General features: G+C 43.2%; 48 protein-coding genes. 27 read left to right on the top strand and 21 right to left on the bottom strand.

Translation table 11 applies throughout. The features are described from left to right. Window positions 1–359: hypothetical protein (locus AC6RV6_RS08560; RefSeq protein ID WP_500240417.1), on the top strand; the 359-nt coding region annotated here is incomplete at its 5' end. Between the two features lie 36 nt (window positions 360–395). On the opposite strand, the gene AC6RV6_RS08555 is transcribed toward AC6RV6_RS08560, so the two are convergent. From AC6RV6_RS08555 to AC6RV6_RS08530, 6 genes are all read right to left on the bottom strand, one after another. Continuing rightward, window positions 396–1,031 (bottom strand): ribonuclease HII, encoded by a 636-nt coding sequence (locus tag AC6RV6_RS08555; RefSeq protein ID WP_500240416.1) that lies wholly within the window; start codon window positions 1,029–1,031, stop codon window positions 396–398. 9 nt (window positions 1,032–1,040) lie between these two features. Next, the gene (gene rne, locus AC6RV6_RS08550; RefSeq protein WP_500240415.1) at window positions 1,041–2,960 is read right to left on the bottom strand and encodes a ribonuclease E; all 1,920 of its coding nucleotides are present in this window, start codon (window positions 2,958–2,960) and stop codon (window positions 1,041–1,043) included. A 589-nt stretch (window positions 2,961–3,549) separates the two neighbouring features. After that, window positions 3,550–4,803: a cysteine desulfurase family protein gene (locus AC6RV6_RS08545; protein ID WP_500240414.1), complete on the bottom strand. Its 1,254-nt coding sequence runs from the start codon at window positions 4,801–4,803 to the stop codon at window positions 3,550–3,552. A gap of 2 nt (window positions 4,804–4,805) precedes the next feature. Beyond that, window positions 4,806–5,402 (bottom strand): DUF1997 domain-containing protein, encoded by a 597-nt coding sequence (locus AC6RV6_RS08540; protein ID WP_500240413.1) that lies wholly within the window; start codon window positions 5,400–5,402, stop codon window positions 4,806–4,808. A 190-nt stretch (window positions 5,403–5,592) separates the two neighbouring features. After that, window positions 5,593–7,533 carry a TolC family protein gene (locus AC6RV6_RS08535; protein WP_500240412.1) on the bottom strand — a complete coding sequence of 647 codons (1,941 nt, stop codon included), beginning with the start codon at window positions 7,531–7,533 and terminating at the stop codon, window positions 5,593–5,595. An 82-nt stretch (window positions 7,534–7,615) separates the two neighbouring features. Beyond that, the gene (locus AC6RV6_RS08530; RefSeq protein WP_500240411.1) at window positions 7,616–8,788 is read right to left on the bottom strand and encodes an ABC transporter permease; all 1,173 of its coding nucleotides are present in this window, start codon (window positions 8,786–8,788) and stop codon (window positions 7,616–7,618) included. Between the two features lie 162 nt (window positions 8,789–8,950). On the opposite strand from AC6RV6_RS08530, the gene AC6RV6_RS08525 reads away from it, so the two are divergent. The 3 genes from AC6RV6_RS08525 to xseB all read left to right on the top strand — a co-directional run bounded on the left by AC6RV6_RS08525 (window position 8,951) and on the right by xseB (window position 11,123). Continuing rightward, window positions 8,951–9,544 (top strand): hypothetical protein, encoded by a 594-nt coding sequence (locus tag AC6RV6_RS08525; RefSeq protein WP_500240410.1) that lies wholly within the window; start codon window positions 8,951–8,953, stop codon window positions 9,542–9,544. Between the two features lie 150 nt (window positions 9,545–9,694). After that, window positions 9,695–10,918 (top strand): exodeoxyribonuclease VII large subunit, encoded by a 1,224-nt coding sequence (gene xseA, locus AC6RV6_RS08520; protein ID WP_500240409.1) that lies wholly within the window; start codon window positions 9,695–9,697, stop codon window positions 10,916–10,918. Beyond that, complete coding sequence (gene xseB / locus AC6RV6_RS08515; protein WP_500240408.1) at window positions 10,908–11,123, top strand: exodeoxyribonuclease VII small subunit; 216 nt, start codon at window positions 10,908–10,910, stop codon at window positions 11,121–11,123. The genes xseA and xseB overlap by 11 nt, the downstream gene beginning before the upstream one ends. Before the next feature lie 17 nt (window positions 11,124–11,140). Here xseB and AC6RV6_RS08510 read toward each other — a convergent pair whose 3' ends face one another. Then, entirely contained in the window at window positions 11,141–11,521 is a 381-nt protein-coding gene (locus tag AC6RV6_RS08510) for a hypothetical protein (protein ID WP_500240407.1), read from the bottom strand. 277 nt (window positions 11,522–11,798) lie between these two features. Then, window positions 11,799–11,930 carry a photosystem II reaction center protein Ycf12/Psb30 gene (psb30, locus tag AC6RV6_RS08505; RefSeq protein WP_500240406.1) on the bottom strand — a complete coding sequence of 44 codons (132 nt, stop codon included), beginning with the start codon at window positions 11,928–11,930 and terminating at the stop codon, window positions 11,799–11,801. A gap of 195 nt (window positions 11,931–12,125) precedes the next feature. Between psb30 and AC6RV6_RS08500 the strand changes: the two genes are divergently transcribed. Both AC6RV6_RS08500 and nfi read left to right on the top strand, forming a co-directional pair. Beyond that, a complete protein-coding gene (locus AC6RV6_RS08500; protein WP_500240405.1) occupies window positions 12,126–12,482 on the top strand; it encodes a YkgJ family cysteine cluster protein in 357 nt (118 codons plus the stop codon). Between the two features lie 4 nt (window positions 12,483–12,486). Next, window positions 12,487–13,161: a deoxyribonuclease V gene (gene nfi / locus AC6RV6_RS08495; RefSeq protein ID WP_500240404.1), complete on the top strand. Its 675-nt coding sequence runs from the start codon at window positions 12,487–12,489 to the stop codon at window positions 13,159–13,161. Here nfi and AC6RV6_RS08490 read toward each other — a convergent pair. After that, window positions 13,158–13,475 (bottom strand): DUF3067 family protein, encoded by a 318-nt coding sequence (locus AC6RV6_RS08490; RefSeq protein ID WP_500240401.1) that lies wholly within the window; start codon window positions 13,473–13,475, stop codon window positions 13,158–13,160. The genes nfi and AC6RV6_RS08490 overlap by 4 nt on opposite strands. Before the next feature lie 213 nt (window positions 13,476–13,688). On the opposite strand from AC6RV6_RS08490, the gene petC reads away from it, so the two are divergent. Both petC and petA read left to right on the top strand, forming a co-directional pair. Then, complete coding sequence (gene petC / locus AC6RV6_RS08485) at window positions 13,689–14,234, top strand: cytochrome b6-f complex iron-sulfur subunit (RefSeq protein ID WP_500240399.1); 546 nt, start codon at window positions 13,689–13,691, stop codon at window positions 14,232–14,234. Between the two features lie 56 nt (window positions 14,235–14,290). Next, a complete protein-coding gene (gene petA / locus AC6RV6_RS08480) occupies window positions 14,291–15,277 on the top strand; it encodes a cytochrome f (RefSeq protein WP_500240398.1) in 987 nt (328 codons plus the stop codon). Between the two features lie 97 nt (window positions 15,278–15,374). Here the strand turns inward: petA and AC6RV6_RS08475 are convergent, their stop codons facing one another. After that, window positions 15,375–16,082: a hypothetical protein gene (locus tag AC6RV6_RS08475; protein ID WP_500240397.1), complete on the bottom strand. Its 708-nt coding sequence runs from the start codon at window positions 16,080–16,082 to the stop codon at window positions 15,375–15,377. 14 nt (window positions 16,083–16,096) lie between these two features. Continuing rightward, on the bottom strand, window positions 16,097–16,489 hold the full coding sequence (locus tag AC6RV6_RS08470) for a DNA cytosine methyltransferase (RefSeq protein ID WP_500240395.1): 393 nt from the start codon (window positions 16,487–16,489) through the stop codon (window positions 16,097–16,099). 143 nt (window positions 16,490–16,632) lie between these two features. Between AC6RV6_RS08470 and AC6RV6_RS08465 the strand changes: the two genes are divergently transcribed. Then, complete coding sequence (locus tag AC6RV6_RS08465; protein WP_500240394.1) at window positions 16,633–18,084, top strand: dihydrolipoyl dehydrogenase family protein; 1,452 nt, start codon at window positions 16,633–16,635, stop codon at window positions 18,082–18,084. A 9-nt stretch (window positions 18,085–18,093) separates the two neighbouring features. Here the strand turns inward: AC6RV6_RS08465 and AC6RV6_RS08460 are convergent, their stop codons facing one another. After that, on the bottom strand, window positions 18,094–18,267 hold the full coding sequence (locus tag AC6RV6_RS08460) for a hypothetical protein (protein WP_500240392.1): 174 nt from the start codon (window positions 18,265–18,267) through the stop codon (window positions 18,094–18,096). Between the two features lie 19 nt (window positions 18,268–18,286). Further along, window positions 18,287–19,138: a Shedu anti-phage system protein SduA domain-containing protein gene (locus AC6RV6_RS08455; RefSeq protein ID WP_500240390.1), complete on the bottom strand. Its 852-nt coding sequence runs from the start codon at window positions 19,136–19,138 to the stop codon at window positions 18,287–18,289. A 197-nt stretch (window positions 19,139–19,335) separates the two neighbouring features. Here AC6RV6_RS08455 and purD point away from each other — a divergent pair, with 197 nt between their 5' ends. From purD to cbiQ, 4 genes are all read left to right on the top strand, one after another. Further along, window positions 19,336–20,679, top strand: coding sequence for a phosphoribosylamine--glycine ligase (gene purD, locus AC6RV6_RS08450; protein WP_500240389.1), 1,344 nt, complete (start codon window positions 19,336–19,338; stop codon window positions 20,677–20,679). Between the two features lie 79 nt (window positions 20,680–20,758). After that, complete coding sequence (nblS, locus tag AC6RV6_RS08445; protein ID WP_500240388.1) at window positions 20,759–22,777, top strand: two-component system sensor histidine kinase NblS; 2,019 nt, start codon at window positions 20,759–20,761, stop codon at window positions 22,775–22,777. Between the two features lie 5 nt (window positions 22,778–22,782). Next, the gene (locus AC6RV6_RS08440; protein WP_500240387.1) at window positions 22,783–24,291 is read left to right on the top strand and encodes a hypothetical protein; all 1,509 of its coding nucleotides are present in this window, start codon (window positions 22,783–22,785) and stop codon (window positions 24,289–24,291) included. A gap of 52 nt (window positions 24,292–24,343) precedes the next feature. Next, on the top strand, window positions 24,344–25,111 hold the full coding sequence (cbiQ, locus tag AC6RV6_RS08435) for a cobalt ECF transporter T component CbiQ (RefSeq protein WP_500240386.1): 768 nt from the start codon (window positions 24,344–24,346) through the stop codon (window positions 25,109–25,111). A gap of 17 nt (window positions 25,112–25,128) precedes the next feature. On the opposite strand, the gene rfbD is transcribed toward cbiQ, so the two are convergent. Genes rfbD through AC6RV6_RS08420 form a run of 3 tightly spaced genes read right to left on the bottom strand, consistent with a single transcriptional unit; the run spans window position 25,129 to window position 29,085 of the window. After that, the gene (rfbD, locus tag AC6RV6_RS08430) at window positions 25,129–26,019 is read right to left on the bottom strand and encodes a dTDP-4-dehydrorhamnose reductase (protein WP_500240385.1); all 891 of its coding nucleotides are present in this window, start codon (window positions 26,017–26,019) and stop codon (window positions 25,129–25,131) included. Between the two features lie 30 nt (window positions 26,020–26,049). Continuing rightward, window positions 26,050–26,595, bottom strand: coding sequence for a dTDP-4-dehydrorhamnose 3,5-epimerase (rfbC, locus tag AC6RV6_RS08425; RefSeq protein ID WP_500240384.1), 546 nt, complete (start codon window positions 26,593–26,595; stop codon window positions 26,050–26,052). 12 nt (window positions 26,596–26,607) lie between these two features. Continuing rightward, window positions 26,608–29,085, bottom strand: a complete 2,478-nt coding sequence (locus AC6RV6_RS08420) for a hypothetical protein (protein WP_500240383.1) — start codon at window positions 29,083–29,085, stop codon at window positions 26,608–26,610. 7 nt (window positions 29,086–29,092) lie between these two features. Here AC6RV6_RS08420 and AC6RV6_RS08415 point away from each other — a divergent pair, with 7 nt between their 5' ends. Together AC6RV6_RS08415 and msrB are read left to right on the top strand one after the other, a co-directional pair. Continuing rightward, window positions 29,093–30,541, top strand: coding sequence for a DUF2079 domain-containing protein (locus tag AC6RV6_RS08415; protein ID WP_500240381.1), 1,449 nt, complete (start codon window positions 29,093–29,095; stop codon window positions 30,539–30,541). Window positions 30,542–30,621: 80 nt separating this feature from the next. After that, entirely contained in the window at window positions 30,622–31,023 is a 402-nt protein-coding gene (msrB, locus tag AC6RV6_RS08410) for a peptide-methionine (R)-S-oxide reductase MsrB (RefSeq protein ID WP_500240379.1), read from the top strand. A 40-nt stretch (window positions 31,024–31,063) separates the two neighbouring features. On the opposite strand, the gene AC6RV6_RS08405 is transcribed toward msrB, so the two are convergent. Further along, entirely contained in the window at window positions 31,064–31,789 is a 726-nt protein-coding gene (locus AC6RV6_RS08405) for a hypothetical protein (RefSeq protein ID WP_500240378.1), read from the bottom strand. A gap of 447 nt (window positions 31,790–32,236) precedes the next feature. Between AC6RV6_RS08405 and AC6RV6_RS08400 the strand changes: the two genes are divergently transcribed. The 10 genes from AC6RV6_RS08400 (at window position 32,237) to AC6RV6_RS08355 (ending at window position 40,303) form a co-directional block, all read left to right on the top strand. Beyond that, window positions 32,237–33,517 (top strand): ABC transporter substrate-binding protein, encoded by a 1,281-nt coding sequence (locus AC6RV6_RS08400; RefSeq protein WP_500240377.1) that lies wholly within the window; start codon window positions 32,237–32,239, stop codon window positions 33,515–33,517. Window positions 33,518–33,552: 35 nt separating this feature from the next. Further along, on the top strand, window positions 33,553–34,005 hold the full coding sequence (locus AC6RV6_RS08395) for a DUF3531 family protein (RefSeq protein ID WP_500240376.1): 453 nt from the start codon (window positions 33,553–33,555) through the stop codon (window positions 34,003–34,005). Continuing rightward, window positions 34,006–34,434: an NUDIX hydrolase gene (locus tag AC6RV6_RS08390; RefSeq protein WP_500240374.1), complete on the top strand. Its 429-nt coding sequence runs from the start codon at window positions 34,006–34,008 to the stop codon at window positions 34,432–34,434. Window positions 34,435–34,731: 297 nt separating this feature from the next. After that, the gene (locus tag AC6RV6_RS08385) at window positions 34,732–35,112 is read left to right on the top strand and encodes a DUF7682 family zinc-binding protein (RefSeq protein WP_500240372.1); all 381 of its coding nucleotides are present in this window, start codon (window positions 34,732–34,734) and stop codon (window positions 35,110–35,112) included. Between the two features lie 58 nt (window positions 35,113–35,170). Then, on the top strand, window positions 35,171–36,337 hold the full coding sequence (locus tag AC6RV6_RS08380; RefSeq protein ID WP_500240370.1) for a cysteine desulfurase family protein: 1,167 nt from the start codon (window positions 35,171–35,173) through the stop codon (window positions 36,335–36,337). A gap of 274 nt (window positions 36,338–36,611) precedes the next feature. Further along, window positions 36,612–37,220: a hypothetical protein gene (locus AC6RV6_RS08375; RefSeq protein ID WP_500240424.1), complete on the top strand. Its 609-nt coding sequence runs from the start codon at window positions 36,612–36,614 to the stop codon at window positions 37,218–37,220. Between the two features lie 89 nt (window positions 37,221–37,309). Beyond that, entirely contained in the window at window positions 37,310–37,771 is a 462-nt protein-coding gene (locus AC6RV6_RS08370) for a hypothetical protein (RefSeq protein ID WP_500240423.1), read from the top strand. 107 nt (window positions 37,772–37,878) lie between these two features. Further along, window positions 37,879–38,055 (top strand): hypothetical protein, encoded by a 177-nt coding sequence (locus AC6RV6_RS08365; RefSeq protein ID WP_500240368.1) that lies wholly within the window; start codon window positions 37,879–37,881, stop codon window positions 38,053–38,055. Window positions 38,056–38,195: 140 nt separating this feature from the next. Then, entirely contained in the window at window positions 38,196–38,954 is a 759-nt protein-coding gene (locus tag AC6RV6_RS08360) for an SDR family NAD(P)-dependent oxidoreductase (RefSeq protein ID WP_500240366.1), read from the top strand. 89 nt (window positions 38,955–39,043) lie between these two features. Beyond that, complete coding sequence (locus AC6RV6_RS08355; RefSeq protein WP_500240365.1) at window positions 39,044–40,303, top strand: sensor histidine kinase; 1,260 nt, start codon at window positions 39,044–39,046, stop codon at window positions 40,301–40,303. A gap of 73 nt (window positions 40,304–40,376) precedes the next feature. Here AC6RV6_RS08355 and AC6RV6_RS08350 read toward each other — a convergent pair whose 3' ends face one another. The 4 genes from AC6RV6_RS08350 to rfbB all read right to left on the bottom strand — a co-directional run bounded on the left by AC6RV6_RS08350 (window position 40,377) and on the right by rfbB (window position 44,613). After that, window positions 40,377–41,375 (bottom strand): tetratricopeptide repeat protein, encoded by a 999-nt coding sequence (locus AC6RV6_RS08350; protein WP_500240363.1) that lies wholly within the window; start codon window positions 41,373–41,375, stop codon window positions 40,377–40,379. A 70-nt stretch (window positions 41,376–41,445) separates the two neighbouring features. Further along, window positions 41,446–42,903 (bottom strand): family 10 glycosylhydrolase, encoded by a 1,458-nt coding sequence (locus tag AC6RV6_RS08345; protein ID WP_500240361.1) that lies wholly within the window; start codon window positions 42,901–42,903, stop codon window positions 41,446–41,448. Window positions 42,904–43,028: 125 nt separating this feature from the next. Next, window positions 43,029–43,430: a photosystem II protein Psb27 gene (gene psb27 / locus AC6RV6_RS08340; RefSeq protein WP_500240360.1), complete on the bottom strand. Its 402-nt coding sequence runs from the start codon at window positions 43,428–43,430 to the stop codon at window positions 43,029–43,031. Between the two features lie 85 nt (window positions 43,431–43,515). After that, window positions 43,516–44,613 carry a dTDP-glucose 4,6-dehydratase gene (rfbB, locus tag AC6RV6_RS08335; RefSeq protein WP_500240359.1) on the bottom strand — a complete coding sequence of 366 codons (1,098 nt, stop codon included), beginning with the start codon at window positions 44,611–44,613 and terminating at the stop codon, window positions 43,516–43,518. A gap of 411 nt (window positions 44,614–45,024) precedes the next feature. On the opposite strand from rfbB, the gene AC6RV6_RS08330 reads away from it, so the two are divergent. Both AC6RV6_RS08330 and AC6RV6_RS08325 read left to right on the top strand, forming a co-directional pair. Continuing rightward, window positions 45,025–45,354 (top strand): hypothetical protein, encoded by a 330-nt coding sequence (locus AC6RV6_RS08330; RefSeq protein WP_500240358.1) that lies wholly within the window; start codon window positions 45,025–45,027, stop codon window positions 45,352–45,354. A 47-nt stretch (window positions 45,355–45,401) separates the two neighbouring features. Beyond that, complete coding sequence (locus tag AC6RV6_RS08325) at window positions 45,402–45,764, top strand: four helix bundle protein (RefSeq protein WP_500240357.1); 363 nt, start codon at window positions 45,402–45,404, stop codon at window positions 45,762–45,764. The last annotated feature ends 100 nt before the right edge of the window (window positions 45,765–45,864 follow it).

Genomic DNA, 45,864 nt, shown 5'->3' with positions numbered 1-45,864 from the left:
TTGTAAGAGCATTATCAGCAATTGCAATGTTATTCGTTGGCTTTCAGTTAAATGATGAAGAATTTAAAAATTTTAAAGCAGATTTCAAAGTAGAGTTCAGCCATAGAGAACTAGAAGAAATTGAAAAAAATCAAAATTATATAAACAATAAAATTATTAATAATATTCTTAATTTTTTGAAACTAGAATTATCTGAAAATACAGAAAAAGTTTCAAGTGAATTCATGAATCAAGCTACTAAAATCTGGGATGATTGGCATCATGAGATATATCCAAATGCAAAAAATGAGCGACACCCAATTAGCTTGTTGATGGAAGAAAAGAAGTTTTTAGCTCAACTACTTGAAATTACAAAGTAAACCTATCAAACTATCTCATCTTTTGTTGTTTTGCAGTTATTTCGTATTTCCCAGCTTAAAAGAACTGCGATGTTGGGAAGAAATCCCCTGTTGTTCGATCGCTTGACGATGGCGTTTTGTGCCGTATCCCTTGTTCGCAGCGAGATCGTAATGGGGATATTTTTGCGCCCAACGCACGATCAATTCGTCTCGCCAAACCTTCGCCATAATACTTGCCGCTGCGATCAGAGGGGATTGGCGATCGCCGCCAATAATCGTTTTTTGAGGAATCGCCAGCTCGGGAATGGGAAATTTACCATCGATCGCGCAAAATTCCGGCATTGCTTCTAACTTTAAAACAGCCCGTTTCATGGCCAATAAAGAAGCCTGCAAAATATTCAGGCGATCGATTTCCCGAACTGTGGCGTAACCGATGCGAACGTCTGTTGCGATCGCGGGAATTTCTCGAGCCAATTCAGTGCGTTTTCGGGGCGAAAGCTGCTTGCTATCGCGAACGCCAAGGCCTTGTAATTGCTGGCATCGACCCAGAGGCAGACAAACCGCAGCCGCGACGACCGGACCGAATAAAGCACCCCGTCCCACTTCATCCACTCCCGCCACAAACATTTGCAGATTCGCATTTTCGGGGAGATAGGAGCGTTCAAATTCGGGGACGGGGTCGCGACTTGACATTGAATCGATTTACTGAGCGGACGAACGGCGACGGCGACGGCGAATTAAAGAAGGTCGATTCTCCGATTCTTCATTGTCGGTTTCCTCTTGGGTATCGGTGACTTCCTCGATCTCTTCGAGCTTCTCGTCTACCTCTTCTCGGGTATCGATGGCTGCAACTTCAATTTTGAACTCCTCCTCTTCAGACTCCCAATTTTCCTCAGAAGATTCGGGTTCGCTAATTGACAGTACGACTGAACGCGGATCTTTCACCTCTCGATCCACGCGCACTAAAGGAGAAATTCCCATTAACGCATAGACATCTTGTTCGAGAGTCGTCATCTCAATAGATACTTTCTCGGGAGGGGTATCTCGTCGAGAGATACGCCGATCGTAGCGATCGAGGGTTTCTGTGTCTGAGGCAGGTTCTTCCTCATTTTCTCCATTGCGAGCATTGCCTCCGTTGAGCCGAACTTTCGTTCCTTTGCTCGGAGATTCCATCTCTCCCACTCGACGACGACGGCGGCGGCGATTTCCCGTTAAATTTTGATCCTGATAGCTGGGATGATGCAGTAGATCGAGTTCTTGGGGATTGTCTTCAATGCCGATATCTAAGAGTGCTTCCATTTCCTCCTCTCGTTTTTCGGGGATTTTGGGAGCAGGAGGGGCAATAACTGGGGGACTCTTTTCGATCGCCGGTTCGCTCTCATTGTCCGTGCTGGGTAAATTGGCGATATGGCCCAAACCGCCACAAGTGGGGCATTCTTTGCCAAAGAGTTCGTAAATATTTTGGCCTTGGCGTTTGCGGGTCAATTCGACTAAGCCCAATTCTGAAAGCTGGGCAATTTGCGGGCGAGCTTTATCTCCGCTTAAGGACTCATTGAAGGTTTCCAATAAGTCAAGCTGATCTCGGCGAGAGTCCATGTCGATAAAATCGACCACGATCACGCCGCCGATATTCCGCAGGCGCAGTTGGCGGGCAATTTCCGTGGCGGCTTCGTTATTGGTCCACAAGACCGTTTCTCGAGCGGTCGCCGAGCGGGTAAAGGAGCCGGAGTTGACATCAATCACTGTTAGGGCTTCTGTAGGTTCGATGATGACATACCCACCAGAAGGCAGATCGACCCGAGGCTTGAGGGCTTCAAGAATGGCTGCGTTAACGCGGAAAAATTCGAGAATCGGCTGACGATCGCGATGATGGTCGATCAGCACGCCTTCGGGCGATCGTCCGCCGCTCCAGCCTTTTAAATGCTGTTTGACTCGTTTGACTCCCTCGCTCGAGTCCACCACGATCCGATTGACATCAGCGCTATAAATATCCCGCAAGACGCGCTGAATAAAGTCATCATCGCGATTGAGTAAAGCGGGCGGTCGGGTGATGTTAGCCTGTTGTTGGATGTCTTCCCATTGTTTTTTGAGGTACTCTAAATCCTCGATAATGGCTTCTTCGTCTTTCCCTTCCGCTTCCGTTCGGACCAGCAGCCCCATTCCCGCTGGTTTGACCAAAATGGCCAAGGCTCTCAGGCGCGATCGCTCAGTTTCGTTTTTGATGCGACGGGATAAATTTACTCCGCGTCCGTAGGGCATTAAGACCAAATAGCGTCCGGGGAGGGTAATATTTCCCGTCAGCCGGGGACCTTTATTCCCCGTTGGCTCTTTCATGACTTGGACGAGAACCTTTTGGTTGGGAGTGAGCAGTTCGGTAATGGCTCCCGCACTGCGGCGCAACCGCAAGGGACCGAGATCCGTGACGTGCATGAACCCGTTGCGCTCGGCATCGCCAATGTTGACAAAGGCTGCATCAATTCCAGGAATGACGTTTTCTACGGTGCCGACGTAGATATCTCCGACTTGTTGGGTTCCTGTAGAGACAACAAATTCTTGAACTCGATCTTCAGAAAAAATGGCAGCGATCTGATGTTGTTCGGCAATAATAATCTGCTTGGGCATGCAATTTCCTCAATACTCTATTGATTCGGTGAAAGCATCCATGCGCGATCGTTGGATTTTGTAATCCTGCTCTGAAAGCGATGTCGCCTTTGGATGCGATCGCGTTTTGTCTAGAAGCTTTATGGGGTTAAGAAAAATTTTCTGAAATAGCAAGGCTGAAATGAGAGAAGAATTGAAAATTCTACCCAAAATGCGAGACCCCGAGAAAGGGATAATGAGAAAAAGGATAGTTTGGAGATTGGCTCAATGCTCAACCTTGGTTCGGTTGGACTTCTAGCACTCGAAGCCTCTTCCGTGACAACTTGAGTCTATTGCTACACCCGAACATCAAACTGGTATATTTTTGAGTTCGTGTTGTCTCTAGATGTATTCTCCCTAAACTTGCTCTCCCTAGAACGGTCTAGCGGCAAGAACAAGTGAATTTGGTAACTTTTTCCCTTCGATATTCCCTCATACACGCATTCATTGTAAGACAAGCGAAAGATTGTTGCTTGTTTCTCAAAAATTTAAACTGATGAGGTTTAATAGGTGGGAATTTTGATTCTAGAATTTTGATTCTATCAATGCCGACTATTTCTTTCTCATCCAATTATACCTCGTTCGTTTGTTTTGCGTTAGGCTTCTGAGTTGAGATTGTCCCGGGGGTCGATTTGGCTTGACGCAGAGAACGAATTGCGGTCGAGGTGGCTTCGGCAACGCGGTCGATTTCAGTTTCGGTGTTAAAGCGTCCGATGCCAAAGCGCAGGGAGGCATACGCTAAGGAATCTGAATATCCCAAGGCAGTGAGGACGTGGGATGGCGCGGTTTTGACACTGGTGCAGGCAGAACCTGAGGAGAGGGCTGCAATGGGTTGCAGGCTCAAGAGTAAGGCTGAGCCATCGACCCCTTCGACACTAATATTAAGATTTCCAACAAGGCGGCGATCGCGATGTCCGTTGAGGTGAATGCCCTCGAGTTCCTCGAGTTGTTCCCAGAGGCGATCGCGCAATTTCCCCACGCGCTCTCTTTCGGTGGCCATTTCCGCTCGTCCTAGTTCTACTGCTTTGCCAAATCCAACGATTTGTGGGGGATAGAGGGTCCCCGATCGCAATCCTTTTTCTTGTCCCCCGCCTTGGATTTGCGAGGCGAGTTTCACTCTCGGATTGCGGCGACGGACGTATAATGCGCCGATGCCTTTGGGTCCGTAGGCTTTGTGCGCGGTCAAAGACATCAGATCGAGATTCATTTTCTCGACATCTAGGGGAATTTTTGCGATCGCTTGGGCGGCATCGCTATGAAATAAAACTTCATGTTTACGACAAATTGCCCCAATTTCTGCTAAAGGTTGCAATACGCCAATTTCATTATTGGCGGCCATGACCGAGACTAAAATTGTTTCGGGACGAAGGGCTTTTTCAAGGGTTTCTAAATTCAACAAGCCATCTTTTTCGACGGGAAGAAAAGTAATTGCAAAACCAAGGGATTGTAAATAGAGACAGGGATCGAGGACGGCGCGATGTTCGGTTTGAACGGTAATAATATGTCGGCCTTGAGTGTAATAGGTTTCAGCAATTCCTTTAATGGCTAAATTATTGGCTTCTGTGGCACCACTGGTAAAAATAATTTCTTCTGGGGTTGCATTGATGCTATTCGCAATCAGTTCTCTCGCTTGTTTGACGGCGGCTTCAGCTTCCCATCCATAGGCATGATTGATGCTGGAAGGGTTGCCAAATCTCTCGGTAAAATAAGGTAACATGGCTGCTAAAACTCGTTCGTCAACGGGGGTTGTTGCGTGACAATCGAGGTAAATTGGACGCTGGTGTGCGGGATAATTGTGTGCGGAGTTAATAAGTCCCTGAGACATGACTAAGCCAAGGATGAAGAATTAGAAACGAGGGAGGAAGATTCGCGATCGCGAAGCGCGTTTTGCTCTGTTCCTTTTGCCCATTGATGATAATCTGCGAGAAGGTGAGAGAGGAGGCGTTGTTTGATTCTCATTAAAACGCTTTTTGCTAAACTCTGGCCGGCGGTTTCCAGGAGAGCTTTCGGTGTTAATGCGAAAACTTGAGGTAGCTCGACAATCACCTCAACAAAAGCCTCTCCTTTGAGATAAGTTTTCCCGGCTTTTTGAATCGGAGTGAGTAACCCATTAACTTTGAGAGAAAAGCGGGTATTAATGTAATTAATTCCGCGAATTTCACAGGATTCCGACTGTAAATAAACGCTGCCTCGGCTGCTCGACCAAACTTTAAGCACGACCATCGGCTGAAAGTGATAGAGGTCGAGAAGATTCAGAGGCCGCATTTTTAAACGATAGCGATCGCTTCCCAAGATTTCCATCAATTTTGGATCGGCGATCGCGTTAACCAAGCGTTGGGGTTGACGGAGATAGTGTTGAATAGGAACAGATTCTTGTTCTACTGGAATGGTAACGGGTTCGGAGACATTCAAACAGATTTTCATAAATTTATTATTGGTTGTTTGTATCTCAAAGAACACAAAAGTATTTACAAAAAACTCACAAACAATGTTTGTGTAAGCAAAAAACATACTTAAACAAACTCAAATCTCAAACTTGTTGAGGATTCTTGAGTTAGTCTAACTATCTTAATTATTTTATCAGATTTGCGTAACCAATAACCAACCACCAAATTTATCTTTCTGTTTCTAAAATAATATTCCAATTCTCTAATGTTGTTCCTTGAGTTTGTTGTAAATCGGTTAAAGTATTAAGATATTCGATGCGTTTGCGAATTTCTTCATTGCGAGCATCGAGTAGATCTTGTTGAGCTTGTTGTAGTTGGAAATTATCGCTACGCCCGGCTTTAACGAGAGCTTCTTGAGCCTGTAATTCACCTTCTGCTAATTCTACGGCTTCTTGTGCCAATTGAATTTGTTGAAATCGAACTTTAATATCTCGGAGGCGATCGCTAATTTCGATATCAATAGTTTCTTCGAGTTGAGCGAGATCGTTTTGGCTCTGAAGTAATAAAATTTTTGCGCGTTTAAAGGCTTCTTCATCTTGAAAGCGGTTACCTAAATTCCGCCGTAAAACCAGTCCGGCAGAAAAGTTAGCTTGACGAGTTAAGGCCTCATCAAACTGGGTTTCTAAATCCAAATTCCAACGGCGATCGTTATTAGCTTGCAAGATATTGAGTTCAGAAACTTGGATTTTCAGTAATTCTGCTAAATAATTCGGTTGGTTAGAAAAAGTAATTTGGCGAGTTTTCTCGGTCTCTAATTCGAGAATTTCTTCGGTTTCTTGGCGAACATCTTCGACAGCAACAATATTCAGATCGCGATCGATTCCCAGTTGATTGAGCAAGGCTAAACGAGAAGATTGAACGGCGTTTTGAGCCTCAATTAATTGCCCGGCAAAATTCGTTACTGTTTGCTGACTTCTCAATAAGCGAAAACGCGCTTCTCTGCCGGCTTCGACTAATGCTCGTTGTTGTTCTAACTGTTGTTTTGCTGTTTCTAAGGCTGAATGAGTATTCTTGACTTGTTCTTGTTGTGTTAATAAAGTTCGATAACTTCGAATTGAGGTCGTAATTTCCTCAATGAGAGTATCGTGTAAATTTAAGAGATTAATATCTTCTTGCAGTTGGGCAATATCTAAATTACTTTTGGTAATCGTAACTCCGGCATCTCGTAAGAGGGGTTGGGTAAATCTTAGGCTCACTCGCTGACGTAAAGAATCTTCATTGGCTTGACTATCAGAAAGCGATCGCAATTGACTCAACCAATCTAAGCGAAACCTTCCTCCTGTGGGCATTAATAAAGAAATTCCCGCTCCTAATTCAATGCGAGCTTGACTGTCGGAAATGTCCCAATTCGTTCCTTGTCCGTTCGAGCGACCGGCTAAAATCGGTTCAACTTGGGGGCGAAATTCCGCCCGAGCGCTGGCTAATTCAGCTTTCTGGACAATACGAGCGAGATAGGCATTTTTAATCTCAGTATTGTTCGCAACTGTTAAATGAACCACATCCTCAAGCGCAAAAGGAATAGTATCAGTTTCTGCTTTTAAAGGTTCTGGATTTTGAGGGACTTCTTGTTCTCTATTATCTGCCGGAATAATTTGAGGATTTTGATGTGTTGGAGGTTGTTCCGTCGTCGGGATTTCTCGCGATCGCATCGCGGTTGTCTGTTCTTTAACTGTTGGAGAAATTGCGGTTTGAGGGGTCTGAGAATTGCGATCGGGCCATTGGAAGAGGCGAAACCGAGGAGGCCGATCGCCTTTCCTGTCTTCTTCTTTCTTCTCTTTTTCCTTTTTGTTTTCCTTGGGTAATGGAGCAGAAGGCTTGGGGGAGGGAAGAATCAATTTAGGATCGCTGCGATCGGGGATAGATTCAAGAAGTGGTGTGTCGAGTTGGGAATCTTGTGAGGGTGAAGATGTTTGAAAGAAAGAAGTTAGAGGATCTCCATTCTGCTCGGTGACGGCGGCGGATTGTTGCCGATCGCTGCTGGAGATCGCTAATGCTGCTAAAGTTCCTATCACAGCGAAAAGCGTCGAACTCCCATTTCGCAAGGCGGCGACAAGGATAGAACGTAAAGAAGGGAAGCGAGATCGGCCCAATCTAGGTTTGCGAGTCATAAATTCTTTCACCTCACATCAATCTAAACTCTAGCAATTGATTTTGGCATAAAACAATTAATAATTTCTCATTGCTCATTGTCTAGGCTTTATCTCGTAAAGCGGAAATTGGGTTTAAGCGACTGGCATAGCGAGCGGGAAAATAGCTCGCTCCGACTCCGACGGCGATCGCCATCCCTAATGTTAACCCTGCCGTGGTCATATCAAACCGATAGGGCAGGTCAAATTGACGCGCCACCAAACGAGTTCCCACATTCACCACGGCGATCGCGCTCATCCCACCGACTAAACTTACCAAAATACCTTCGAGCACGAATTGCCAAAGAATTTCTCGGGGAGTTGCGCCGAGGGCGCGTTTCAGCCCGATTTCTCGCGTCCGTTCGAGGGTAGAGGCAATGGTAATATTGGCAATCCCTACCCCCGAAATTAAGAGAGCGATCGCGCCGACAGCAAAGAGTCCTCGCTCGGTAATTTTCATGGCATCCTGCTGCCGTAAAATGTCTTCTACGTTACTTCGAGACCATGCTTCCTTGGGAGCAAATCTTTGTTGTAATAATTGCTTGACTTCAGTTTCCTGTGTTGCGATCGTTTCTAATCGATCTGGGCGCAGGTGCAGCGATCGAGCTTCTTCAATGCCCCGACGAGCGGCATATAATGAGAGCGGTACGAGCATGGTATGCCAAATTTCACCATCATTGGTAATGGGTTTGGCTTCGATCGTGCCGACGATACGATAGGGGATATTTTGCAGAAAAATTGTTTTGTTAATGGGACTCTCCTCGGCGAATAAGGCTTCAGCCAGAGATTCATCGATGACTGCTACGGAACGAAATTGCTGAAAATCATCTCGATCGAAAAATCTACCCTGCGTGACTTCTCGTCCTGAAGTTTGCAAATAGTTCAAAGAAACTGCACTGCACCAAATCCAAGTTTCGCGATCGCCCACATTAACCCGTCCGCTATCAAAAAAAGTTCTCCGACTCATGGATCTCACCCCCGATAAACGCGATCGCAGCCATCTCGTGTCGGATTCCATTAACATCGTATTTCCGTGCAGTCCCGTCCGAATTTGTGGAGCTTCTTGGCTATCCAGTTGGCTCTGAATGGTCGCTTTACTGATATTACTCACTTGTAATGTTGCATTCACCGCCGCAACGCCGATAAATGTGCCTAAAGTGGTCAGTAGAGAGCGAGTAGGATTGCTAGAGAGCGATCGAGCGCTCATTTTCAGTAGATCTAAAGGAGACAGAGGCATCTCAAGATAAAACAGGGGGAATTAACAACAGAAAAAACTTTATTGATTTGAGGCTGCGATCGCAAAAAGATATTAAATTCAGAAGACAAACAATCTGGAAAATATTATATAACGATAGTAAAAAAAAGTTCAGTAGCTCTAGTCAGAGAGCAAAAAAATATTATGAAATACAATTCCAATAGACAAAATTCAAAGCTCCTCATAATCATACTGGCTTTTTGTATTGCTTCCTGCACGGTCGTTGCCAATCAACAGAAGAAGCTATCTGTAAAAATCATTGCAACAGAGCTAACCTGTGGAGAAAAAGGACTTCCCGTATCAATTGCTCTAGACTATCGAACTGGAAACTCGGAGATATGGCAATCTGTTCATCTATCCCAATTTGTTTCTGTCGGGCAAGTGTATAAGATTAACTTAGGAGAATCTCATGGTAAACTTTCATTCCAAGCGACTACTGAAACTATTCAATATTTATCGAGTGAATGTCCGAGTTATTCCTTTGATACCAATTCCAAAAATTCTATGCTTCTTCAAGCAGGAGACAGCCTTTCTGAACAAATTTCTAGTCAATTTAATCCTCCATTTGATGAACAAGAGGAAATTTTAACCTTACTTAGCCCATTACTCGATCGAGAATCACGATCGCTTCAGCTCGGCATTAATGACTTTGTTATTTTAATGGAACTTGGTTCAAACGATACAAACTCACCTGCATTTGATATGCAAGATCTAATTTTTCACGTAAAGGTTGAATAAATAATAGTCATGAATTAAAACACCAACGATCATCAACCATCCCGATCCCGTATGAGGAATGATACGATCGCAGTTGACAATAATTCACAAAACATTGACAACAAGTATTTTTACTAGATTAATGCTAATTTTGGATTTTCAATAGTTATTATGCTGACCAATACTGCTTTTTCCGTTGCCGAACTTACCGACTATATTAAAGACCTTCTTGAAGAAGACGAATATTTGCAACAAATATGGACGATCGGCGAAGTGACCAGCGCTCGAGATTACCAAAGTGGCTTATTTTTTACTCTCGGCGATCGCAATAACAATGCCTCTATTCGTTGCGTAGTTTGGGGCAAATTGCGAACCAAGTTAGTGCAAACGCCAACACCGGGAGAGCAAGTGGTCGCCCTAGGAAGTCTGCGGCTGTACCCCAAACGAGGGGAGTACCAACTCAACGTCGTACAAGTGTTGCCGGCGGGGGAAGGACTGCAAGCCTTACAATATAAGCAACTGCGATCGCGTCTCGAAGATGAAGGACTTTTCGACCTCGAGAGAAAGCGTCCTTTACCTGCCCATCCTCAAACGATCGCCGTTGTTACTTCTGCCACCGCCGCCGCATGGGGGGATATTCAACGCACTCTCAAACAGCGCTATCCGAGCCTAAAAGTGCTGTTGTCCCCAGCGATCGTACAGGGGGATTTAGCGCCGCCTTCGATTGTTAAAGCCTTACAACGGGTGGAAAGAGACGATCGCGCCGAATTAATTGTTTTAGCGCGAGGGGGTGGGGCGACGGAGGACTTAAGCTGTTTTAATGATGAACGAGTCGTGAGAGCGATCGCGGCTTGCGACCGTCCTGTTGTGACCGGGATCGGACATCAACGAGATGAGTCCCTTGCCGATCGGGTTGCCGATTTTTGCGCCCATACACCTACAGCAGCAGCAGAAGCGATCGTCCCGGACTCGCAGCAATTACAAGCAGATCTGTATCGCTCTAAAATGGGTTTATTCGAGGCGATACGAGAGCGATGGATTCTCGAACAAAAACAGCAACAACAGTGCCGAGAAATCTTTTTAAATGCCATTGCAGGAAGGTTTGCTGAGGAAAGCGATCGCCTGCAACAATACAAACAATATTTAAACGTTTTTCCCGATCGCTCCTTAGTGTTACAAAAAGCCTTTTCTCGTCAAAATTTGCTACGAGAAAAACTGGCAGCCCTCGATCCGCAAGCTGTCCTCGATCGCGGCTATGCCGTTCTCAGAAACCCGCAAGGAGAAATTATTCGTCACCCACAAAACTTAGACGACGAGACAGAATTAACCGTACAATTAGCAACAGGACAACTCAAAGTCAAAGTTACAGAAATTCTCGAAGCAAATGACCAATAAATCAGAATGGAATTATGAGGAAGCCGTCGCAGAAATTGAAGCGATCGCGGCACAAATTGAGTCGGGAGCGTTACCTCTTGAGGCGGTATTCGATCAATTTGAAGTTGCAGTTAAACAATTACGTCAATGCGAAACTTTCTTGAATCGAGGCAAAGAACGCATGGATTTATTAATCGAAACTTTAGCAGATGACCCTGATTTTTAACAATTATCTGTTATCTTTTACCCATCCGTTCGATAGAGCAACTGATTTAAAACTTGTTGTCCGTTGGGGGTATAAACTTGCAAGCGAATAACATTTTGATCGCTGGGTTGCCAACTGACTTGATATCGATAACCGCTATTATTCCATGTATAAATAGCGCGATTGTTATTTCCCGACACAGAAGCACCGCTTAACTCCAACCAATCTCCTGTTTGTTTGTTTGCACCAACATAATGATAAGCATTATTGTAATAACTAATTGTTACCGCCCATTCGCTATTGGCAAATGTACCAAGAGGAGCAGGTTGAGCGATCGCTGGAGGTGCGATCGCAATATTGGCGATCGCGGGAGCCGATAAGCCAATAACGGAAGCCAGAAGAAATGCTTTAACGTTCATTTTGTTTGAATCGAAATTAACGTGTTTTCAACATAATAATTATCTTCAGAGAATGACAAGGATTTTCCGCAAAATATTACAAGTTCTTTAAGTTTTAATATTGCTTTGCATTTTCTCTTATCCTCGATTCAATTCGCGATCGCACTCCCCGTTATTGACCCAGTAAACCTAATATCAAAAAAGCCCTCTCAGATAAGAGAGGACTTTTTCAATCGAATGAGTTTGGACTGATTTCGAACGAAGGATTTCAAGGACAACGATTTTAAGGAAAATCGCTTTACATATCGCCTTTGTTGAGAGCCAACAAAAAGATAACGATAGGACCTGAAATCAGAATCAAGCCGACAAACAAAAGCTGAAAAATCACTTCAAAGTTAACATTTGTTAAAATGTCTGTTAAGATGCTCATATTTTTTATGCTGTTAGTTAACTCAATGTGAGAAAAGAAACCAAAAATTCACTGTATATCATAACCGGAAGGCGACCTCTTTTCATCAATGATACAAAACTACATAATTCGTTATATTTAGGGATATCTCGTTGAAAATTTGAGGTTTATAATAAAGGGCTTGGGTTTTATCATGCGATCGCGAGGAAATCAATTATGAAAGTTTGGCGGTGCGTAAAACAGTGCGGTGCTTGCTGTCATCTCGAGCCAGAGGATCGTCCAGAACTTGAAGAATATCTCTCGCCCGAGGATCTCGATCGCTATCTAAGCATGGTAGGAGAAGAGGGTTGGTGCATCCATTTCGATCGCCAGACTCGAGAATGCAGTATTTACGAACAACGCCCTCGCTTCTGTCGCGTGAGATCGGACACCTTTGAATCCATGTTTGGAGTCTCCCCCCAAGACTTTAACGATTTTGCCATTGATTGCTGTCATCAGCAAATTACCGGAGTTTATGGCGATCGCAGTCCAGAAATGTCTCGTTACAATGCAGAAATAACGAGTAACAAGTAATGAAATGAAATTGCAGATCGAGCATAATTGGTCGCCCACAGAAGAAGAAGCAGAGCAAATACAAGCAGAGTTGCGCGATCGCGTTATCAAAGGCGATCGCCTTACGGAAGTGCGCCATGTTGCCGGAGTTGACGCAGCCTTTGACAAAGACGATTCCACCACCAAAGCCGCCGTTGTTGTTTTAAATTTTCCCGATTTACAACTCATCGATCGCGCCGAGGTTAAACGTCCCACCAACTTTCCCTACATTCCGGGGTTTCTTTCCTTTCGTGAAATTCCCGCCCTGATCGAAGCAATAGACAAACTCGCCACCCTGCCCGATCTCATTCTCTGCGATGGTCAAGGATATGCCCATCCGCGACGTTTTGGGCTGGCTTGCCATTTAGGAGTCTTACTTGACTTACCCACCATTGGAGTCGCGAAAACCCGCTTTATCGGCAAACATGAGGAAGTTCCCACAGAGCGAGGCAGTTGGCAACCCTTGCGAGATAATGGGGAAATTATTGGGGCAGTTTTGCGATCGCAAACCAATGTTAAACCCCTCTACATTTCCATCGGTCATAAAATTAGTTTACCCACAGCGATCGATTACGTCCTGCACTGCGCCCCTCGCTATCGCCTCCCCGAAACCACTCGCCTCGCCGATCGCCTTAGCAAAGCACCAATAACAAACCGTTAAATATCACCAACAATCCATTCTGAAGCCCTTTCCCCCAGATCGAGGGGAATACTGACGGCTTTACCCAAGCGCGGGCGTTCCGTTGTTTTTTCGAGGTAATCTCGTACCTGAGACTCTCCTCCCCAAGCATTAAGATAAGTCGTCACCCCTTGTAAATGCGCCAAATACTCCGCCTCCGTTAGAGGAAAAGACTGCTGTTCCCAATATTTCCACATCACCTGCACGTAAATCGTTCCCTTCGTTTGCCGCAAACGCACATCGTAAGAACGTCCCCATTTCTTCAGTAATAATTCCCTGAGTTCCTCTCCTGTCATAACTCTCCCAATTTTTTCCTTAATCCCGAGAACGATCGCGGGGTAGAAGCCTGCAATTACCCCTTTTCTGTAATAATTTAAAGCAGACTGTTAACGTTTCTAAACTTTTTTAGGGTTGAAAAGTCTTAACAGACTTGCTTTAGCAGGACTGCGTGCAATTCTGAAATTTTCTTCAGAATTCTTAACAAAAAACAAATTCTGGCATAGTTTGATATGGCACAATCTTCCGTCCCCTCAGATGTACCCGATATCGGTCGTCGGCAATTTATGAACCTGCTGACCTTTGGCACGATTACGGGAACGGCGCTCGGAGCGCTCTATCCTATTGTTAAATATTTTATTCCGCCTTCGAGTGGCGGTGCTGGCGGTGGCGTTACGGCGAAAGATGCTTTAGGCAATGATGTTCTGGCTAGCGAATTTTTGGCCGCCCATCCCATCCCCGGCGATCGCGATCTCACTCAAGGTTTAAAAGGCGATCCGACCTACTTGATTATCAGCGAAGATAATACTTTGCGCGATTATGGCTTAAACGCCATTTGCACGCATTTGGGTTGCGTTGTCCCTTGGAATACGGCAGAGAATAAATTCAAATGTCCCTGTCACGGTTCGCAATACAACACCGAAGGGAAAGTGATTCGCGGCCCCGCACCGCTTTCTCTCGCCTTGGCTCACGCCACCGTGACCGAAGATGACAAAGTAGAATTTACCCCTTGGACGGAAACCGATTTCCGAACCGACGAAGATCCTTGGTGGGCTTAATTGTCCTTGAGGATTGATATTTATTCGAGCAGAAATTGAAGTTTTTAGCGATCGAGATGAGAACACCTTTTTTAAATTTGTGGCAAACGAGTAAGCAAGTTACCTTAAAAACAGCGATCTTACTCCTAGCTACCCTTGCAATCTTTTTTACCAGCGATGCGATCGCCCCCCAAACGGCTGCAGCTTATCCGTTTTGGGCACAGGAAACCGCACCAGAAACCCCTCGTGAAGCAACAGGTCGTCTTGTTTGCGCCAACTGTCACTTAGGGGAAAAACCCGTAGAAATCGAACTTCCTCACTCTGTTACACCGGATACGGTATTTGAGGCAGTAGTTAGCATTCCCTACGATTTAGATTCTCAGCAAGTCTTGGGAGATGGGTCGAAAGGCGGCTTGAATGTCGGTGCGGTTTTAATGTTACCGGATGGCTTTACCATTGCACCTCCAGAGCGTATTTCTGAAGAGTTACAAGAAAAAGTCGGCAGTCTTTATTTCCAAAAGTATCGGGAAGACCAAGATAATGTTTATATTGTCGGTCCCTTGCCCGGAGAGCAATATCAAGAACTCACTTTCCCGATTCTTTCTCCTGACCCCAAAACCAATAAAGATGTTAACTTTGGGAAATTCCCCATTCACTTAGGCGGAAATCGCGGTCGCGGACAGGTTTATCCGACGGGAATGAAAACCAATAATAATGAGTTTACAGCTTCTGTGGCGGGAACTATTACTGAAATTGGTCAACCTGACGGGTTTAATTACAGTGTAACGATTGAAACTCCCGACGGCGAATCTGTTGTGGAAACGATTTCACCGGGTCCGGAATTTATCGTTTCTGAAGGTCAAGAAGTCGCGGCTGGAGAAGCGTTAACTTTGAATCCGAATGTTGGGGGTTTTGGTCAGGAAGATGCGGAAATCGTCCTGCAAGATCCCGTTCGTATTGGTTGGTTGTTAATCTTCTTTGTAGGTATTGCGCTTTCGCAAACTTTCCTTGTTTTGAAGAAGAAACAAGTCGAACGAGTCCAAGGTGCAGAAATCGAGTTTTAAGCCCGATTTTTACCCAAGCAAATAGAATGAAAAGAGCGTGCTTCAGTGCGCTCTTTTTCGTAAGAAATTGAGATAGTGAGAACGTATTTTTTATTAACTATTCTAGATTTTGCAGAGTGAGAGTTAAAATTTCATTCCATTGCTCTTTATGAATTTTTTGTAGCTCTTTATCAAATTCAACTAATTGGGAATATCCATCAACAAACTTTTGTAAAGACATAACTAATCTCAAATAATATTTTAAAGTTGGTAGAACTCCATTGATTATAATTTGACAACCATGAGCTTTGCGGAATTTTTCAATTTCATTTTCAATTTGTTCTCTTTCCGATTCTTGAATATCTGCTGATGAATAAATACAATATCTTTGTGGGTTAAATTTAATGATTTTATCTTGAGCAATACGAATAATTTGCAAATCAATGGCTTTTCCATGTTTGATTTCAATGGCTTCAATTAACTCACCATCGAGATTGCATATTTCAATATCTCCTGCGCTTTTAGAAGTACGATCGGAAGCTGTGTGACTTCCTAATGGCTTTAGGATACATTCTTCATATCGGCCAACTTCTTCAATTATTAATTCATAAAGTGCATAAAAAGCCAGAACGGGAAGTTTTGAAGCTCCGTGAGTTTTATGGTTATAATTAAAATGGTTTTCTAAACAGCTAATAATAGTTTTTATATCTAATTTTTCTGGATTATCAATCCGAATAATTTTAATTTTATTGGCTTCAACAACTTTCCTGACTTGATGCAAAAGAATTTGTAAAACTATTTCTGCTCGATCGCCATTATTTTGCACAAAATCAACCAGATTTAAAAAAGCTTCTTTAACAGTGCGATCGCTAATTTTTCCATTATAATACAGATACTAAAAGGTTGACAGGGAAATCCGGCTGTTAAAATATCATGATCGGGTAAGTTATCGATCTTTATCTTTGTAATATCCGCTTCGGGAATTTCACCAAAGTTTTTAAAGTAAACTTCTTGACAAGCGGGATCGATTTCGCAAGAATAAACACATTGATAGCCAGCTTGTTCAAATGCTAAGCGAAATCCACCGATTCCAGAAAAAAGATCTACAAATTTAAAGTTGTTGGCAAATGATTTCGATCGCAGGGAAAAATCAAGTTTATTTGCTTTTTGTTGACAATTTTGCACAAACACAATATGTAATTGATAGATTTTCTGGATTTTTGAGTATAGCAAAATTTAAACCCAAAAATAGTTAGCGAGATTGTTTCCATATTGGTCTTCTTTCTTTTATCATGCCTCATTCAGCCCTTCCTCATCTCGATTGCCGCAATTCCACTAAACTAAAAGCAAAATCGATCGCAAAGGAAAATAGCAAGATGGCAGTTGATTACGATATCGTCATTATCGGGGGAGGATCTGGCGGTTTGGTGGTGGCAAGTGTCGCCGCCCAACTGAACGCGAAAGTGGCTTTAGTCGAGAAGGAAAAACTCGGAGGAGATTGTCTCTGGTATGGTTGCGTTCCCAGTAAATCCCTTATTCACGCCGCCCGAGTCGCCTACGAAGTCAAACACGGGTCTCGCTTTGGTATCTATACCGAGCCCGCGAAAATTAAATTTGAGGAAGCGACGGGATACGTACAAAGTGTGATTAAGGCGATCGAACCTCACGACTCTCCCGAACGATTTCGTAGTTTGGGGGTTGAGGTAATTTTCGGATCGGGGCAGTTTGTCGATCGCCAAACTTTTGAGGTGAACGGACAGCAATTAAAAGCGCGATCGTTTGTCGTTTCGACTGGCTCTCGTCCGGCGATCCCACCTGTTGAAGGATTACAAGAAGCGGGTTTTTTAACCAACGAACAAGTTTTTTCCTTACAAGAACGTCCAGATTCTTTAATTGTCATCGGTGCCGGTCCCATCGGTTGCGAATTGGGACAATCTTTCCATCGTTTGGGATCTCAAGTAACAATGATTGCCAGTCGCGACCAAATCATGCCCAAAGAAGACCCTGAAGCGGCAGCAATCGTACAAGAACAATTAGAATCAGAAGGGATTCGCATCCTCAAGAATTCTAGAGCGAAGAAAGTTGAAATTATTGACGGCCAAAAATGCTTGTGGGCAGGTCCTAAAGATGGAGAAGGAGAGAAAATAATTGCCGATGAAATTTTAGTTTCGGCGGGACGTATTCCTAATGTCGATAGTTTGAACTTAGAAGCGGCGGGGGTGCAATACGACAAAAAAGGCATTAAAGTTGGCTTGGATTTACGGACGACAAATCCGCGCATTTTAGCTTGTGGTGATGTTATTGGCGGCTATCAATTCACCCACGTTGCCGGCTATGAGGCAGTCGTTGCTGTCACGAATGCACTCTTTTCTCCCATTACGAAACTGTTCTCCAGTAAGGCCAATTATCGCGTTATTCCTTGGGCAACCTTTACCGAACCCGAACTCGCTCGAGTGGGTTTAACAGAACAGCAAGCACGAGAGCGATATGGGGATGATGTTTTTGTCTTACAACAACCCTTTGCCGGAGTCGATCGCGCCCAAGCAGAAAATGCAACGAAAGGCTTTGGCAAAATTATTACCCGTGCCAATGGGGAGATTTTAGGAGCGCATATTGTCGGACCTTCCGCCGGGGAATTAATTCATGAAGTCGTGCTGGCAATGGCGAATAAACTGCCCGTTAAATCTCTCACGGGAATTCACATTTATCCAACGCTTTCAGAAGTGAATAGCAAAACCGGATTGCTCTTGAATAAACAAAAATTTGCCAAGAATGAAGGGGCGCAAAACTTTTTGCGAAAGCTCTTTAATTTCTTGCGATCGCGTTAATTTATAACGTCAAAATGTCACTCGATTTTTGCTGAAAATCATAAATCTCTCTGGGGGACTAGCCCCCCAGACCCCAACGGTGCGCGTTCCCTTGCGTCTTTCGCCGACGTGGGGTCGCACCGCCATTGGAGGATGAGATGCCTCCCCCAAACCCCCTGCATATTGTCGCCACTGTCTTATCATTTTTTGGTACCGAAAAAATTTATTCTCGATCGCTCGATCTTATCATGCCTATTGCTCCTGATTTGACCCAATCCATCCAATATTCCAGTCTTTTTATCAAAAAATCTTTTCTTTCTTGAGATATTTTTTCGTTTTGTTGAATTGATTGTTCTTTATTAGAAAATAGATACATATCCTTTGTGATATCTGGATATAAATATAGATACTCGGGAAAGGAAATCATTTTATATCCATCTGCTGTTCTTTTTCCGCAAAAATAATCAATCTTATCATAGGACGGTTTAAGTCTATCATAAGACATAATCATTTCGTCCAAATGAGCTAGTTCTCTTTTTCTTTCAACTCTAATTGGTGAGTCTTTTGTTTCTTCTCTTCTTCCATAAATCAAAATAAAATATGGCTTAATTTGTCTTTCACTAAATGATGGATGAATATCAATGTTATAATCTTTTCTAAATTGAAGCTGTTTAACAGGATCCTTAAACCATGCTTTCCAATCCATTAGTTGTTGATGCGCTTGATGAAAACTTTGTTTTATCGAATGATCTCTATTAAATAACTTTTTTGTTGGTGCTTCAATTTCTATTAATATCGGATTTATCCAATCGCTATTTTTGGCTATCCACATGAAATCCGGTATTTTAGAGGATAAGCTAGATAATTTTGGCTGCGAAAATAAACAACAATGCAGTGGATTATGGCTGGTCTTATCTTGTAGTCCATATGCTCCCGGAATAAAACTTGGATTTTTCTCAAAAAAATCCTGCATTGTTTGCTCATCAGAATTAGCATTTAACAAGTCTTGATAGTCTTGAATTATATGATTTTCATAATCTTCCCACGATGTAGGAGGAATTGGGTTTGCTGCCATTGAATATGTTTGCTGAAAATTAAAACTCATACATACTTCTTCCAAGTTAGTTATTACTTTGTATATTCTAACGTTAGTCATCCTAGAGTTACGATCGCACCAAGGAGAAGAAAATTGAGGAAATCGGGACGCGACGCGACCTTTATGAATTATAATTAGTCCTCCGACGACAGTTAACGTTTTGGAGTAAAGCCGGAATGAAGGTCTTGGTAGTTGGTAACGGCGGTCGAGAACACGCCATCGCATGGAAACTCGCTCAGTCTGACAAAATTACCCGCGTTATCTGCGTTCCGGGCAATGGCGGCACGGCATCTCTCGATAAATGCCAGAATATGCCAATGCGAATCGATGATTTTGAAGGAATCGCCCGTTTTGCGGCGGTACAAGGCGCTTCTCTCGTGGTTATCGGTCCGGAAGCTCCCCTCGCGGCGGGTCTGGCAGACTATCTCCTCGCGCAAAATATTCCCGTTTTTGGACCGACTAAAGCGGGGGCGCAAATTGAGTCGAGTAAGTCTTGGGCTAAAGCCTTAATGAAAGATGCTGGCATTCCTACGGCGAAAGGAGAAGTATTTACCGATGCAGAAAAAGCAAAAACCTACATTCAAAAACAAGGCGCACCCATTGTCGTGAAAGCTGACGGACTCGCATCGGGAAAAGGGGTTATCGTCGCGCAAACGCCTCAAGAAGCTCGTACTGCTGTTGATATCCTGTGGGAAAAGGGATTTCGTAAAATCGTAGTCGAAGAATTTTTGAGCGGCGAAGAAGTTTCCGTTTTTGCAATCGCCGATGGGATTACCTTTCGCACTTTACTCCCCGCCCAAGATCACAAGCGCATCGGCGAAGGAGATACGGGGTTAAATACGGGAGGGATGGGCGCTTATGCCCCCGCCCCCATCGTCAGCCCTGAATTAATGGCTCGGATCGAAGAACAAGTGTTTCGTCCGATTATTGGGGCTTTAAAACGCAAAGATATCGATTATCGCGGCGTTTTATATGCGGGTTTAATGATTTCTCCGACAGGAGACCCCAAGGTTCTCGAGTTTAACTGTCGTTTCGGCGATCCCGAAACTCAAGCTATTTTACCGTTGCTGGAAACCCCTTTCGAGAAGCTCCTAATGGCCTGCGCTCAACAAAAATTAGCAGATTTGCCTCCCTTGGAATGGAAACCCGAGAAAGCAGTCTGCGTTGTGGCAGCAGCAGAAGGATATCCCGAAAATTATCAAAAAGGCCAAGCGATCGCGGGCATTCCTACCGCAGAAAAATTAGATGCCTTGGTCTTCCATGCTGGTACTAAAAAGAAAAGTGAGGGAATTGTGACCAATAGCGGACGGGTTTTAGGCGTGACGGCACTCGGAGAAAATTTTACCGAGGCGATCGCCACCACTTATCAAGCGATCGAGTGCATTGAATTCCCGGGAATCTATTACCGTCGAGATATCGCCCATCGCGTCCGCCCCAAAACCGAACCCGCTCAAAGTAATGTTCTTTCTAGGACAGAGACCGAAACAGAAGATGTTTGGGCGGACAAGGATGAAAAATAAATTCTCCTCCATTTCTTCCGTCTTCCCCAGATGCCAAAATTGCTTATAATAACCCTAAAACGGTCTCGAGCGAATCACCTTGCTGGCACTCCTCAATCAAATTCGAGAAATTATCCGTCGTTGGTGGTCGGAATTTACCCTGCAAACTAGACTCATGGCAGGAGCAACTCTTGCTGTCTCTCTCTTAATGAGCGGTTTAACGTTCTGGGCGGTCAATACCATTCAGCAAGATGCGAGTATGAACGATACTCGCTTCGGGCGAGATTTAGGGCTTTTGCTGGCCAATAATGTTGCTCCTTTAATTGCGGAAGACGATCTAACGGAAGTCGCTCGTTTTTCCAGTCGCTTTTATGGGGGAACATCAAGCATTCGCTATCTTTTATATGCAGATTCCGGTGGCGAAATTTTTTTTGGCATTCCTTATAGTGCGGCAGAAGTACAAAATTCTCTGACTATTAAACGTCATATTGAATTACCCGATAACTACGCTCGAGATGCAACATTTCCCCTGACTCGCCAACATAACACCCCTCGAGGTGGAGTCACGGATGTTTTTGTTCCTCTTAATTATCAGGATCGCTATCTCGGAGTGCTGGCCGTGGGAATTAATCCCAATCCCACAGTTGTCGCTTCCTCCCATTTAACGCGAGATGTGACGATCGCGGTGTTTGTTTCAATCTGGGCGATGGTTTTATTGGGTGTTGTCTTTAATGCGCTCACGATTACCAAGCCCATTAAAGAATTATTGCTGGGCGTAAAAAACATTGCAGCCGGAAATTTTAAGCAGCGTATCGATCTTCCCTTGGAAGGAGAACTGGGAGAATTGATTTTTAGCTTTAATGAAATGGCGGAGCGTCTAGAACGCTATGCAGAACAAAATATTGAAGAATTAACCGCAGAAAAAGCGAAACTAGAAACCCTCGTTTCGACGATTGCCGATGGTGCAGTGCTGCTCAATAATGAGGCAGAAATTATTTTGGTCAATCCGACAGCACGGCGAATTTTTGGCTGGGAAGGAAAAGAAACGATTGGGAAAAATATTTTACAAGAATTACCTCTCTCGGTAAGCGCTCAATTAACCCGACCCCTACAGCATAATTCTAGCGATCGCGATTCTCATAGCAATCTCATTGAAAATCTGACTCCAAATCCCGATCGCCATGGGCAAGGAATCCCAAAAGAAAAAGATGAATTTCGCATCACGATTTCTGAACCGACCGAACGCACGATTCGGATTCTCTTAACGCAAGTCTTCGATCGCGAGCGGGAAAATGTTAAAGGCATTGCCATGACGGTACAGGATATTACCCGAGAAGCAGAATTAAATGAAGCTAAAAGTCAATTTATTAGTAATATTTCTCACGAACTCAGAACCCCACTTTTTAATATTAAATCCTTTATTGAAACCCTTTATGAATACGGTGAAGATTTATCAGAAGCAGAACGACAAGAATTTTTACACACGGCGAATCATGAAACCGATCGCCTCACCCGTTTAGTCAATGACGTTCTTGATTTATCGCGCTTGGAATCTTCCAAAACTTACAATTTAGAAAGCGTTGAAATCGATCGCCCCATCGAACAAACACTTCGCAGTCATCAACTCAATGCTAAAGATAAAAAAATTGAGATGAGTTGTCAAATTGAAACTCATTTACCCCCGGTTTTAGGACATTACGATTTAATTTTGCAAGTTTTAGCCAATCTCGTCGGCAATGCTCTAAAATTTACCGAGTCGGGAGGAAAGGTGATCGTTCGCGCTTATCAAATCGATCTCGATCCTGTTAGCGAAGAAGGCGATCGCATTCGCAAAGTTCGCATTGAAGTCTCCGATACGGGAACGGGAATCGATCCTGAAGATTGCTCTGCTATTTTCGATCGCTTTTTTCGGGTGGAAAATCGCGTTCATACCCTCGAAGGAACGGGCTTGGGGCTTTCAATTGTGAGAAATATTATTGAAAGACATCGCTCTCGTATTTGTGTTGTTAGCGAAATTGGCTTAGGAAGTACCTTCTGGTTCGATTTAGAGGTTTTCGATGCTCGCGAATCTTCTTCTATTCCTTCACAATCATCACAAGAAACTGTTCAGTCATTTTAGGTTTCATGAAACGAACAATTGCGCTGTTATTCTTCGTTAGCTTGCTGGGGGCTTGCGATCGGCAGGCTGAAAATAATCTTCCGGGGGGCAATACGGCGACTTGTCCTGCTCCTCCGGAATCTCCTCCGGCTTTGGTCGATCCCCTCGAACGAGATTCTCTCAATCGTTTTGATTTCCAAATTAAAAATATTGCCGCCAATGAAGCGTTTCTTCGCTTTCAAAGTTTGAACTATGACTTTATTTTCTGTCGGGATACCGAAAGCTGGACGGTAGAAAAGGGAACTTTCGATCCTGCCGATTTGCTCTTTGAGGGAGAAGTGTCTTATCAAACTGTGACCTTACAAGGGCAAACTTATCAATATCGCGCTGTATTAGACCCGGATTTTACTTCAGGACGGCGATCGGAAAAAGCCGTTCTCGAATTAATTCCCCCCGAGGCAACGGAACCCATTGTCACCACTCTCTACACCCGCGCAGATATTCAAAAGGCTAAGTTAGGGGTCGATTTAGCTTATCCCGATTTTGCGATCGCCATTCCTGACGGCGATCGCTTGCTCTTTGCGATTTCTGCACCCCAAGGAGAAGGATTCACGGGTATTGCGACGTTAGTGCTTTACGATCCGCAAAGCCAAAAGATCGAACTCAAACAACCCGACAGCATTAAAGGTCAGATTATTACGGATATGGCGATCGCATCGCAGCCGGAAAACGCAAAAATTTGGCTGACAACGCAGACATCGGGGGAAGGGAATCCTTATCTTCCCGGCATGGGTTTAGTGTCTTACGATCTTGACTCTGACACTGTAACCACTTATCACCTTCGTAATAGTCCTCTCATTGGTGCAATTCCTACAAAATTATGGATTGATGGGGCCGCATTATGGGTGGGAACGGGAAATGGTATTTGTTCGCTCCCTTGGCAAGAAGTTGCGCGATCGGATCTCTGGCAGTGTTGGCGCTTTGCGGTTATGGCCGATCTGGCCAATGGTGGCGTAACTTTGTACCATCGCTTGGCTGCCCAAAAACCCGCCCTGACCCTCGCAGCCGATCGGGTTGAAGTCCTGTGGCGATCGCCTCTCGCTTACGAGGATAATGCAGCCGGACGTTATGAGGTGGCTTATGAAGAAGGGTTTACGACTTCGGTTGTCGGAGGCAAAACAACTTGGTCTCAGTGGGGTGAAACAACACGAGAATATTTAGCACCGCTATACTGGCCGGGAGCGGAATGGCATTGGAATGGCCGGCGTTTCCAACGTGGATTTGATGGCGTTTCCTTAAATCTTGTCGGAGGTGGTGCCTTGGGTATCGGACAAGCAGGATTGAATCAGCAAAGACCGCCCGATGTGGCAGTAATGCGGGGGGATCTGGATTTACTAGAATTAACGAGAGGCAAAACTGAGGTTCGTTATTATTCTGGTTGGGTTGATGAGGCTTTATTGTCTCCCTATATTGCGATCGTCCCCGTCCAATCGATCTTAGAGCCTCAACCCAATCCGCTTTTCAATGAGCAATGAACAATTATCAATGAACAAATAACCCATAACCAACTATCAATAACAAAATAAAGTGAATCTCGATCGCTATGCCGGCTTAAAGTCACCGATTCACCGATGGGAACAGCGTTCTAAATTGGTTTCATTATTGACTTTAATTTTTGCTTTTGCTTTTGTCAGTCATTTGTTATTACTGCCATTGATGGTTGCAATAACGGCAGGTTTATATCTGTTGTCTCGACTGCCTTTTGTCTTTTGGTTGACTCGGTTGCGCTATCCCGGTTTTTTTATTGCTGCAATGGTCTTCTTTTTGCCTTTTGGAGCAGGAGAAACGGTGTTATGGCAATGGGGTTGGTTGAGTGTCAAACAAGAGGGATGCGAAGCATTAACACTAATTCTGGTCAGATTTTTATCTATTCTCACGATAAGTTTGCTCTTGTTTGGCACTGCACCATTAGGGGAGAGTTTAAAGGCGATGCGATCGCTCGGCGTTCCGACTTTAATTGTCGATATGGCATTGCTGGCCTATCGGTATTTACAAGAGTTGCAAGAGATGCGAATTAAAATGCAAAGGGCGATGCAGTTACGAGGATTTCAACGCGATCGCTTGACTCGCAAAAATTTACAAATATTGGCACAACTCACGGGAATTTTACTCATCCGAAGTTACGAGCGATCGCAGCGAGTTTACCAAGCGATGATTTTGCGGGGTTATGGTCAAGAAAAAGCTGAAGAAAAAAGAAACTCTTACCGGATCGATCTCTTTAGTTGGATTATTTCGCTCATTACTCTCAGTATAGCCATAAGTTTCTTGATTCTAGAATGGGTGTTGAGTCGTTAATAATCTTAAATATTATTTTATTTTTCTTGATGTTCCTCAGTTTTTTTGAGTTGTTGCAGCATTTTTCGCAAGCTATATTGCCAATGAGGGGGAATAGTTTCTAGATTAGAAGAAATTTTATGAGACGAAAGCACGGAATAAGTCGGCCGTTTTGCCGCAGTCGGATATTCAACCGTTGTAATCGGGATAATTTTTTCGATTTTAAGGGGGAAATTTAGTAATTTTGCTTCTGCAAAAATAGCAACAGCAAAATCGTACCAACTGCAAATCCCACTACTACTATAATGGTAAATTCCTGTTAAATTGGGATGAATTTGTGTTATAATGTTCGCTAAATCTCCCGTCCAAGTGGGACTACCAATTTGGTCGGCAACCACGCAAATTTCTTTTCTTTCAGCACCTAATCGCAGCATCGTTTTAACAAAATTGCTTTTGCCATAGACTCCATAAACCCAACTGGTTCTCAAGATGAGAAAGCGATCGCAATTCTCTTGGATTTCTTTTTCCCCCAATAATTTAGAGTCACCGTAGGTATTAATCGGATTGACGCGATCGCTTTCTTCATAAGGCATATTCTTAGTCCCATCAAAAACATAATCTGTAGAAATATGCAGGAGAAAAGCATTGATTTTTGTAGCTTCTCGTGCCATAACTCCTAATGATGTGCCATTGACCATTTCAGCGATATCGCGATCGCTTTCGGCTTTATCTACTGCTGTATAAGCCGCACAATTAATAATAATACTAGGCCGGTAAGTCGAAATTGCGTCTCGAATGCTGTCGGGTTGAGTAAAGTTACAGCGATCGCGGCTTAATGCAACATAATTTTGTTGTTGTGACTCTAATTGCTGCTGCACTTCTCGTCCCAATTGTCCGGTATTGCCAAATAAAAGAATGGATGAATTCATAAATCTAAAAAAAGAGAGAAGAGACGCGAATCAAGTAAATAAATCGGCATCTTTGAAAGGCGTTCCTTGTTTGTCTTTTTTGGATAAAATAGGATGTTCGTCAAGAGACCAATCGATCGCTAAATTTTCATCATTCCACAGAAGACAGCGTTCGTGTTGTGGAGCATAATAATCTGTTGTTTTATAGAGGACTTCTGCTGATTCAGACAGGACGAGAAAACCGTGAGCAAAACCAACAGGAATCCAAAGTTGATGGCGATTTTCCGAACTGAGAACACATCCCATCCACTGTCCGAATGTGGGTGAGTCTTGGCGGAGATCCACAGCAACATCAAAAATTTTTCCAGCAATGACGCGCACTAATTTGCCTTGAGGTTGTTGGATTTGATAGTGAAGTCCTCTCAATGTATGGCGTAGCGATCGCGAATGATTATCCTGTAAAAAAATAGGAGAAAGTCCAGTGAGTTCCGTAAATTCTCTTTGATTGTAACTCTCATAAAAAAAGCCGCGCTCATCCTCAAATACCTTGGGGATAATTAATAATACTTCTGGAATGCGAGTCGGTTGAATTTTCATAAGCGATTGTATTTAGTTGCAAAAGGTTTTTCCTGCTCGGTGTAGAAAGCGAAGATCGGTAATATTGACCCAATTCTCTTCTTTTTGTTCTCCCGTTTGGAGAATATCATGAACGACAAAAGGATTAATTTTAATTCCCGCCAGATGCGCTTCTTTTTCCAAATTCAGTAATCTGATTTTATAAGTATAGCTGTGCATTTGACCATCGGCAATTAAAGGGATTTTAAAATAATCATCTTTATGAAAAGTTTCGCGATCGCTCAAACGATAATCAATTTTCAAAGTTTGGGGATAAATCGCGGGAGAAACTACCATATTGACAGAAAAATAGGCGTAATCTGCCCAACAGAGATTTAAAGGTGCATTATATTCTAAACTAGGAGGGAATGAACCTACAATCCATTTTGAGTTTGAGAGAATTGCAGGATCGGGAATTTCCAATCCTGCAATTTTCCAAAGATTGCGATCGCGCAAGTCAAATTGAAAATCTTTGCTAGTTTTGGCTGGAAATACAGGAGATAAGTCTGTATTTGTCGGGAGAATTTCAATCTTTCGATCTGCATTTATTTTCGAGTTCAATGTCAGATCGATAAAAGGATAGCGATATATTCCCAAAGCCTCTGAATGATTCTTGCTTGCCCTGACTTGTAAATGCAAAGAGATGGTTTGTCCGATATATTGAGTTAAGGGGATAGAAAGAGGATACCACGATCGCCGATCGCGTTTCAATGTTTTAACGATCTTGTCAGTCTGGAGTCCATTTTCTGTCTCGATCTCGATCGTAAAGGTAACGGGTTGCGATCGCGAATTTTGGGCTGAGATCGCAGTATAAAATTCTGCCTTTTGCGTATTTTTAGGAATCTCAATCGTCCATTCAACTTCGCTAGAATCTGGAATTATTAAGTTTAGATGTTGATAATCTCGCCAAGACCTGATATTTTTATTCCAATCTGAACTCCAGTAAATTAGATTGCGATCGGGATTATCTTTCAAGCGAACGGTATCTAAAATAAAGTCTCCTTGGAGCGTCCGAGTTTGTTGAGGAGAGAACACAGATAATTGATGTTTTTCTAAAGGATTGGCCAGTTTTTGAATAGAGGTAAAATCACCATAACCTGCTTGAAATAAATGCTCTTCACAATATGTGGGTGCAGTTCTATAGTTTTGCAAACAAGCGGCGGCAGCCGGAATCCTTGACGACAAATAAAAAGTTTTGTCTTGGTAGGTAATTCCAGACATTACATAAAAATAAGTTAAAGCAAAGAAAATAACTGAGCTATAGATTTTTGCCGATCGCGCTGTAGCAAAGATATGCAAAAATTTATTGTTTCCTGTAATTCCTACTTTTGGATTGAGATAAAGAACATAAGCTAAACCTAAAATTCCCAGCCAAAAATTCATAAATGGGGTAACATACCAAGGGGCGAGATCGTCGCGAAATGTTGTGATTTGCCAAAGACTTAAAAGTGCAAAAGATAAAATCATTAATGCTGGGGTTGCCGATTTAATAAATTTCTGCGATCGCCGGACCCCAATCAGGAGAAAAACAATCAGGAGAAAAACAAAACCGATCGCACCTGTTCCATAAAAACCAATACCAATTAAAATCTGTTTGCCTAACCCGAAAGGCAATCCAATTGCTTTAATAAAAAGCGGAAAATTGAATAAGGTTAAAATCTGGCTATTTCCGCCTCCTCGAACCAGTAAATGATAAATATAAGGAGATAAAGCAATGGAGGAAGTCAAACATAAAAAGAGATAACGGACAATATGGCGATCGCCAAATAAAAATAAACCCAAAAAAGAGACCGGTAAAAACATTATCCCAACCCCCCAAGACCAAGCTGCAATAATACCGCCAATTCCTAAGCTGAAAATACCCAGCCAGCGATCGAGAAATGTTGTCAGTCCCCAAATGCCAAAACTCACCCCAAAACCAACAAATCCTAAAGCTAAACTGGTTTCACCAAAGGTAAAAATATTAATATGAACGGTTGAAAAAATTAAACAAGAGAGTAATGGTAAGAGCAACCATTTCAGTCGAGAATAGGGTGAAAATTTTGTTAATGAATCGTGAAGGAAAAAGAGTTGACAAACAAACAAAAATATGCCAACGCCGATTTCCCAATAAATATTCCAATGGGAGAAATAAGCAGCGATTAAACGCACGAATAACGGCAATGCCATAATATGGCTGCCCGAAAAACTATCATTAAAAAGATGGGTAAAATTATAAGTCCCACTCAAAAATTGGTCGATCGCGGACGTATAATAAGCCAAGTCGTTAGAAACAACATTTGTACCCGTTGAAGAAATAATCCGGAGAATGTTGCCAAAGGGAAGAAAAGTTAAGATAGCGACACAACAGAATGCGAAACAGAATGCGAGAAACTGAAACGGTGTATTTTGGGCATCGCCTAGATATTCTCTCTCAGTCTTGATAAATTGTTTAAATTGTTGCAACTTTTTGTGTAGTTTGCTGAGATTCATTACAAGAATGCAAAATTGGAGGTCAACAGAAGATGGTGAGAGCCAAGGAAAAGAGCGATCGCTCTCGTCTCATATTCTTTCCCATCCTCTCATCGTGCCGATCGCCCTAGCAAGTTCGATCTTATTCGCCTGTAGTAGTGTACGCCATGCCCTGTTCCATTCGACAGCTTATGACCTCAGCCATTTCGATCAAGCGATTTATTTAATCAGTCAAGGAAAACCCGCGATCGTTTCTCTTATTGACTATCATTTTTTAGGCAGTCATGCCGATTGGATTTTATACTTATTGGCATTGCCCTACAAACTTTATCCTGACGTTCATTGGTTATTTGCCATCCAAGCGATCGCGCTTTCTCTTGCAGCTTTACCCCTCTGGTATCTCGCCAAGGATGCAGGATTAACGGAAAGGCAGAGTAGCGCAGTCGTTTGGGTCTATCTCCTCTATCCTCTCATTTTTAACGTCAATCTATTCGATTTTCATCCCTCAGTTTTAGCCATTCCTCTGATTTTTGGGGCGGTTTTAGCCGCGAGACGGGGTAAAGTTGGCTGGTTTGCGATCGCAATTATTTTGATTTTAGGTTGTCGTGCGGCTTTATCCCTCACAGCGATCGGGATGGGACTCTGGTTGCTTTTTTGTGAGAAGCGACGATGGTGTGGTGCGATCGCTTTACTTTTAGGTATTTTTTGGTTAATCTTTGCGACTCAAGTGATTATCCCCACTTTTCGTCCTGAAGGCGTGGAAGCATTAGGACGTTATGCTGTTTTTGGTGACTCCATTCCGGAGATTTTGCTTAATCTCTTCCTGAAGCCTCATCTCGTACTGAAATCTCTTTTTACCTCAGCTAATTTAGAATATCTCCTCTTGTTACTTTCTCCGATTCTTTGGGGACTTTCTGTTTTTCATTTACAACCCCTTATTGCAGCTATTCCAGATTTTGCCTTGAATTTACTGACTGATTACACTCCCCACAAAGATTTACTCCATCAATATTCATTGCCGATTTTTCCATTCCTCATGCTTTGTACGATCGCTTCTCTGGCTGCAGGAAAAAGTTATTTGAAAACACCGAAAGCGATGTTGATTTGGAGTTTAATTGCTTTTATCGCTCTTGCTAAATTTGGTTATTTTGGGACTCGATACTTGCATACTTTGGAGACTTGGCAAGCAACCCGAGAAGCAATTGCTCTCGTTCAAAATGAGAAAAGCTTATTAACTTCTGCTCAGATTGCTCCTCATTTGAGTCATCGCTCTCTGCTAAAATTAATTGTGGAGAACGAAGAACGAGATCCAACTCAATTTGATACAGTTTTAATTAATGTTACTCATCCCGGCTGGAATAGTAATTCGGAACTGGCTGCGAAAATGGTGGAACACCTGAAAACTTCACCAGAATTCACCTTGAATTACGAACGAGATCGCGTATTTTTGTTCGAGAAGAAAGGAGTTAATGAGTGATAATCGTCAAAGAATGCAAAAAACGGTAAAATAAACTAAACATTCACTGTTTACTGATAACTGTTCACTGATTTAGCACAATGGTTGAGAAAATCCAAAAAACAGAAGCTGAGTGGAAGCAACAGCTTTCCCCAGAACAATTTAAAGTGACTCGTAAAAAAGGAACGGAACGTGCATTTACGGGGAAATATCACGATAATAAAAAGTCTGGAACTTATAAATGTATTTGTTGCAGCACAGAATTATTTAGTTCCGAAACAAAATACGATTCTGGGACGGGATGGCCGAGTTTTCATTCTCCCGTATCAGAAGAAAATGTCAGTTATGAAAGCGATCGCAGTTTATTTATGACTCGAACTGAGGTACTTTGTGCAGTTTGTGATGCTCATTTGGGTCATGTTTTTAATGATGGTCCCAAACCCACTGGACAAAGATATTGCATGAATTCTGCATCTTTGGATTTTGTGGAGGAATCTAGTTAAAAAAGCGATCGATAGGGGGTGTTAAACTTAACACCCCTGTTCAGTTTTCTTCATACTCCCAACAAATATCGAGATCGCAGGTAACTGAAATATGTTGAATCATAGCATCTTCTCTGTATTCTTTTGTTTCTCGAGGTAGAGCATTGGGATCTGGATAAATTCCCGAATACTCGCTTACATTTCGATCGGCAGGCGCACCGCCACCTAATGTCCCAAAATGAATGCGTTTTTCGGGTTGATTTTGGAAACTAACCGATTCTCGAGATTCAAGTTCACTGGTGAATAAATTTGCTTTTCCGTAAATTTTTTCTGCATCTTGAATTAGCATTCCGGCATAAACACCTTCTTCGGTTTTGAAATTTGGATTATTGGTTTGTAACATTGTTACTAAATCCCCATCTTGTAACGGTTGTTCGGCAAGGTGAATAATATAAAATAAAACTTCTCCATCTTGACGCACGGCGATCGCATCAAAATCGACAATATAAGGTGATTCGATAATATATTCGACTTCTTCCCCTAAAACTTCTTTTACTTCTCTCAAAGTCATGCCGAATTCAACTTTTCCCATCCCATTTGGAGAAATTAAAGCCGTATTTTGAGTAATAACTTGTTGGCGAGATGCAGTATGAGGGGGTGTAGATTCTTCAACCGAAGGATTGTCAGATTTCTCCGCAGAAGCGTCGATCGCATCAGGATCGGAAGCACAGCCGAGAAAAAAGAGAATGCTTGAGAAACCTGCGATCGCAATAAAAAATCTTTGCATTTGCCAACTGAGATAGAGAATACATCGAGTTTAACGCAAATCAATATTAACCCTTCAGTAACTGTCCAAAAATGCGCGATCGCTGAGTTGGAGAAGAAAATAGAAGATTTCTCTTTCTTCAGTTTTTCTTAAATCTAGAGCAAAGCTAATTTGAGTGATATTAACTTTAGTGACATAAGATTTAGCGATTGATTTGAGTAAGGTTATTCTTTTTCACACTACTATGCTCGATCATTCAGTAAGAAATGATAATTGCTAACGTCCCCTAACCCAAAATAACCCAAATCGAGGCATTTGATCGCCTCGATTATTTGTATCTCATTCCCCTAATTTATCCGTGCTTGGCGATCGCCTTTGTACAAAGCAGAAAGGAAATCTTTACGCTATTGAGTTGATATTTGTGCATTGTTCATTGATAATTATTCCTTGTTCATTATTCATGAATAAATGAAGCCATTTCCTTTGGGTCTATCTCTTCTCGCGGGGTTGTTATTGAGCCTGTCTGTTAGCTGTGGGTCGCGTCCTGTGGCGGATGACACGGGGGAAATCGAATTTTGGACGATGCAATTGCAGCCGAAGTTCAATAACTATTTTAACAATCTGATTGTTGAATTTGAGGCAGAAAATCCGGGGGTGACAGTACGCTGGGTCGATGTACCTTGGAGTGCGATGGAGAGTAAAATTCTCACGGCAGTTTCGGCGAAAACGGCTCCTGATGTGGTCAATCTCAATCCTGTTTTTGCGTCGCAATTGGCAAGTCGCAATGCTTGGTTTGACCTTGATCGCGCTATTTCCACCGAAGAGCGATCGCGATATCTTCCCAATATCTGGCAGGCGAGTACCCTCAAGGACAAAAGTTTTGGCATTCCGTGGTACTTAACTACTCAAATTATTGTTTACAATCAAGCTCTTTTGCAAGAGGCTGGACTAGACAAACCTCCCGGTACTTATGTGGAATTAGCAGATTTAGCCAAGAAAGTGAAGGCAAAAACAGGAAAGTATGGATTTTTTGTGAGTTTCGTTCCCGAAGATTCCGGAGAGATTTTAGAATCTTTGGTCAAAATGGGAGTGCGTTTGCTCGATGACGAAGGGAAAGCGGCGTTTAATACCCCGGAAGGTCAAGCCGCGTTTCAATATTGGGTAGATCTCTATCAAAAAGAACTCCTTCCTCCTGAAGTCTTAACCCAAGGACATCGCTATGCGATCGAACTCTACCAAGGAGGAGAAACAGCTTTATTAGCAACGGGAGCGCAATTTTTTCCCACTATTGAAAAGAATGCTCCTGATGTTGCTAAAGTTTCCGATGTTGCGCCGCAAGTGACAGGAGAAACGGAACAAAAAAATGTTGCGGTAATGAATTTGGTCATCCCTCGAGATACGGATAATCCAGAAGATGCCCTTAAGTTTGCTTTATTTGTGACTAATTCCACCAATCAATTAGCCTTTGCGAAAGAGGCTAATGTATTACCGTCAACCCAAGATTCAGTACAAGAATATATTCGCGAATTGAACGAAAAAACCGCTCTCTCTCCGCTCGATCGCGCCTCCCAAGTAGGAGCAAAACAATTAAACAAAGCTGAAGTTTTAATTCCAGCAATGGATAATCTCAAAGCACTACAAAAGGTGATTTATAGTAACTTACAAGCTGCCATGTTAGGAGAAAAAAGCATCGAACAAGCACTAGAAGACGCTGCATCTGAATGGAACGAGCTATCGAGTAATCGATAACGAATAACCGATCGTTAAGTCACTAATAACTGATTATGAAAATTCAATTTAGAGAGTTCAATCCATTTGATTTATGGATTTGGTTGCAGTTTTCAACGACTCCTTCTCCGATGGAACAACAGTATATTGAGGAAGTTTTTGACTCTTGGTTTTATTTGGGAAAATTAGGTGGATTTAATGCTGAAAATCTACAAGTGACTGACACTGGAGTTGAAGTCAGTTATTTAGAATATCGCTCAGAATCTTCAGATGATTCCCTCATGGCACTCATGCACAATATGGGAGAATTTGAATATCTAGGAACTTGGGGGCGATGTTGGTTCGATCTCGGAACCAGCGATGCGATCGCCCTTGATGTATTAATTAATGCCCTCCTTCGCTTGAGTCAAGAATATGTCGATATTCAACAGCTAATTATTGGTGGAGAGAATGCAGATTGGCCGTTGCAACAAAACGATCGCGCTGTTTTTGATGTCTCAGAAAATTAAATGAGTAAAGCAGGTAAAATTCGGGTTTTGGCATTAGGATTGATTCGCGATCGCGATCGCATTTTTCTGTCTGAGGGCTACGATCGCGTTAAAAATGAACGGTTTTATCGCGCCTTGGGAGGGGGTGTTGATTTTGGCGAAACCAGTTTAGAAGCTTTGCAGAGAGAGTTTCAAGAAGAATTGCAAGCCGATTTAACAAATATTCACTATTTGGGATGTTTGGAAAATTTGTTCGTATTCAATGGCAAGCCCAAACATGAAATCTTACAACTCTATCGCTGCGACTTTGCTGATACTCAATTTTACCAACGCGAAGAGATTATCTTTCAAGAAGGGAAGCGTCAGAAACGAGCAATTTGGATTCAATGCGATCGCTGTTTGTCTGGAGAGTTAAATATTGTCCCTAAATCATTTTTAGACTATCTCTAAGTTTTGACTTTCAACCTCTCCCTTTCGTCAAGAAAAGGACGCACTATGAGGGTAGCGCAAAGTTCCCTTGGTATCGTAGAATGAGGAAATCTACTTAAAGTAAAGTTCTTATTGCTGCTCTCTCAACCTCAATCCGCAACGCGATCGCGTTTGAGATTGCCGTTGTCGCAGGCAGTTTCTACAAAATACCATCGCCATCTTGCAGTATTGCAGTAACGCGATCGTTTATGCGATCGCCCATACAATTGTTATGGCATTGGTTACAGCATCACAGTCGAGCAAGATTTATAAAGAATCATGGCTAGACGAAAAAAACTCTTTCCCTGCGGTCACAAAGGCTACGGACAAATTTGCCACAGATGCGCTCAAAAAGACGAAGATCGGGAAAAAAAGAAACAAGAAAAGCAAAAGTGGGAAGCAACTTTTGCTCACGATCTGATCGATCTGACGGATCTGCCTAAAAATGTTGTCGTAAAAGCCAGACAAATTATCACGAGCATTCAAGAACAACAAGATTATCGCCAATTTCGAGGCAAGCGCCTGCGTCACGATCGCTTTATTATCAGCATTCCCGTCACTCGTAACTATCGCCTGATCTGTCGCGATTGCGGTAATCTACTCGTACCGGAAGCAGTAATTTCTCATGAAGATTACAATGTCTGTAAACCGGGGGGGTGAAAATAATGAACAGTGAGCAATGATTAATTGAGAGCAGGCATCTCTTTTTCTGAACATTATGCAAATTTATCTCGATTACAGCGCAACAACTCCCCAACGTCAAGAAGTAACCGCGAAAATTCAACAAGTAGCAGCAACTCAATGGGGAAATGCTGCGAGTTTGCATACTTGGGGGGAAAGAGCAGCTTTGAGCCTCGAGGAGGCACGATTTCATGTTGCTAACTTGATTAATGCGCCCGATCCCGATACAATCGCGTTTACATCAGGGGGAACCGAAGCCAATAATTTAGCGATTTTTGGCGTGACTCGACAATATCGTCAACCCCAACATTTAATTATTTCTAGCGTCGAACATTCCGCGATCGCAGAACCGGTAAAATTGCTAGAACAATGGGGCTGGCAGGTCACTCGCCTTGCCGTGAATCGTCAAGGAAGAATCGATCCCGATACATTACAAGCCAGCATACAACACAACACCGTTCTCATTTCAATGATTTACGGTCAAAGCGAAGTTGGAACCCTACAACCCATTGAAAATCTCGCCCGTATTGCCCGCGATCGCGGTGTATTATTTCATACTGATGCGGTACAAGTGGCGGGACGCTTACCCTTAGACGTACAGCGTTTGGGGGTCGATCTCCTGTCCCTATCAAGTCATAAACTCTACGGACCCCAAGGGATCGGAGCATTATTTGTCAGTCGGGATGCTAATTTACTGCCCTTGTTACTGGGAGGAGGACAAGAAGGAGGGTTGCGCTCGGGGACTCAAGCGATCGCACCGATTGCTGGTTTTGGCGTGGCAGCAAAATTGGCCATCCAAGAACTGGAAATAGAGAGATCTCGACTCAGAGAGTTGCGCGATCGCCTTTTTGACCTATTCGCAGACTGTCCTTATTTAGTCTCGACAGGCGATCGCTTACATCGTTTGCCTCATCATGTTAGTTTTTGTTTGACGACTCCCCTCGCCGGAGAAGTGACCGGAAAAGCGATCGTGCGTCAGATGAACCTCGCCGGTATTGCTATGAGTGCTGGATCGGCTTGTCATAGCGGCAAACTCACTCCTAGCCCAATTTTAAAGGCAATGGGATACGATGATGCCATGGCATTAGCGGGAATTCGTTTCTCTTTGGGGAAAGAAACGACACGAGAAGATATCGACTGGACAGCAATGGTATTAAAGCAAGTTTTAGAGCGATTAATGACTAAAATGACAGTGTTGAGATAAGCGATCGTTTCTAGCTTGCTTCAGCGACAGTAGAATTGATTAATTGACACACGAAGGGCGATCGATTTTTTGAGAGTGAAAAATAAGCAATTTGAGTTGATATCGAGTGATAGATTTTTGAATAAAAGGATCGCTCCATGGAAGAACTTGTCAAGTTTTTGATTTTATCTTGTCAACTTCTTGACATTTTTTTGTTTGAGTGAAGTTAATGAACTTCCGAAAACAGGGCAATTATCACAAATTCTGGAGATTGATGAAAATGTACGATGGAGAAATGGAAACAAATTCCCCCACTGCGACGGAATTGCCAAAAACCATTCACATTGCTACGGTTTGTATTTACGGACTAGCAATTCTTTCGGCAGGATTATTTATTTTTCTGCCTTTAGTTAACATTCTCAGCCCCAGTCCTTGGCAGCGTTGGATGGGTAGCATTCACGGCATGGCTGCCATGTTAGCCGTCATTGTAATCGCTTATGCGGGACATTTAGCATTTCCTTTATTGCGAGGATCTCATAAAGTTCTCCCGCAAATGCGAACCCTAACATTTTGGGCGACAGTGTTATCTTTTTTAGCGATCGCTTCGGGCAATTGGGCATATATGCGTTACCGCGCACCCGTTGGTGGCGCTCGGGCTTGGCTGCGAGAAAATACGCCTTTGGTGCATTATCTTTTCATGGAATATCACGAATTTACCGTCTTATTTACACTGCCTTTGGGGGCTGCTTGTACGTGGATTCTCTGGAGATATGGCGACTCAATTTTAGAGCGATCGAATCGCACGGTTTTAGTAGGAACTTGCATTGCTTTAATCGCCATGATGTTCTTTGCAATGGGCGGCTTTGTTAGCGGTTTAAATGTAGCAAGAATGCACGCACTTTAAACAGTTATCAACGAACAGTGAAAAATGAAAACAAATAGTTTTCTGAGTGCATCAAAAATCATTGATTTTATGTAGGAGAATCGAACATGATGAAACAATCGACAGAAAGCCTGCCAATTTATAGCAAAACTTGGAATATTCTCAAACAATTTCCTCGCTTTTTAGCAGCAGGATCGCAAAATCCTCCCTCTCTTTCCGGTACGGCGGCGGCGGCTCTCGTGAGTGCTTCTTTTAGTTGCTTTTTATTAATGGTCAACCAACATTTGACCTCAATTTTTAAAGCATGGAATACGATTGTTTGGAGTTTGGGGGATTGGATTCCGGGCAGTAAGAATCCTGATGAAGTTTATGGTGAAATTGGTAGCTATTCTGGCAAACAAACCATAATGCTGATCGGTTGGCTGGTAACTTGGGCAATTTTGAGCGTGCTTTGGCAAAAGAAACAAGTTAAATTCAGAACGATTTTCTTTTGCTTGTTTTTCTTCTTAGTTGCAGCGACTGTTATGAATTGGCATCCTTTATTTCCTTATTTACCTTTAATGCCAAAATAGTTTCATTTGAGAGTAAGCAAAATACTATTTTTGTTTGCTCTGACTAATTAATCGTTGTTTTTTCGTAGGAGATTAAAATCGTGCAAAATGTTAACGATCCAAACAAGATGAATCGTAAATCCCCGCGCTCAATGCACAAGTATATCGTCATGCTTTCCAGTATTTTTCTGGTGTTTATTGTGACTTTCGTGACGGCATTTTGGAAAGTGGCTGAAAGCGAGAAGTTTGATGGTTTACCTTTTAAAACTTTACCTCCTGAAGCTGGGCAAAAAGTCAATCCTTAAACTGGCAGTAAGTTGAGTGGAGAGAGTGCAACTCAACTTACTTTTCCGATCGCTTTTCTTTCAGTGCATGTTGCGCGATCGCGAAAACTAGACCAAAATAGAAACTCGAAATATAATCTTAAATATTAGGATCGGTTTTTATGGGACGTTTAGAGAATAAAGTCGCCCTGATTACGGGATCGGCTTCAGGTATTGGTGCGGCAACAGCAAAACTTTTCGCTCGAGAAGGTGCTAAAGTTGCCATCGCGGATATTAATGCAGAAGGTTCCGAAAAACAGGCGGCTGAAATTCGCGATCGCGGAGGAGAAGCGATCGCAATTACAGTCGATATTAGCAATCGCCAACAAGTGCAAAAAATGTACGAACAAGCCCTTGCCGCATTCAGTAAAATTGATATTTTACATTGCAATGCTGGAGTGTTAATTATCGGCTCTGCTGAAACCCCTGCAGAGGAACATTGGCATCAAACTCTTGCGGTGAATTTAACCGGGCCTTATTTCTGCGTTAAATCTGGTATTCCCATTATTAAAGAAGCAGGCGGCGGCGCGATCGTCATTACGGCTTCCATTTCGGGAATGATGGGAGAACCGGATTTAATTGCTTACGATACAACCAAAGGAGGACTCATTAACCTGACGCGACAATTAGCCGTAGAGTACGCGAAAGATGGCATTCGCGTCAATAGTGTTTCGCCGGGTTGGATCGATACACCTTTTAACGATCCGATTTACGAACTCACGCCTTTAGATGAATCTTCTTTAGATGTCAGCATTCCTTTAGCACGTCAAGGAACTCCCGAAGAAGTTGCTAATGCCGTTCTATTTCTTGCCTCTGAGGAAGCCTCTTATATTACGGGGCATAACCTCGTTGTCGATGGTGGTTTAACGATTAAGATTTAACTTAAAAAAAGAGAGAACCCAATATAGACAAGATCGCATATTGGGTTTTTCTTCCTCGCTCCCAACTTATTGTATCCAAGCAAAAGTTCATGTTTTCTAAAATTCGCTTACAATTAATTACTTATTATTTAATCGTTCTTGCAGTTATTTTAGTTATATTTACGATCGCCATTCGTTTAACCTTTTCGAGAAGCTTACACGATCGCCTCGTGCGAGAACTCACGGCACTAGCACAATTAGCAGCGGAGGAACTGCAAGAAGAAGACGGGCTAGAGGAAATCGAAGCGAGTTATAATGGGGCTTTAAGTGGTGTTAGCATCCCTCAACAAACCACGATTCAATGGTTCGATCGCAACAGTAAATTACTCGCTCAGATTGGCGACAATCGCTTACAATCAACTCTCGATCGCAAGCAACCCGTCCAAACAATATTATTTCCCGAATCTCTCAAAATTATAGTTCTTCCTATTCTTGAAGAAGGAGAAGCGATCGCTTATATGCGCGTTGCCCGAGATTTAGATGATTTAGAAAAAACTGTGGAAAATTTAGATTGGGGATTGGGAATTGGCTTTGCGATCGCATTAGGATTGAGTGGTATCGGAGGGTTATTGTTAACCCGAAAAGCCATGAAACCAATTGAAGAAAGCTATCAGCGCTTGCAACAATTTACCGCCGATGCGTCCCACGAATTACGAAGCCCTTTAATGGCAATTAAAACTAATGCAGCCGTGGCTTTAAAATATCCTCAAGGAATGCGAGCAGGAGATTTAGAGAAATTTGGCGCGATCGCCAGTGCCAGCAATCAGCTTACCCGTCTCACAGAAGATTTACTGATGTTGGCACGCTTGGATCGCGATATTCAACTCCCCAAAAAAGTGATTAACTTAACTGAATTATTACAAAATTTATTGATTCTTTATGAATCAATAATCGTAGAAAAAGAACTCAATTTAAGAGAAGATTTTGCCGCAAACTTAGAGGTTTTGGGAGATGAAACCCAACTTTTCCGCCTATTTGTTAATTTATTAGAAAATGCTCTTCGCTATACACCAGAACAGGGTAAACTTATAATAAGTGCGAAGCGAGAAGAAGGAGAAATTTTGGTTTGCGTTGAAGATACGGGAATTGGGATTGCTGCTGAAGATTGCGATCGCATTTTTGAGCGTTTTTGGCAAGCCGATCGCGCTCGCTCTTATCAAGATAGTGCTTCTCAATTAACCGGAGCTGGCTTGGGTTTGGCGATCGCCAGAGAAATTGCTCGCACTCATGGGGGCGATATTTCAGTTTCAAGCGTATTAGAGCAAGGAACTTGTTTTACTGTAAATTTGCCCCTTGTTTTGCGATCGTGAAGTAAAACCCCGTCGAGACAAGGCATGACTTGTCTCGGCTCTGAGGCAATCGCATAACGCCATTCCCAACGCATCATTTTTGCTGAGAAGTCTGAGCAGCAGCTTCTTGAATGCGATTCATCGTGCGAATCGTTGGGGCATAATTACTGCAACCTTGTAGGGATTTTTGGAATTTATGCCAAGCCCCAGTACCATCTTGACCTTTTAAATGCCCGAATCCTTGGCTGAGTAATAGTCCGGGATGATGAGGATAGCGCTCGAATAAGCGAGTATAAATCGCTTCCGCTTCTTGATATTTGCCATGCTTACCTAAAGAATTGGCTTTGGCGAGTTCTTTTAAATCTCGATCGCGTCCTTTTAACGATTGAATTTTCAGCCAAATTGTCGGGAAAATTCCCAAAATAAAGATGAAATTGATCGCTAACATTTTCCAAAATAAACCATTGACGCAAGTATCGCAGAGATGCCGCCTCTGCCAGCGAAATCCGTAAATCACCAAAAGAAAATAAAAATAGAATTCTGTGTAACCTTGGACGCGATCGAACCAGCCGCATTCATCGCATAAGCGATATTGTTCGCCAATCGTTTTTAGTGTTCCTCGTTCTTGAAAAATTGTTTCGCAATACCGACAATAAACATAAGGCGTTTGATTGAGCAAAGAAACATCGACGGTTGCATCGCAATGAGGACAAGTCACGACGCGAAATTCCCGTCCCTTCCCTTCTCTTTCGAGTTGTTCCCCATGTCGTTCGGCGATATAGCGAGAACTAATGCGATCGATGACTCTTTCTAAGTCGATAGGCTTGGCTTGAGTAATGTCCAAAATCAAGAGATTCTTGTTAATAATATGCTGAGAAACTTCCGAATCCCTGACTTCAAGGGGATCGAGAGTCAGAACCATGCGGCGATCGCGACAGGTGCTATCCAAAATTGCCTTGTAACTTAAGGAACTATCTTTAAGTTGAATAGTTTCTTCAGTGAGAGATGCTTTTTTTGCTCCCCAACCCATCGCATTTCCCGACTGGTTGACATATTGAAAGCGAAAGTTAATCGGCAAAGATTTTTGAGACATAAGAAAAGTTTATCTTTAAGGGCTAACAAGAAGATTAGACCTCAAAGATAAACGCGCTTGTTGAATTTGGCTATAGTTCGCAAAACTTACGCTGGCGATCGCTTTCCCGTTCCTGCCAAGAATAGGCAAAATGGCTCACCGCTTGTAATTGCGGCACTTGTTGGCGTAACGCCTGCATTTGGGCTTCGAGAGAAATGTGACCTTGATAATTTTCTCCCCAGACTCCAGCGAGGGCAGGAACTACGCGAGTTTGAGCATTGGCACGGTTTAACACCCGACGAACTTCCGCCACGATACAATCTGCACTATTGCCGCAGATCGAATAAGCCATCGCGTGCCATTCTAAACTCGGGGAAAAACTATCCCAAGGTTGCAAGCGCGAGTCAAATCCCCCATTTCCCACGGGTTTATTGGCACTGGGGAAAAAGACGGCTCCGGCGGGAAGGTTCTGCCGCGAGATAGTATTGGTCGAGAACTTGAGAAATTCTAAAACTCCTTGGGCAGCGTGAGCGACGGTTAACTTCCACAATTCTGCTTGCAGGTTGCTCGAGCGCCGATTTTGCCATTGAGGGCTACCTTCATTGGGATAGCGACGGCGAACGGCACTTACGTCTCCTGAAGTGATGCGACCCTGACGCAAGAACTGTTGAATGAGTTCTCGTCCTTGATTGTTTTTGGCTCGTTGCAAAAGTGTTTGTTGAGAGGCTTCTCCATAAATCCATAAATCTCGCACGTTACTGGCCACAGAGCCGGTGCCCGAGCCTCTCGGATAGCGAATATAGTCGAAGAGTACCCCATCGGGGCGGCGTTTGAGAACAGACTGCAAGAGTTGATAGTAGTCGATTTGCGCCTGACGGTTGTAGGGATCGATAAAGACTTGAGAACCATCAGGGACGATCGCCGTGCTATCTTGGCCGCGACCGTTGCGTGCGAGGGCATTTTGGCGATCGGGGCGCACGCCGTAAGCATAGCCGAAATTCATGGTAAACAACCAGGCATAGACCTTTAAGCCGCGCTGTCGTCCTTTTTGGATGGTATCGGCTAAGAGGTCTACATTTTCTGCCCCTCGAGATTGGACGACGGAGATCCACGGGGTGGGATTATCGGCAGCGGGAAGCAGTACGCGGGAATCATAGAAGACTTCCACGTAAACCTCGTTATAGCCCTTATTGACGATGTGGTCGAGAACCTTATCGAGTTCCCCCGGACGGGCATCGCAAGGATGCACTCGCAACCAGATCGCTTGAGTGCGCGGCCAAGTTTGGCGGCGACATTGGGCGAGGCGATCGCCTTGAGCCTTAATAAAGGCTTGATATTCAATTTTGGCATCGCCGTCCCCATTGGTGGCACGTTGGCGTAAAAGCTCTTTTTGAGCGATCGCGTCTGGAGTTGCCCGACAATAGGCCCCACTTTGGGCGATCGCCGCACCAGGTAAACCCAATTGAGCGATCGCCGTCGCCCCGATAGCAATTCCAGAGACGATTTTGCGCCAAAAAGACGATCGGATAGGTATTTGAGAACTTGACATCGTTCTTTTCAATGAGCAATTATCAACAGGTCGGTTGGACATGGCGAGATTTCCTCGTCGTCTCCCGACCTCAATTATCAATGAAAGAATCGAGAGTTGGGGGGCGGAATAGTCGCTAATTTGGCTTAGAATCCGCGCTTGAGCGTGAATTCAACTTCTTTGAATTCTTGTTTGAGGCGCTTGTTTAATTTACTCGTCAGGGGACGAATGCCGTAGGTACCGTAAAACCCAGCCAGATTGTTCAATGCGGTTTGCATGGTGGTAAACGATCGTAGTCCCGAAACGCGACTGTCGCGGCGATAGCGAGAAGCATAATCATTAATCAGGCTGCGTCCCGAGGCAACTGCTTCAGAAAAATTCTCTTCTTTTCCAGAAAGCTCGATCAGTTCGCTGAGGTTTTCAATTGTGGTTAAAGTATCTTCACGATAGTTGCCCGAGATGAGAGAAGCACTAGAACACCCCGTCAAGGCGATCGCAGCGACTAGCACCAGTGCAAAAAGGCGAGAGAAAAAAGATCGGAAAAACATGGATTAGCTCAAAAAAACTTCATAAACCTTCATATTTTAACAGTCACCAGTCACCAGTCACCAGTCACCAGTCACCAATTCTTAATTAAATGACTAAGTTTCCATAGAGTTGCTGATAGTAGGCTTGATATTCTTCTGATAGTAAGGGTTGCCACCAATGGCGATTATTGAGATACCACTGTACGGTTTTTCTTAGTCCTTCTTTGACAGTGACAGAGGGAGTCCAACCCAGTTCGGTTTTGATTTTGGTGGCATCGATCGCATAGCGGCGATCGTGGCCGGGTCTATCTTTGACAAAAGTAATTAACTGCTGGGACGGACGCACGGGAATATCGGGATCTAATTCATCGACAATCGTGCAGAGCATTTTCACGAGATCGAGATTTTTCACTTCGTTATTGCCGCCAATATTATACATTTCTCCCGGTTTGCCGCGATGAATAACGGTTTCTAAGGCACGACAATGATCGAGGACGTAGAGCCAATCACGTACATTTTGACCGTCTCCATAAACAGGTAAGGGTTTTCCTAATAGGATATTAATACACATTAAAGGAATTAATTTTTCGGGGAAATGATATGCCCCATAATTGTTGGAACAATTGGTAATAATTGTCGGAATTTGGTAGGTGTGAAAGTACGATCGCGCTAAATGATCGCTGCCGGCTTTAGAAGCAGAATAAGGACTATTGGGAGCATAAGGTGTGGTTTCGGTGAATGGCGGCTCGTCTGGGTTTAAGCTGCCGTAAACTTCGTCGGTGGAAACGTGAAGAAATAAAGGGGAGTTATTCGCAATGCGAGGAAAATGGCGGCGAAAGGCTTCGAGGAGGGTAAATGTGCCGATAAGATTGGTTTGAATGAAGGCATCGGGTGCTAAAATCGAGCGATCGACGTGAGACTCGGCAGCAAAATGAACAATAGTTTCAATTTTTTCTGTTTTAAGAAGTTCATCAACGAGAGCGCGATCGCAGATATTTCCTTTGATAAAATGAAAGTTTTCTCGTGTCTTTAAGTCAGCCAAATTCTGAGGATTTCCCGCATAGGTCAGCGCATCGAGAACGACGACGCGATCGTTAGGGTAATTCTTACACCAATGATGAGTAAAATTCGAGCCAATAAATCCGGCGCCTCCTGTAATCAGTAAGCGGCGGTGACGAGTATTAGGAAAACTTTCTGATACCATTTTTTGAAAGGGAAACCACACCCATTATCTTAGATGAATTACTGGTACTTTTAAAAGACCTCTCTTGGAAACCTGATTTTGGTACGGCAAAATAGGTGTTTCAGCCCTATTTCAGCGAATTTTTGGAGAGGTCTAAATATCTAATTTCGTATAATGAAACTATTCGTTCTGCTGGCGGAAGTAGACTGAGAAACAAACCGCACGAAGGTTTCGGTTAATGAGGAAAAAATTCACCAACTTTCCCAAACCCAATTTCCCCTAAAGGCGATCGCTATTACCCGTAGGGCGTGTTAGCAACAGTGTAACGCGCCACATACCCACCGAGATCGCCTCTTTAAACTCGGTGTCGATCGCATGACCCATTCCTCCTAAGTGCGATCGCCTCTGAAAACTTGGTGTCGATCTATTACCATGTCCAATTTAATCACCAAAATTGCTTCGGATGAAACGATCGATCGCGCTTTTATTTGGCTTTGCCAAAGCCGCGACCATTATCATTTTAATGCGGATATTTGGCAGCTTCGGCGGTGGTGGCACGAGAAAAAACCTTTGATTCAGCAGCAGTTATTATCGGGACGGTTTCGCTTTCGGGAGTTGCGATCGATTCGCCGGGAGGATCGCACGTCGGAATTCAAAATTCAGAATTCAAAATGCAAAATTGCTCCTAATCAGGATTCAAGCCTCGTTCTTGAGAATGAAAAAGATAAAAAAGATTTTCTTTATTTTAAGCCTCTAACTTGAGCAAGAGCTTATAATTTTGAATTGATAATTTTGAATTTTGAATTGTTTTGACACCAATTACAGATAGGACGTTTGATTTTGCGGTGCGGGTTGTTAGTCTCTGTAAGGTTTTGGATGAAAAACCGGGGGTAGCAAGAACGCTTTCTAAACAGCTCATCCGTTCGGGGACTTCGATTGGGGCTAATGTGGAAGAGTCTCAAGCTGCCCAAAGTTCGGCGGATTTTGTTCATAAGTTGGAAATTGCCCTCAAGGAGGCGAGGGAAACTCGATATTGGTTGCGTTTATTAATGGCTGTTGATTTATTTCCCGAAAGTCGCTTGCTTCCTCTTTTGAATGAATCAGAAGAACTCATTAAAATTCTAGCTTCGATTGTCGTTAAAACCAAACGAAACAGGAACAATTCAAAATAGCTCCGGTTTTTTTGAATTCTGAATTTTGAATTTTGAATTGGAAAAATTGGTTGCGTTTATTAATGGCTGTTGATTTATTTCCCGAAAGTCGCTTGCTTCC

This window comes from Spirulina sp. LEGE 11439, assembly GCF_059821285.1.
This window is presented reverse-complemented; position numbering and strand designations above follow the sequence as displayed.

What these genes read in the sequence shown, in the direction of transcription:
- AC6RV6_RS08390 (WP_500240374.1), top strand. Translation starts at nt 34,006, where the DNA reads ATGAGTAAAGCAGGTAAAATTCGGGTTTTGGCATTAGGATTGATTCGC.
- AC6RV6_RS08420 (WP_500240383.1), bottom strand. Translation starts at nt 29,085, where the DNA reads ATGAATCTCAGCAAACTACACAAAAAGTTGCAACAATTTAAACAATTT.
- AC6RV6_RS08535 (WP_500240412.1), bottom strand. Translation starts at nt 7,533, where the DNA reads ATGACTCGCAAACCTAGATTGGGCCGATCTCGCTTCCCTTCTTTACGT.
- AC6RV6_RS08540 (WP_500240413.1), bottom strand. Translation starts at nt 5,402, where the DNA reads ATGAAAATCTGTTTGAATGTCTCCGAACCCGTTACCATTCCAGTAGAA.
- rfbC (WP_500240384.1), bottom strand. Translation starts at nt 26,595, where the DNA reads ATGAAAATTCAACCGACTCGCATTCCAGAAGTATTATTAATTATCCCC.
- AC6RV6_RS08370 (WP_500240423.1), top strand. Translation starts at nt 37,310, where the DNA reads ATGAAACAATCGACAGAAAGCCTGCCAATTTATAGCAAAACTTGGAAT.
- AC6RV6_RS08395 (WP_500240376.1), top strand. Translation starts at nt 33,553, where the DNA reads ATGAAAATTCAATTTAGAGAGTTCAATCCATTTGATTTATGGATTTGG.
- AC6RV6_RS08350 (WP_500240363.1), bottom strand. Translation starts at nt 41,375, where the DNA reads ATGTCTCAAAAATCTTTGCCGATTAACTTTCGCTTTCAATATGTCAAC.
- AC6RV6_RS08545 (WP_500240414.1), bottom strand. Translation starts at nt 4,803, where the DNA reads ATGTCTCAGGGACTTATTAACTCCGCACACAATTATCCCGCACACCAG.
- AC6RV6_RS08375 (WP_500240424.1), top strand. Translation starts at nt 36,612, where the DNA reads ATGGAAACAAATTCCCCCACTGCGACGGAATTGCCAAAAACCATTCAC.
- psb30 (WP_500240406.1), bottom strand. Translation starts at nt 11,930, where the DNA reads ATGAGCATCTTAACAGACATTTTAACAAATGTTAACTTTGAAGTGATT.
- AC6RV6_RS08465 (WP_500240394.1), top strand. Translation starts at nt 16,633, where the DNA reads ATGGCAGTTGATTACGATATCGTCATTATCGGGGGAGGATCTGGCGGT.
- AC6RV6_RS08380 (WP_500240370.1), top strand. Translation starts at nt 35,171, where the DNA reads ATGCAAATTTATCTCGATTACAGCGCAACAACTCCCCAACGTCAAGAA.
- AC6RV6_RS08360 (WP_500240366.1), top strand. Translation starts at nt 38,196, where the DNA reads ATGGGACGTTTAGAGAATAAAGTCGCCCTGATTACGGGATCGGCTTCA.
- AC6RV6_RS08345 (WP_500240361.1), bottom strand. Translation starts at nt 42,903, where the DNA reads ATGTCAAGTTCTCAAATACCTATCCGATCGTCTTTTTGGCGCAAAATC.
- AC6RV6_RS08415 (WP_500240381.1), top strand. Translation starts at nt 29,093, where the DNA reads ATGCAAAATTGGAGGTCAACAGAAGATGGTGAGAGCCAAGGAAAAGAG.
- AC6RV6_RS08385 (WP_500240372.1), top strand. Translation starts at nt 34,732, where the DNA reads ATGGCTAGACGAAAAAAACTCTTTCCCTGCGGTCACAAAGGCTACGGA.
- msrB (WP_500240379.1), top strand. Translation starts at nt 30,622, where the DNA reads ATGGTTGAGAAAATCCAAAAAACAGAAGCTGAGTGGAAGCAACAGCTT.
- nfi (WP_500240404.1), top strand. Translation starts at nt 12,487, where the DNA reads ATGAAATTGCAGATCGAGCATAATTGGTCGCCCACAGAAGAAGAAGCA.
- AC6RV6_RS08510 (WP_500240407.1), bottom strand. Translation starts at nt 11,521, where the DNA reads ATGAACGTTAAAGCATTTCTTCTGGCTTCCGTTATTGGCTTATCGGCT.
- AC6RV6_RS08365 (WP_500240368.1), top strand. Translation starts at nt 37,879, where the DNA reads ATGAATCGTAAATCCCCGCGCTCAATGCACAAGTATATCGTCATGCTT.
- AC6RV6_RS08355 (WP_500240365.1), top strand. Translation starts at nt 39,044, where the DNA reads ATGTTTTCTAAAATTCGCTTACAATTAATTACTTATTATTTAATCGTT.
- AC6RV6_RS08555 (WP_500240416.1), bottom strand. Translation starts at nt 1,031, where the DNA reads ATGTCAAGTCGCGACCCCGTCCCCGAATTTGAACGCTCCTATCTCCCC.
- xseA (WP_500240409.1), top strand. Translation starts at nt 9,695, where the DNA reads ATGCTGACCAATACTGCTTTTTCCGTTGCCGAACTTACCGACTATATT.
- AC6RV6_RS08490 (WP_500240401.1), bottom strand. Translation starts at nt 13,475, where the DNA reads ATGACAGGAGAGGAACTCAGGGAATTATTACTGAAGAAATGGGGACGT.
- AC6RV6_RS08460 (WP_500240392.1), bottom strand. Translation starts at nt 18,267, where the DNA reads ATGATAAGACAGTGGCGACAATATGCAGGGGGTTTGGGGGAGGCATCT.
- AC6RV6_RS08330 (WP_500240358.1), top strand. Translation starts at nt 45,025, where the DNA reads ATGTCCAATTTAATCACCAAAATTGCTTCGGATGAAACGATCGATCGC.
- xseB (WP_500240408.1), top strand. Translation starts at nt 10,908, where the DNA reads ATGACCAATAAATCAGAATGGAATTATGAGGAAGCCGTCGCAGAAATT.
- purD (WP_500240389.1), top strand. Translation starts at nt 19,336, where the DNA reads ATGAAGGTCTTGGTAGTTGGTAACGGCGGTCGAGAACACGCCATCGCA.
- AC6RV6_RS08455 (WP_500240390.1), bottom strand. Translation starts at nt 19,138, where the DNA reads ATGGCAGCAAACCCAATTCCTCCTACATCGTGGGAAGATTATGAAAAT.
- petC (WP_500240399.1), top strand. Translation starts at nt 13,689, where the DNA reads ATGGCACAATCTTCCGTCCCCTCAGATGTACCCGATATCGGTCGTCGG.
- AC6RV6_RS08400 (WP_500240377.1), top strand. Translation starts at nt 32,237, where the DNA reads ATGAAGCCATTTCCTTTGGGTCTATCTCTTCTCGCGGGGTTGTTATTG.
- AC6RV6_RS08525 (WP_500240410.1), top strand. Translation starts at nt 8,951, where the DNA reads ATGAAATACAATTCCAATAGACAAAATTCAAAGCTCCTCATAATCATA.
- psb27 (WP_500240360.1), bottom strand. Translation starts at nt 43,430, where the DNA reads ATGTTTTTCCGATCTTTTTTCTCTCGCCTTTTTGCACTGGTGCTAGTC.
- rfbB (WP_500240359.1), bottom strand. Translation starts at nt 44,613, where the DNA reads ATGGTATCAGAAAGTTTTCCTAATACTCGTCACCGCCGCTTACTGATT.
- rfbD (WP_500240385.1), bottom strand. Translation starts at nt 26,019, where the DNA reads ATGAATTCATCCATTCTTTTATTTGGCAATACCGGACAATTGGGACGA.
- rne (WP_500240415.1), bottom strand. Translation starts at nt 2,960, where the DNA reads ATGCCCAAGCAGATTATTATTGCCGAACAACATCAGATCGCTGCCATT.
- AC6RV6_RS08405 (WP_500240378.1), bottom strand. Translation starts at nt 31,789, where the DNA reads ATGCAAAGATTTTTTATTGCGATCGCAGGTTTCTCAAGCATTCTCTTT.
- AC6RV6_RS08440 (WP_500240387.1), top strand. Translation starts at nt 22,783, where the DNA reads ATGAAACGAACAATTGCGCTGTTATTCTTCGTTAGCTTGCTGGGGGCT.
- AC6RV6_RS08530 (WP_500240411.1), bottom strand. Translation starts at nt 8,788, where the DNA reads ATGCCTCTGTCTCCTTTAGATCTACTGAAAATGAGCGCTCGATCGCTC.
- AC6RV6_RS08500 (WP_500240405.1), top strand. Translation starts at nt 12,126, where the DNA reads ATGAAAGTTTGGCGGTGCGTAAAACAGTGCGGTGCTTGCTGTCATCTC.
- petA (WP_500240398.1), top strand. Translation starts at nt 14,291, where the DNA reads ATGAGAACACCTTTTTTAAATTTGTGGCAAACGAGTAAGCAAGTTACC.